General features: G+C 67.8%; 59 protein-coding genes (1 of these 59 running past the window's edge). 30 read left to right on the forward strand and 29 right to left on the reverse strand.

Going from position 1 to position 55,691, the window contains the following annotated elements; all coding sequences use genetic code 11:
- Nucleotides 1-254 carry the 5' end (the start) of a MerR family transcriptional regulator gene (locus tag H7I41_RS25965; RefSeq protein ID WP_264015505.1) on the reverse strand. It extends 493 nt beyond the left edge of the window, so only the first 254 of its 747 coding nucleotides appear in the window; the start codon lies at nt 252-254; its stop codon lies off the left edge, out of view.
- Between the two features lie 340 nt (nt 255-594).
- On the opposite strand from H7I41_RS25965, the gene H7I41_RS25970 reads away from it, so the two are divergent.
- The gene (locus tag H7I41_RS25970) at nt 595-1,869 is read left to right on the forward strand and encodes an MFS transporter (RefSeq protein WP_264015506.1); all 1,275 of its coding nucleotides are present in this window, start codon (nt 595-597) and stop codon (nt 1,867-1,869) included.
- Here H7I41_RS25970 and H7I41_RS25975 read toward each other — a convergent pair whose 3' ends face one another.
- From H7I41_RS25975 to H7I41_RS26005, 7 genes are all read right to left on the reverse strand, one after another.
- Entirely contained in the window at nt 1,870-2,289 is a 420-nt protein-coding gene (locus tag H7I41_RS25975; protein WP_264015507.1) for a ChaB family protein, read from the reverse strand.
- Between the two features lie 61 nt (nt 2,290-2,350).
- Nucleotides 2,351-3,559, reverse strand: coding sequence for a low temperature requirement protein A (locus H7I41_RS25980; RefSeq protein ID WP_264015605.1), 1,209 nt, complete (start codon nt 3,557-3,559; stop codon nt 2,351-2,353).
- A gap of 339 nt (nt 3,560-3,898) precedes the next feature.
- Complete coding sequence (locus H7I41_RS25985) at nt 3,899-4,585, reverse strand: hypothetical protein (protein WP_264015508.1); 687 nt, start codon at nt 4,583-4,585, stop codon at nt 3,899-3,901.
- Nucleotides 4,582-5,535: an Rv1363c family protein gene (locus H7I41_RS25990; RefSeq protein WP_264015509.1), complete on the reverse strand. Its 954-nt coding sequence runs from the start codon at nt 5,533-5,535 to the stop codon at nt 4,582-4,584. The genes H7I41_RS25985 and H7I41_RS25990 overlap by 4 nt, the downstream gene beginning before the upstream one ends.
- Before the next feature lie 93 nt (nt 5,536-5,628).
- Nucleotides 5,629-7,137 carry a FadD3 family acyl-CoA ligase gene (locus H7I41_RS25995; RefSeq protein WP_264015510.1) on the reverse strand — a complete coding sequence of 503 codons (1,509 nt, stop codon included), beginning with the start codon at nt 7,135-7,137 and terminating at the stop codon, nt 5,629-5,631.
- Nucleotides 7,134-8,324: an amidohydrolase family protein gene (locus H7I41_RS26000; RefSeq protein WP_264015511.1), complete on the reverse strand. Its 1,191-nt coding sequence runs from the start codon at nt 8,322-8,324 to the stop codon at nt 7,134-7,136. Before H7I41_RS26000 ends, H7I41_RS25995 begins: the two co-directional genes overlap by 4 nt.
- A 35-nt stretch (nt 8,325-8,359) precedes the next feature.
- Entirely contained in the window at nt 8,360-9,934 is a 1,575-nt protein-coding gene (locus H7I41_RS26005; protein WP_264015512.1) for an AMP-binding protein, read from the reverse strand.
- An 80-nt stretch (nt 9,935-10,014) separates the two neighbouring features.
- On the opposite strand from H7I41_RS26005, the gene H7I41_RS26010 reads away from it, so the two are divergent.
- From H7I41_RS26010 to H7I41_RS26045, 8 genes are all read left to right on the forward strand, one after another.
- The gene (locus tag H7I41_RS26010) at nt 10,015-10,740 is read left to right on the forward strand and encodes an enoyl-CoA hydratase/isomerase family protein (protein WP_264015606.1); all 726 of its coding nucleotides are present in this window, start codon (nt 10,015-10,017) and stop codon (nt 10,738-10,740) included.
- Nucleotides 10,741-10,854: 114 nt separating this feature from the next.
- Nucleotides 10,855-11,268 carry a Zn-ribbon domain-containing OB-fold protein gene (locus H7I41_RS26015; RefSeq protein ID WP_264015513.1) on the forward strand — a complete coding sequence of 138 codons (414 nt, stop codon included), beginning with the start codon at nt 10,855-10,857 and terminating at the stop codon, nt 11,266-11,268.
- 28 nt (nt 11,269-11,296) lie between these two features.
- Nucleotides 11,297-12,439, forward strand: coding sequence for a thiolase family protein (locus tag H7I41_RS26020; protein WP_264015514.1), 1,143 nt, complete (start codon nt 11,297-11,299; stop codon nt 12,437-12,439).
- Between the two features lie 106 nt (nt 12,440-12,545).
- A complete protein-coding gene (locus H7I41_RS26025; RefSeq protein WP_264015515.1) occupies nt 12,546-13,298 on the forward strand; it encodes a hypothetical protein in 753 nt (250 codons plus the stop codon).
- A complete protein-coding gene (locus H7I41_RS26030; protein WP_264015516.1) occupies nt 13,295-14,065 on the forward strand; it encodes a hypothetical protein in 771 nt (256 codons plus the stop codon). Before H7I41_RS26025 ends, H7I41_RS26030 begins: the two co-directional genes overlap by 4 nt.
- Nucleotides 14,066-14,073: 8 nt before the next feature.
- The gene (locus H7I41_RS26035; protein ID WP_264015517.1) at nt 14,074-14,670 is read left to right on the forward strand and encodes a cytochrome c oxidase subunit 3; all 597 of its coding nucleotides are present in this window, start codon (nt 14,074-14,076) and stop codon (nt 14,668-14,670) included.
- A gap of 4 nt (nt 14,671-14,674) precedes the next feature.
- Nucleotides 14,675-14,980, forward strand: a complete 306-nt coding sequence (locus tag H7I41_RS26040; protein ID WP_264015518.1) for a cytochrome C oxidase subunit IV family protein — start codon at nt 14,675-14,677, stop codon at nt 14,978-14,980.
- 52 nt (nt 14,981-15,032) lie between these two features.
- Nucleotides 15,033-15,467, forward strand: a complete 435-nt coding sequence (locus tag H7I41_RS26045; protein WP_372503807.1) for an Rv2576c family protein — start codon at nt 15,033-15,035, stop codon at nt 15,465-15,467.
- Here H7I41_RS26045 and H7I41_RS26050 read toward each other — a convergent pair.
- Nucleotides 15,450-16,061, reverse strand: coding sequence for a TetR/AcrR family transcriptional regulator (locus H7I41_RS26050; protein WP_264015519.1), 612 nt, complete (start codon nt 16,059-16,061; stop codon nt 15,450-15,452). The two genes, H7I41_RS26045 and H7I41_RS26050, sit on opposite strands and share 18 nt — an antisense overlap.
- Nucleotides 16,062-16,239: 178 nt before the next feature.
- Here H7I41_RS26050 and H7I41_RS26055 point away from each other — a divergent pair, with 178 nt between their 5' ends.
- Nucleotides 16,240-17,517: a cytochrome P450 gene (locus tag H7I41_RS26055; RefSeq protein WP_264015520.1), complete on the forward strand. Its 1,278-nt coding sequence runs from the start codon at nt 16,240-16,242 to the stop codon at nt 17,515-17,517.
- Nucleotides 17,518-17,554: 37 nt separating this feature from the next.
- Here the strand turns inward: H7I41_RS26055 and H7I41_RS26060 are convergent, their stop codons facing one another.
- Nucleotides 17,555-17,992: a hypothetical protein gene (locus H7I41_RS26060; RefSeq protein ID WP_264015521.1), complete on the reverse strand. Its 438-nt coding sequence runs from the start codon at nt 17,990-17,992 to the stop codon at nt 17,555-17,557.
- 79 nt (nt 17,993-18,071) lie between these two features.
- On the opposite strand from H7I41_RS26060, the gene H7I41_RS26065 reads away from it, so the two are divergent.
- Complete coding sequence (locus H7I41_RS26065; protein ID WP_264015522.1) at nt 18,072-18,584, forward strand: Rv2253/PknI dimerization domain-containing protein; 513 nt, start codon at nt 18,072-18,074, stop codon at nt 18,582-18,584.
- Between the two features lie 71 nt (nt 18,585-18,655).
- On the opposite strand, the gene H7I41_RS26070 is transcribed toward H7I41_RS26065, so the two are convergent.
- The 12 genes from H7I41_RS26070 to H7I41_RS26125 are packed head-to-tail and all read right to left on the reverse strand — an operon-like array spanning nt 18,656 to nt 33,367.
- Complete coding sequence (locus H7I41_RS26070; protein WP_264015523.1) at nt 18,656-20,356, reverse strand: MCE family protein; 1,701 nt, start codon at nt 20,354-20,356, stop codon at nt 18,656-18,658.
- The gene (locus H7I41_RS26075) at nt 20,356-21,723 is read right to left on the reverse strand and encodes an MCE family protein (RefSeq protein ID WP_443735567.1); all 1,368 of its coding nucleotides are present in this window, start codon (nt 21,721-21,723) and stop codon (nt 20,356-20,358) included. The genes H7I41_RS26070 and H7I41_RS26075 overlap by 1 nt, the downstream gene beginning before the upstream one ends.
- Nucleotides 21,720-23,231, reverse strand: a complete 1,512-nt coding sequence (locus H7I41_RS26080) for an MCE family protein (protein WP_264015524.1) — start codon at nt 23,229-23,231, stop codon at nt 21,720-21,722. Before H7I41_RS26080 ends, H7I41_RS26075 begins: the two co-directional genes overlap by 4 nt.
- Entirely contained in the window at nt 23,215-24,318 is a 1,104-nt protein-coding gene (locus tag H7I41_RS26085; RefSeq protein WP_264015525.1) for an MCE family protein, read from the reverse strand. Before H7I41_RS26085 ends, H7I41_RS26080 begins: the two co-directional genes overlap by 17 nt.
- On the reverse strand, nt 24,318-25,343 hold the full coding sequence (locus H7I41_RS26090) for an MCE family protein (protein ID WP_264015526.1): 1,026 nt from the start codon (nt 25,341-25,343) through the stop codon (nt 24,318-24,320). The genes H7I41_RS26085 and H7I41_RS26090 overlap by 1 nt, the downstream gene beginning before the upstream one ends.
- Nucleotides 25,340-26,551, reverse strand: a complete 1,212-nt coding sequence (locus H7I41_RS26095) for an MCE family protein (protein WP_264015527.1) — start codon at nt 26,549-26,551, stop codon at nt 25,340-25,342. The genes H7I41_RS26090 and H7I41_RS26095 overlap by 4 nt, the downstream gene beginning before the upstream one ends.
- A gap of 7 nt (nt 26,552-26,558) precedes the next feature.
- On the reverse strand, nt 26,559-27,416 hold the full coding sequence (locus tag H7I41_RS26100; RefSeq protein ID WP_264015528.1) for an MlaE family ABC transporter permease: 858 nt from the start codon (nt 27,414-27,416) through the stop codon (nt 26,559-26,561).
- 2 nt (nt 27,417-27,418) lie between these two features.
- Complete coding sequence (locus H7I41_RS26105) at nt 27,419-28,213, reverse strand: MlaE family ABC transporter permease (protein ID WP_264015529.1); 795 nt, start codon at nt 28,211-28,213, stop codon at nt 27,419-27,421.
- Entirely contained in the window at nt 28,206-29,372 is a 1,167-nt protein-coding gene (locus tag H7I41_RS26110) for a thiolase C-terminal domain-containing protein (protein ID WP_264015530.1), read from the reverse strand. Before H7I41_RS26110 ends, H7I41_RS26105 begins: the two co-directional genes overlap by 8 nt.
- Nucleotides 29,369-30,580: an OB-fold domain-containing protein gene (locus tag H7I41_RS26115; protein ID WP_264015531.1), complete on the reverse strand. Its 1,212-nt coding sequence runs from the start codon at nt 30,578-30,580 to the stop codon at nt 29,369-29,371. The genes H7I41_RS26110 and H7I41_RS26115 overlap by 4 nt, the downstream gene beginning before the upstream one ends.
- A 19-nt stretch (nt 30,581-30,599) precedes the next feature.
- Nucleotides 30,600-31,811 (reverse strand): CaiB/BaiF CoA transferase family protein, encoded by a 1,212-nt coding sequence (locus H7I41_RS26120; RefSeq protein ID WP_264015609.1) that lies wholly within the window; start codon nt 31,809-31,811, stop codon nt 30,600-30,602.
- 35 nt (nt 31,812-31,846) lie between these two features.
- Entirely contained in the window at nt 31,847-33,367 is a 1,521-nt protein-coding gene (locus H7I41_RS26125) for an aldehyde dehydrogenase family protein (protein WP_264015532.1), read from the reverse strand.
- Between the two features lie 302 nt (nt 33,368-33,669).
- Between H7I41_RS26125 and H7I41_RS26130 the strand changes: the two genes are divergently transcribed.
- From H7I41_RS26130 to H7I41_RS26155, 6 genes are all read left to right on the forward strand, one after another.
- A complete protein-coding gene (locus tag H7I41_RS26130) occupies nt 33,670-34,371 on the forward strand; it encodes an SDR family NAD(P)-dependent oxidoreductase (protein ID WP_264015534.1) in 702 nt (233 codons plus the stop codon).
- Nucleotides 34,372-34,415: 44 nt separating this feature from the next.
- A complete protein-coding gene (locus H7I41_RS26135; RefSeq protein WP_264015535.1) occupies nt 34,416-35,276 on the forward strand; it encodes a mycofactocin-coupled SDR family oxidoreductase in 861 nt (286 codons plus the stop codon).
- A gap of 42 nt (nt 35,277-35,318) precedes the next feature.
- Nucleotides 35,319-35,510, forward strand: coding sequence for a ferredoxin (locus H7I41_RS26140; protein WP_264015536.1), 192 nt, complete (start codon nt 35,319-35,321; stop codon nt 35,508-35,510).
- Between the two features lie 46 nt (nt 35,511-35,556).
- Complete coding sequence (locus H7I41_RS26145) at nt 35,557-36,921, forward strand: cytochrome P450 (protein ID WP_264015537.1); 1,365 nt, start codon at nt 35,557-35,559, stop codon at nt 36,919-36,921.
- A gap of 137 nt (nt 36,922-37,058) precedes the next feature.
- Nucleotides 37,059-37,442 carry a hypothetical protein gene (locus tag H7I41_RS26150; RefSeq protein WP_264015610.1) on the forward strand — a complete coding sequence of 128 codons (384 nt, stop codon included), beginning with the start codon at nt 37,059-37,061 and terminating at the stop codon, nt 37,440-37,442.
- 121 nt (nt 37,443-37,563) lie between these two features.
- Nucleotides 37,564-37,899, forward strand: a complete 336-nt coding sequence (locus tag H7I41_RS26155) for a hemophore-related protein (RefSeq protein WP_264015538.1) — start codon at nt 37,564-37,566, stop codon at nt 37,897-37,899.
- Between the two features lie 51 nt (nt 37,900-37,950).
- Here H7I41_RS26155 and H7I41_RS26160 read toward each other — a convergent pair whose 3' ends face one another.
- A complete protein-coding gene (locus tag H7I41_RS26160) occupies nt 37,951-39,126 on the reverse strand; it encodes an acyl-CoA dehydrogenase family protein (protein ID WP_264015539.1) in 1,176 nt (391 codons plus the stop codon).
- Complete coding sequence (locus H7I41_RS26165; RefSeq protein ID WP_264015540.1) at nt 39,127-40,131, reverse strand: acyl-CoA dehydrogenase family protein; 1,005 nt, start codon at nt 40,129-40,131, stop codon at nt 39,127-39,129.
- Nucleotides 40,132-40,413: 282 nt separating this feature from the next.
- Here H7I41_RS26165 and H7I41_RS26170 point away from each other — a divergent pair, with 282 nt between their 5' ends.
- Genes H7I41_RS26170 through H7I41_RS26185 form a run of 4 tightly spaced genes read left to right on the forward strand, consistent with a single transcriptional unit; the run spans nt 40,414 to nt 44,025 of the window.
- On the forward strand, nt 40,414-41,511 hold the full coding sequence (locus tag H7I41_RS26170; protein WP_264015541.1) for an amidohydrolase family protein: 1,098 nt from the start codon (nt 40,414-40,416) through the stop codon (nt 41,509-41,511).
- 19 nt (nt 41,512-41,530) lie between these two features.
- Nucleotides 41,531-42,685, forward strand: coding sequence for an amidohydrolase family protein (locus H7I41_RS26175; protein ID WP_264015542.1), 1,155 nt, complete (start codon nt 41,531-41,533; stop codon nt 42,683-42,685).
- 3 nt (nt 42,686-42,688) lie between these two features.
- Entirely contained in the window at nt 42,689-43,105 is a 417-nt protein-coding gene (locus tag H7I41_RS26180) for a Rieske (2Fe-2S) protein (protein ID WP_264015543.1), read from the forward strand.
- A gap of 32 nt (nt 43,106-43,137) precedes the next feature.
- Entirely contained in the window at nt 43,138-44,025 is an 888-nt protein-coding gene (locus tag H7I41_RS26185) for an alpha/beta fold hydrolase (protein ID WP_264015544.1), read from the forward strand.
- A gap of 7 nt (nt 44,026-44,032) precedes the next feature.
- On the opposite strand, the gene H7I41_RS26190 is transcribed toward H7I41_RS26185, so the two are convergent.
- Nucleotides 44,033-44,506, reverse strand: coding sequence for a hypothetical protein (locus H7I41_RS26190; RefSeq protein WP_264015545.1), 474 nt, complete (start codon nt 44,504-44,506; stop codon nt 44,033-44,035).
- Nucleotides 44,507-44,545: 39 nt separating this feature from the next.
- On the opposite strand from H7I41_RS26190, the gene H7I41_RS26195 reads away from it, so the two are divergent.
- From H7I41_RS26195 to H7I41_RS26235, 9 genes are all read left to right on the forward strand, one after another.
- Nucleotides 44,546-45,853, forward strand: coding sequence for an NADH-ubiquinone oxidoreductase-F iron-sulfur binding region domain-containing protein (locus H7I41_RS26195; protein ID WP_264015546.1), 1,308 nt, complete (start codon nt 44,546-44,548; stop codon nt 45,851-45,853).
- A complete protein-coding gene (locus tag H7I41_RS26200) occupies nt 45,850-46,155 on the forward strand; it encodes a ferredoxin (protein ID WP_372503808.1) in 306 nt (101 codons plus the stop codon). The genes H7I41_RS26195 and H7I41_RS26200 overlap by 4 nt, the downstream gene beginning before the upstream one ends.
- A 1-nt stretch (nt 46,156) precedes the next feature.
- Entirely contained in the window at nt 46,157-47,815 is a 1,659-nt protein-coding gene (locus H7I41_RS26205; protein ID WP_264015548.1) for a thiolase C-terminal domain-containing protein, read from the forward strand.
- The gene (locus H7I41_RS26210) at nt 47,812-48,738 is read left to right on the forward strand and encodes a serine aminopeptidase domain-containing protein (protein WP_264015549.1); all 927 of its coding nucleotides are present in this window, start codon (nt 47,812-47,814) and stop codon (nt 48,736-48,738) included. The genes H7I41_RS26205 and H7I41_RS26210 overlap by 4 nt, the downstream gene beginning before the upstream one ends.
- Complete coding sequence (locus H7I41_RS26215; RefSeq protein ID WP_264015550.1) at nt 48,738-49,556, forward strand: NAD(P)-dependent oxidoreductase; 819 nt, start codon at nt 48,738-48,740, stop codon at nt 49,554-49,556. Before H7I41_RS26210 ends, H7I41_RS26215 begins: the two co-directional genes overlap by 1 nt.
- The gene (locus tag H7I41_RS26220; protein WP_264015551.1) at nt 49,553-50,347 is read left to right on the forward strand and encodes an NAD(P)-dependent oxidoreductase; all 795 of its coding nucleotides are present in this window, start codon (nt 49,553-49,555) and stop codon (nt 50,345-50,347) included. Before H7I41_RS26215 ends, H7I41_RS26220 begins: the two co-directional genes overlap by 4 nt.
- 120 nt (nt 50,348-50,467) lie before the next feature.
- Nucleotides 50,468-51,670, forward strand: a complete 1,203-nt coding sequence (locus H7I41_RS26225) for a cytochrome P450 (RefSeq protein WP_264015552.1) — start codon at nt 50,468-50,470, stop codon at nt 51,668-51,670.
- 60 nt (nt 51,671-51,730) lie between these two features.
- Nucleotides 51,731-51,931 (forward strand): ferredoxin, encoded by a 201-nt coding sequence (locus H7I41_RS26230; protein ID WP_264015553.1) that lies wholly within the window; start codon nt 51,731-51,733, stop codon nt 51,929-51,931.
- Between the two features lie 40 nt (nt 51,932-51,971).
- On the forward strand, nt 51,972-53,177 hold the full coding sequence (locus H7I41_RS26235) for a cytochrome P450 (protein ID WP_264015554.1): 1,206 nt from the start codon (nt 51,972-51,974) through the stop codon (nt 53,175-53,177).
- A 45-nt stretch (nt 53,178-53,222) separates the two neighbouring features.
- Here the strand turns inward: H7I41_RS26235 and H7I41_RS26240 are convergent, their stop codons facing one another.
- The 4 genes from H7I41_RS26240 to H7I41_RS26255 are packed head-to-tail and all read right to left on the reverse strand — an operon-like array spanning nt 53,223 to nt 55,621.
- Nucleotides 53,223-53,789 (reverse strand): dihydrofolate reductase family protein, encoded by a 567-nt coding sequence (locus H7I41_RS26240; protein WP_264015555.1) that lies wholly within the window; start codon nt 53,787-53,789, stop codon nt 53,223-53,225.
- Nucleotides 53,790-53,833: 44 nt separating this feature from the next.
- Nucleotides 53,834-54,118, reverse strand: a complete 285-nt coding sequence (locus tag H7I41_RS26245) for a DUF1330 domain-containing protein (RefSeq protein ID WP_264015556.1) — start codon at nt 54,116-54,118, stop codon at nt 53,834-53,836.
- Nucleotides 54,119-54,149: 31 nt separating this feature from the next.
- Nucleotides 54,150-54,341 (reverse strand): ferredoxin, encoded by a 192-nt coding sequence (locus H7I41_RS26250; RefSeq protein WP_264015557.1) that lies wholly within the window; start codon nt 54,339-54,341, stop codon nt 54,150-54,152.
- Nucleotides 54,341-55,621 (reverse strand): cytochrome P450, encoded by a 1,281-nt coding sequence (locus tag H7I41_RS26255; RefSeq protein ID WP_264015558.1) that lies wholly within the window; start codon nt 55,619-55,621, stop codon nt 54,341-54,343. Before H7I41_RS26255 ends, H7I41_RS26250 begins: the two co-directional genes overlap by 1 nt.
- Nucleotides 55,622-55,691: the final 70 nt, after the last annotated feature.

The raw sequence follows: 55,691 nt of genomic DNA on the forward strand, positions 1-55,691 counted from the left end.
TGCAATCCGAGGATGTCGGCGAGATCGGCGCCGTCGCGCATGCCGGCGAAGAACTCGGCGATGTGGGCTGAGTTGAAGCCCCGACGCAGGAGCTGGTTGATGGTGTCCAGCTGCGCGAGGTGGGAGTCGTCGTACAACGCCGAACGGCCCGACCGGCGAGGCGGGTCGAGCAGCCCGCGCTCCCGGTAGGCACGGATGTTGCGGGCACTCACCCCCGACTGTTCGGCGAGTTCCTCGAGCCGGTATTCGCTCAACGCGTCGCACCTTCGTGCCGGCCATGCGGCAGGTGGTAGCCGGCATCGCGGTTCGTCATGCCGACACTGTACCCGTGACACCGGTACTGAGCGAACCCACGTGCGGTAAATTGAACCCTCGATCTTGAAGCCGGTTTCTGTCGTTAATCTGCACATTTGTCAAAATCGCTGCCGATTACTACGCATCGACGTGCAGTTTCAGCCAACTCTCTAGGCCGACGAGCGATTCACCGTGAGTGACGTCACCGGACCGGGATTGGATTCCCCGGCCGCCGGTGGCCACCATGGAAGGCGGATATCGAGAATCGGCTCGACCGAGAGCCACGACGAAGGGTTTGGTGTGCGCCCCTGGATCGTGTGGGCCACCGGACTCCTGGCCTACATCGTCGCGGTGCTGGACCGCACCACTCTCGGCGTCTCCGGACTCGACGCCGCCGACCGGTTCACCGTGAGCCCGGGCGTGCTGTCCACGTTCGTCGTGCTGCAGGTGGTCGTCTACGCAGGCGCCCAGGTGCCCGCCGGCGTGCTGCTGGACCGGTACGGCTCCAAGGTGCTGATCCTCTGCGGCGCGGCGCTGATGGCGTCCGGTCAACTGGTGCTGGCATTCTGCGAGTCCCTGCCGTCGGCGATCGCCGCCAGGGCGGTTCTCGGCCTCGGGGACGCGCTGACGTTCATCTCGGTGCTGCGCCTGGTGCCGCACTGGTTCGCACCCCGGCAGGTCCCCCTGGTCACCCAGCTCACCGGCATCTGCGGCCAGCTCGGGCAGGTGCTCTCGGCGGTGCCGTTCCTGGCCGTGCTCACCGGCGCGGGCTGGACGACGGCCTACACCTCGGTCGCCGCACTCGGTGTGCTGTCGATGGTGCTCACGCTGCTCGTCGTCAAGGACACTCCGTCGGGACGCGCCGGGCCGGCGAAGACCGCCACCCTGAGCGAGCTGGTGGGCAGCGTCAAGACGGTGTGGCTGAGGCCGGGCACCCGGCTCGGCTTCTTCACCCACATGGGCACACAGTTCTCGGTGACGGTCTTCGCGCTGATGTGGGGGGTGCCGTACCTGACGGTGGCGCAGGGCCTGTCGGCCGGCATGGCAGGGACGCTGCTGAGCCTGTCGGTGGTCGCGGCGATCTCTGCGGGCGTGGTCATCGGCATCTTCACCGGCCGCCACCCGCATCGCCGGTCCCGCCTGGTGCTCGCCATCATCGGCAGCAACGCGCTGGCCTGGACGGTGGTGCTCGCGTTGCCCGGCCCGGCTCCGTTGTGGCTGCTGATACTGCTGGTCGTGGTCATCTCGGTCGGCGGACCGGGCTCGATGGTCGGCTTCGACTTCGCGCGGACCTTCAATCCGAGCGCCACGCTGGGCACCGCACAGGGCATGGTCAACATGGGCGGGTTCATCGCGTCGCTGCTCGTGATGCAGGCGATGGGGATCATTCTCGACGCCACCGGCGGCTACTCGTTCGATTCGTTCCGGTGGGCGTGGACGGCGCAGTACGTGATCTGGGCGCTGGCCACCACCGGCATCCTCATCACGCGCAGCAAGACCCGGCGCAGGATGCGCCTGGAACAGGAGCGGATGCTGCTCGAGAGTTTCGAGGCGGATCCCGCTCCGGACCGGTGATCAGCGGTTGCGCGCGGACTCCCGCCGGTTGGCCTTCTTGATCGCCGACACCAGTTCGTCCTTGCTCATCGTCGAGCGTCCGGAGATGTCGAGGCGTCGCGCGATCTCGACGAGATGCTTCTTCGACGCGTTGGCGTCGACGCCTTCCGCAGTCTCACCCTTGGCGTTCGGCCCGCCGCTGCGGGCGCGCTGATCCGACGGCCCCTTGGCCGCCTTGGCCTCCCAGTGGTCGCCGACCTTCTCGTAACTGTGCTTCAGTGCGCTGTAGGCCACCCGGTGGGCGCGCTCGCCCTCGCCGTACTCCTCGGCAGCCGAGTCGTGCGCCTTCGCAAAGGTGCGCTGCGCCTTGGCTTCCGACTTCTTCAGCGTGCTGGGCAGTTCACTCTTCTTGGCCTGTCCGCCCTTACCCGTCTTCGGCATGGTGACTCCTTTCGCCGTGTCCGGGTGGACTAGCCCGTCGGCGACGGGGCCAAACCGGTTGTCATGCCTCGCCGGCCGTCCTTGCCGCCACAGGCATGCGCCGGTGCCCGGTGACCTCGTAGCCGACCACCACGACCACAGGCGCCAGCGTCACCGCCAGCAGGCACACCGCCATCGGCACGTCGGTCATCGCCAGCCACACCGCCACAGCCAGCACCGCGAGTGCGCCCGCGGCGAGGGCGCCGTGGAACAGGTCCCACGTTCGTGCCACCAGCCCATAGATGGCGTACAGGCCGACCAGGTAGATGGCGACGGGCACCGCGACGGTGGCCACCGTCGGCGCGGCGCCGAGTTCCGAGTGATGCTCGATGTAGTACGCGGCGGCGTGCAGGCCCGCGCCGGTGGCGACGATGGCGCCGAACACCGGGATGTGCAGGTAACCGAACCAGAACGACGTGCCGCGGTCGGCGTGCAGCAGATCGGCGTGCGGCACCAGGAAGTACACCCACCACATGCCGAAGGTCAGCCCGGTGCCGGCGACCGCGACGAGCACCGCGTCGGTGGACCAGCCCTGGATCTCGACGGCCGCCGAGATCGACGCGACGGTGCCCACCACCCCCTCGCCGAGCGCGATGATCGCCAGCAGGCCGTAGCGCTCGACGATGTGGTGGACGTGCCACGGGGTTCCGCCCATCCGCCGCTCGGCGATGAACGGGCCGGACAGCTCCACGGCGATCAGCACCACGGTGCACAGGAAGAACACCGCAACCGAGGTCTGTACGAAGATCTGTGCGGCCCAACCGATCTGGGCCACAGTCACGGCCGCCGCGTACGTCAGGCAGGCCTGACGCCGCGCGGGATCCGCCGACGCCGCGCGCAACCACTGCCCCACCAGCGCGATCCGCATCACGATGTATCCGGCGACCAGGACCGCGTTGTCCACGTGACCGCCGTGCTCGATCGAGGCGAACATCTGCGGAAGGCCGAGGGCCAGGATGATGACGCCGACCATCTGCAGCATCGTCATCAGCCGGTAGATCCAGTCATCGGTGTCGAACGCCGAAGCGAACCAGCTGAAGTTGATCCAGGCCCAGCAGATCGCGAACGTCGCGAACGCGAAGCCGGTCAGGCCCGCGGCGACGTGGTCCTCGGCAAGCAGGTGGGCGAACTGGGACGCGGCGATCCCGAAGGCCACCACGAACGTGAGGTCGAACAGCAACTCCAGCGGGGTGGCCGCCCGGTTCTCCTGATGCGGGTCACGACCCACCATTCGGCGCAGCCGGTGCGCCGGTGTCGCAGTCCCGGCCACTGGCTCGGCGTTGCTCACGTGCTTGTCCTTTCTGTCGGCCGCGCCGCACACGCAGGTAGTCCACTACGCATGCCGCCGCCGGCCCGCCTTCATACGCTGATCTCGACAGCAACGACCCGGGAGCCGGCGAATGATGAGTGCACTTGTCGTGATGTGCGTATCGGTCGCCACTGCACTGGCCGCACTGGGACTCTACGATTTGCAGATGCGGTTGGAGCGCTGGGACCACGACCGGCACGCGGAGGACTGACGGCGCGAACCGCCTCATGCGGCAGTCGCAGGATCACTCCACGGCGAACGTCACACCGGGTCGAAGGACGAGATCAGCCACTTCCCGTCGATCTTGGTCAGGCCGACCTTCACGCTGCTGGCGGCGTACGCGCCGTCCGGGTTCTCCTTGCTCACCGTCGTCTGGTTGACGAAGATCAGCGCCACCGCCTTCTCGGGATGCATCTCCGCGAGCGCGCTCTGCGCCACCGACGCGCTGGTCTTGACTTGCTTCTGTTTCGCGGCAGGGGTGACGATCGTCTGCGTGAACTGGGTGTAGTAGTCCAGGAACTCACCGGTGAGGTGCGTCTTGGCGGCCGCGAAGTCCTGTTCGAGCGTCTCCGGCGAATAGGACAGCAGGGCGACCGTTCCGGAGGTCGCGGCATCCAGCGCGACCTGGGCGGCGGCGGCATCCGTCTGCTGCTGCGGGCGGTACTGGAAGACGTACAGCCACGTCGCGAGCACAGCCGACAGGATCAGTGCGGCCGCGACACCGATCACGCCGATCCGCGCCCGCATTCCGCGCCTGGCCTTTCCGCCGCCGCGGCCCGACAGCTCGAGGTGCTCCTCGAGCCGGTCGGCTTCGGTGGCGCCGCTCTCGGGCTCCGTCGCCGTCGTCTCCTCGTCGGCGATCACGGCGCCTTCGGAGTGGGTGTGTTCCCGGCTGTGTGGATCCTCGACCACGGGGGCCTCGTCGGTGTCGGTCTGGTCTTTGGTCACGGTACGAACTCGACTCTCGACATCTTCACCTGGTCGCCGTCGCGCTCCAGGTCGACCGACAACCGCCATCCACGTGGGTCCTTGTTGGCACCGGCCGCATTGGTGACGCGCGACGTCGCCGACACGATCACATTCGCAGTGTCGTCGGTCATGGTCCTGACGGCCGCGGAGTTCACCGTGACCTCCGTGATCACCTTGGAGTCCTGCGCCACCTGGGCGAAGGTCTCCGCCTGCTGCTGGAAGTCCTCGCGGAACTTGCCGGTGGAGTTGTCGATGATGCGCTGCACACCCTCTTCGGCCTTGTTGAAGTCCAGGGACATCAGGGTGATGACGGCCTGGCGGCCCGCGGCGGTGTACTCGGCGGCGAGCTGCGCGTCGCGCTCGGCCTGCCGGTGCTCGCGGATCATGTAGCCGCTGGCCGCCAGCAGCGCAAACGTGCAGAGCACGGCGAGGAACAGCGCGACGCCCTTCCAGGTCGGCAGCGGCACTCCCACGTGGAGCCGCCGGCGCGAATGCGTCTCGGCAGCCTCCTCCGCGGGAGCGTCGATGTCGACCGGCTCGTCCTCCGCGGCGGCGTCGTCGTCGGCCGCGGCGGCGTCGTTCGCCGCAGCGGTCCCGGCGGCGGGCGTCTCGCCCGCGTCGGGGACGGAGACGATCTCGTCGTCGTCGTCGTCGTCGGCTGCGGCGGGTTCGTCGACGGGCTCGACGGCGGATGCCTCGGCTTCCTGAGCCTGCCGGCGCAGCCGCAGCGCGCGCGCCCGTGCGCGGGCGGCGGCCACTGCCGCTTCCGCCTCGGCCGCTTCGGCCTCGGCTTCCTCGGCGAGGATCTGCGCGAGCGCCGGATCGGGCCGGTCCTGCGCGTCCGCGGGCGATGCCTTGTCCGTCGGCGGCCCGCTGACCGGAGCCGAGCCGGCGTCGGTGACCGACGCCTTACGCCTGAACGAAGGCACAGCGACCTCCTCGTCTTGTCTGTCTGACCGGTCCCACCTGACGCAGCCGGATGAGAATGGCGTTTCCATTCTCGTTTGTCGACGCCACCCTACTCATCGCCGCTCGGCGCCGACGCCGGCCTGCGTTCCCGGTTCGTCACCGACGTTCGCCGGAGAGCGCAGCTGGTCTTTCATGACCTTGCCCGTCGCGTTCAGCGGCAGTCGGTCCAGGAACTCCACCGAGCGCGGCACCTTGAAGCCCGCCATCCGCTCCCGGCTCCACGCGATCAGTTCCTCGGCCGTCGGCGCCGGTGTCCGGTCGGAGCGGACGACGAAGGCCTTGCCGACCTGACCCATCCGCTCGTCGGGCACACCGATGACGGCGACCTGGGCGACCGCCGGGTGCTCGAGAAGGAAGCCCTCGATCTCGGCCGGGTAGGCGTTGAAGCCGCCGACGATGAACATGTCCTTCTTGCGTCCGACGATGCGCAGACGGCCGGCATCGTCGAGCGTGCCGAGGTCGCCGGTGTGCAACCAGCCGCCGGCGTCGATCGCCTCCGCCGTGGCGGCCGGGTCGTCGAGATAGCCCTGCATCACGCTGTAGCCGCGCACCAGGACCTCGCCGTCGTCGGCGATCGCGACCTCGATGCCGTCGCAGGCGACGCCGACCGTGGTGGCGATGTCGGTGAACGAGTCGCCGGGCCGCGACAGTGTGGCGGTGCCGCATTCGGTCAGGCCGTAGCCGGTGTTCACCGACGCGAACGGCAGCTCGTCGTGGATGCGGCGGATCAGCTCCACTGGAATGTCCGACGCACCAGTCACCCCCGCGCGCAACGACGCGAGCTTCGACTTGTCCTGCACGGCGAGCAACGAGTGGTACAGCGTCGGCGGCCCCGGCAGCATGGTCACCCGTTCGCGCTCGATGAGATCGACCACGACGTCGACGTCGAACACCGGGACCGGCAGGATCGTGGCGCCGCGGATCAAGGAGGCGATGCACCCGGCCTTGTAGCCGAAGGTGTGGAAGAACGGATTGATGGCCAGGTAGCGGTCACCCTGGCGCAGATCGTTGAGGTCACACCACTCCTCGTACATCCGGAGCGTCTGCAGGTGGTTCATCATCACGCCCTTGGGGCGGCCGGTGGTCCCGGAGGTGTAGATGATGTCGGCGATGTCGGTGCCGCTGATGGCCCGTTCGAACGGCTCGCCGCTGTCGAGGAAGCCGGACTTCAGATCGATCACCGGGACACCGGCGGGAGCGCTGTACTCGGTGCCGAGGAAACCCTGTTGCACCAGGACGGCTTTGGCGCCGCTGCGGCCGATGACGTCGGCCGCCTCGTCGGTCTTGAAGCGGGTGTTGACCGGGACCAGCACGCCGCCGGCGGTCACCAGTCCGAACGCGGCGACGATCCACTCCGCCGAGTTCGGCGCCCACACCGCCACCCGGTCGCCCTTGGCCACGCCGAGATCACGGAAGGCGCCCGCGGCGCGGCGCACCCGTTCGACGAGCTCGACGTACGAGAGGCGCAGCGGACCGTCGACGACCGCTTCTGCGTCGCCGAATCGGTCCGCCGCGCTGGCGACCATCTCGGGGATGGTCTGCCAAGTGGGAACGTAGGTCACGTAGTGACGAGACGACCCAGGTTGCCGCCCATGATCTTCGCCTGGTCCTCCATCGAGAGGTGCTCGAGCGCGGTGACGTAGTGGGTCGGCTCGGCCAGTCCCTCGGGGTGCGGCCAGTCCGATCCGTAGAGCACCTGGTCCACGCCGATCAGGTTGATCAGGTCGTCGATGCCCTCTTCGTAGAACGGGCTGACGAAGATCCGGTTCTTGATCTCCTCCATCGGGTTGCCCGGGAAGGCCTCCGGGGCCTTCTTGTAGACCTCGGACATGGAGTCCAGCAGCGGGAACATCCACTTCGAACCGGCCTCGACGATGCCCACCTTGAGCGTCGGGAACCGGAACAGCGCGCCGTGGATGACCCAGGAGGCCACCGCGTCCTGGATCGGGCGCCACTCGTTGAGGATGTTCATCGCGTTGGTCTGGAACGGCAGCATCTCCTGGGCGACGCCGTCCCACTCGGAGGTGTAGCGCGAGTAGCCGCTGTCCGAGGAGTGCATGCCGACGAAGATGTCGTACTCCACGCACTTCTGCCAGAAGGGGTCGAACTCGGGCAGCGCGAAGGACCGGGGGCCGCGGAAGCCGGGCACCGGCGCCGGCCGGACCAGGATGGCGCGGGCGCCGCGCTTGACCGCCCACTCCAGCTCCTCGATGGCCTTCTCGACGATCGGCAGCGTGATCACCGGCGTGACGAAGATGCGGTTCTGGTAGTTGAAGCCCCACACCTCGTGCAGCCACTCGTTCAGCGAGTGGATGATCACGTGGATGGCCATCGGGTCGTCGCGCAGCCGCTCCTCGATGAGGCTGGCCAGCGTCGGGAACATCAGGCTCCGGTCGATGCCGAGCTCGTTCATCAACTCCAGGCGCGGACCGGGCTCGAAGAACGCCGGGATCGACCGCATCGGCTCACCGAACAGCTCCCGCTTGCTCTTGCCGTCGGGGTTGCCGAACTTGAAGTACTCCTCCCAGGCGCCGGGCTTGGCGACGTGCGAGAACGTCGGGTTCGGGATGTAGTTGGAGATCTGACCCTTGATCGCGATCTTGGTGCGCCCGTTGACCTCGACGTACTGGACGACGTCCTTGTACTCCTTGGGGAGGTACTTGGTCATCGCCTCCGGCGGCTCGTAGAGGTGGTTGTCCGCGTCGAACAGCGGAAAGGGGATGTCGACCCGATGCGAGAGTTGTCCCATGAAATGCTCCTTTGCTTATTGCGAGAATCGTATTCTCATTCCCCTGCCACTGCAACGCCCTGCCCGACACGGCCGTGGATCTGCGCCCGGATGAGGACTTTCTGCACCTTGCCGCTGGCCGTGCGTGGATAGTCCTGACCCTCGGGGACCTCGTGCAGTTCCTCCGGACACTTCTGCCGCGCCACGCCGGCCCGCCCGAAGTGGGCGCGGACCTCGTCGATGCCGGGCATCGTGTGGCCGGGCTTGATCCGCAGCACCGCGGCGACGTGCTCGCCGAGCCGATCGTCGGGCGCGGACACCACCACCGCCTCGGCCACCGCGGGCATCGCCAGCAGCACCTCCTCGACCTCGAGGGCGCTGATGTTCTCCCCGCCGCGGATGATCACGTCGGCCTTGCGGTCGGTGATGGTCAGGTAGCCGTCCTCGTCGAGAACGCCGACGTCGCCGGTGTGGTACCAGCCGTCGGCGTCGAAGGCCTTCGCCGTCAGTTCGTCGTCGGTGTAGCCGAGGCACAGATCGGGCCCCCGAGAGAGGATTTCGCCCTCGTCGGTCAGCTTGATCTCCACCCCCGGTCGCACGTCGCCGTCGGTGTAGAGCCGCTTGGCCTCCGGTGCGGTGCGCCGCGATCCGGTGATCGACGGGTGTTCCGTGCTGCCGTAGGAGCGGAAGACGAACAGTCCCATGTCGGCCAGCCGCCGGGTCACCGCGGCGGGCACCGTCGAGCCGCCGAGGCCCACGGTGCTGAAGTTCGCCATGTGGGCGGGGGTGCACTTCGGGTGGTCGAGCAGGCTGGTGACGAAGTAGGGCGGGCCGCCGCCGATCGACAGTCCCTCGGTCTCGATGAGGTCGAGCACCTTGCCGGGGTCCCAGACGTCGCACAGGTCGATCGGCGCACCCTCGAGTACCGGGATCAGGAAGGCGCCGACCATGCCGATGAAGTGGCCAACGGGTGTCGCCGTCAGCTGCCTGCCGCGGTCGGGCGGATAGTTCGCCAGCAGCTGGCGGGTCTCGAAGCCGAGAGTCTGATGGCTGTGCACCACGCCCTTGGGATCTCGGGTGGTGCCGGAGGTGAACGCGATCAGCGCGGGACTCGCCGGGTCGGTCGGCACGGTGCCGACCAGCGGCTCGTCGTCGAAGAGGGCGTCGAAGCCGTCGGTGCCGACCAGCCCGACGATCGGGATGTCGGCGCACAGGTCCGGCTGGAACTGCATGCGGCCGAACTCCTCGGCCGTGATGAAGACCTTGGGTCGCGCCGTACCCAGGATGTGCGTGAGCTCCTTGCGGCCGTAGAAGTGCACGATCGGCACCACGACCGCGCCGAGGAACGCCGAGGCCCAGAAGGCCACGGCGGCCTCCATCCAGTTCGGCAGCTGCAGGGCGATCACGTCGCCCGGACCGACGCCGCGCCGCCGCAGTCCCGCCGCCAGTTGCCGCGCCCGCAGTTCGACGTCGGCGAAGGTGCCGGCATAGGGCCGGACCGACGAGTGCACCCAGAAGCCGGTGTCCGGGCTCGCGGTCAGACCGTGGGCGAGCATCTCACCGAGCGTCTCGCGGGTCCACCACCCTTCCGCCTCGTAGCGTTCGGTCAGCTCAACAGGGATGTTTCGCACGCTTGCCCAGCACCTCCAGCTCGATGGCGATGCTATTCTCCGCTGGCGAGAATGCCAATACCGTGCTGGGAGAACGTCTGATGATCGACCTCGAGGTGACCGATGGACTTGCGGTGATCACCATCGACCGCCCGCACGCCCGCAATGCCATCTCCCTGGAGACGATGGGCCAGCTCGAGAAGGCGCTCGACACCCTGGAAACGACCGTCGAGGCGCGTGCGCTCGCAATCACCGGCGCCGGCGACCGCGCGTTCGTCTCCGGTGGCGACCTCAAGGAACTCAGTGCCCTGCGCACCGAAATCGACGCCTCGGCGATGGCTTGGCGGATGCGGGCGATCTGCGACCGGATCGCCGCCTTCCCCGGCCCGGTGATCGCGGCGCTCAACGGCCATGCCCTCGGCGGCGGCGCCGAGGTGGCGGTCGCCGCGGACATCCGGCTGGCGGCCGACGACATCAAGATCGGCTTCAACCAGGTGACGCTGGCGATCATGCCGGCCTGGGGCGGCGCCGAGCGGCTCGCCGCCCTGGTCGGCAGGGGTCGTGCGCTGATGTTGGCGGGCGCGGGCACCGTGCTCGAGGCCGCCGAGGCCGAACGGATCGGCCTGGTGGACCGGGTGCTGCCGCGCGCCTCCTTCGACGCCGACTGGCGCGCCGTCGCCCAGGCGCTGGCCACCGCGCCGGCCGCCGAGGTGAAACGGGTGGTCAACGGTGTCACCACCACCGAGGCCGTCGCCGCCTTCGCCCGGCTGTGGGTCTCCGACGCGCACTGGCAGGCCGCGGACAAGGTGATGAAGCGCGCGCGGTAGACGCGCTCGCCGGAACATGTTCTCCCTAGACGAGAACGCCATTTCCAATTAATGTCAGCCACATGCACAGCGTCGCATAGGCGCTGGGCGACCCCGTGGACACAGGAGGACGTCATGGCGAAGGCGCTCGCGCCCGAGATCTCGACCTGGCCGGACAGTGAACCCCAGCTGATCGGCAGCACCTGCGGCGCATGTGGCGCCACCGCCTTCCCGGTGCAGGCGCGCTGCCCGAAGTGCAGCAGCGCCGAGATGTCGGACGCGCTGCTGCCGCGGCAGGGCACGCTCGTCGCCTGGACCACCCAGGGCTTCCCGCCCGGCGCCCCCTACAAGGGACCGACCGGTAAGGACTTCGTGCCGTTCGGCGTGGGCCTCGTCCAACTCGACGACGTCATCCGGGTGGAGGGCCGGCTCACCGAGAGCGATCCGGCCAAGCTGCAGTTCGGGATGGCCGTCGAGCTGACGATGATCCCGTTCACCAAGGACGAGGACGGCGAGGAGATCATCACCTTCGCCTTCCAGCCGGTCTGACCCCGCGTACGAGAGGAACAGTCGAGACATGAACGACGTGGCGATCATCGGCGTGGGTCTGCACCCCTTCGGCCGCTTCGACAAGACCGCGATGGAGATGGGCGCCGAGGCGATCCAGAGCGCCCTGACCGACGCGAAGCTGGACTGGAAGGACATCCAGTTCGGCTTCGGCGGCAGCTACGAGGTCTCCAATCCCGACGCGGTCACCCGCCTGGTGGGTCTGACCGGCATCACGTTCACCAACGTGTTCAACGCCTGCGCCACCGCCGCCAGCGCGATTCAGCAGACCGCCGACACCATCCGGCTGGGCAAGTACGACATCGGTATCGCGATCGGGTTGGACAAGCACCCACGCGGCGCGTTCACCGACGATCCGGCCAAACTCGCGCTGCCGCAGTGGTATGCGGAGAACGGGCAGTTCGTCACCACCAAGTTCTTCGGCATCAAAGCCAATCACTACCTGCACAAGCACGGAATCTCCGAGGAGACGCTGGCCCGCGTGGCCAACAAGAACTTCCGCAACGGCGCACTGAATCCGAATGCGTTCCGGCGCAAGGAGATCTCGATCGACGAGATCATGGCCTCGCCGGTGCTGAACTATCCGCTGCGCCAGTTCATGTTCTGCGCCCCCGACGAGGGTGCGGCAGCGGTCATCATGTGCCGCGGCGACATCGCGCACCGCTACACCGACAAGCCGGTGTACGTGAAGGCCACGGAGATCCGCACCAGGACATTCGGCGCCTACGAGGTGCACGCCACGTCCGCTCCGCTCGACGAGGACGTCTCCCCCACGGTGTACGCCGCCCGCGCGGCCTATGAGGAGGCCGGCATCGGCCCCGAGGACGTCGACGTGGCGCAGCTGCAGGACACCGACGCCGGCGCGGAGGTGATCCACATGGCCGAGACGGGGCTGTGCGCCGACGGTGAGCAGGAGAAGCTGCTGGCCGACGGCGCCACCGAGATCGGCGGGTCGATACCGGTCAACACCGACGGCGGTCTCATCGCCAACGGAGAGCCGATCGGCGCGTCGGGGCTGCGCCAGGTGCACGAGCTGGTGCGTCAGCTGCGCGGCGAGGCAGGCGACCGCCAGGTGCCCGGCGAGCCGAGGGTCGGGCTGGCGCAGGTGTACGGGGCGCCGGGAACCGCGTCGGCGACCATCCTGTCGACCTGAACCGGGCGTTGCCCGGTGGATAGCCGGTCGGCTACCCTGGCTGACTAGCCGACCGGCTAGGGGCCGCGAATGCGCTCCGCCCACCGCCGCAACGCATCGAGGTTCGATGACGCTCACTGATGACGACAGCTCGCCGCGATCCGCCGACGTCACCACCCAATCGGTCAGTCTGTGGGCCGCGCTGGCGGCCGCGGTGGTGTTGCTGGTCGCGTTCGTCGCCTTCCCGGGCTTCTTCCCGCCGATGTCGCCGACACTGCCTGCCGAAGAGGTCGCGGCGTTCTACCGGGACAACGCCGCGATGATCCGGTTCAGCATGATCACGTTCAACCTGTGCGCGATCATGCTGCTGCCGTTGTTCCTGGTGATCGTCGTCCAGATGAAGCGGATGGCAGGCCAGAGCCATGTGCTCGCCTACTGCTACCTGACCGCAGTCGTCAGCGGCGCAACGATTTTCGCGCTCGCCGACATCTTCTACCTGGTGGCCGCGTTCCGTCCGGACCGCGGGCCCGAGCTGGTGCAGCTGCTCAACGACATGGCCTGGATCATCTTCATCGCACCGGTCGGCATGCTGGTGGCCCAGAACCTGCTGCTGGCGCTGGCCGTGTACTTCGACAGCGGTCCGCGGCCGGTGTTCCCGCGCTGGGTCGGGCACTACTCGCTGGCGACGGGGCTGGCGATGGCGCCCGCCGCAGCCGCGGCGGTGGTCACCACCGGACCGCTGGCCTGGGACGGCGTGGTGTCGTTCTGGCTGCGCAACGGCGCGTTCGCCGCCTTCGTGGTGGTGATGTTCTTCGTGCTGCGCACCGTCCTGCGCAGGCAGGCCGCCGAGGAGCGCGACGCGGCGGTGCCCGCCCGATGAGCACGGTCACCTCCCCCGCCGAGCGGCCTCCGGAGCAGCCCGGCGCGGCCGCTCGGGTACCACCATCGGCGGGCAAGCGCGACATCTGGATCGTGTTCTGGATCGTGCCCGCGTTCTACACCGCGTTCGGCGTCATCTTCTTCGCGCTGGCGCGCACCATGCCCCCGCCGCGGCCCGACGTCACCACCGCGCAGAAGGCCGAGTTCTTCGCCGCGCACCAGCTGACCATCCAGATCGGTTTCGGCCTGCTCATCCTCATCGTCGGCGGCGCGGGGGTGGCCAACGGGATCGTCGTCTATCACATGAAGCGGATGACGGCCGGCTCGGTCTGCGCGTATCTCTACATGGGCGGCATGGCCGTCGGCGCGTTGCCCGGCTGCCTGCTGGTGGCGTTCTGCTTCCTGACCGCGGCGCTGCGGCCCGACCGCGACCCCGAACTGCTGGCGTTGCTCTACGACCTCGGCTGCCTGTCCTACGTCGGATCGCTCGGCTGCTTCGCCGCGGCCTACTTCGGCTTCGCGATCGCCATCCTCTACGACCGCAACGGCGTCTTCCCCAAGTGGCTGGCCTACGTCACCGTCTGGCAGATCGTCACCGAGATCATGGCGGCGCCGCTCTTCGTGGTGGGCGCGGGGCCGTTCTCCTGGAACGGGTCGATGGCCTTCTGGTCCGGGACGCTGATCTTCGGCTTCTGGCTGTCCTGCGTCATCTTCTTCCTCCGCAAGGCCACCGAGGAGCAGCCCGCCGACGAACTGCCGCTGGGCTGAGGCCGGCCATGACAGACACCCGGCACGGCGCCGTGACCGCACCCGCCACCGATACGAGACCGCACCTGCCCGGCGACGGCGCGATGTGGGTGATGGTGCTGGGCGACCTCATCATCTTCGGCGCCTACTTCGTGATCTTCATGGTGCACCGGGCGATGGCGCCGCAGGAGTACCTGCACGCCCAGCAGGACCTCACCCTCAACGTGGGTGTGCTGAACACGCTTGTGCTCCTGACGAGTTCGTGGTTCATCGCCCGCGGCGTGGTGGCGGCGCGGTCGGGCGACCCGTTCGCCGCCCTGCGGTGGACGTACGGCGGCGCGGCCTGCGGCGTGTTGTTCATCGGCGTCAAGGCCTATGAGTGGTCGGTCAAGATCGCTGCGGGCCACACGTTGGGCAGCGGCGAATTCTGGTCGTTCTACTACATGCTCACCGGCATCCACCTGTTCCACGTCGCCCTGGGCCTGCTGATCATCGGCATCGTCGTCCGCGAGCTGCGCGACCCGCACCGCCGCCGGATGTCGATGGTCGAGTCCGGCGCCGTCTACTGGCACATGGTCGACCTGCTGTGGATCGTCATCTTCGCCCTGCTCTACGTGATGAGGTGAGCCCGTGACCATCGACGTTTCCCCGGCCACCGCTTCGAGGGCGTCGGCTGACCGGGCGGTGACGGTCGCCTGGATCGTGCTGTCGGCGATCACCGTCGCGTCCTGGTGGCTCGCACCCGCCCACGGCGACCACGACGCGGTGGCCAGCATCCCCATCACGCTGGCGGTGATCGCGCTGGGATTCATCAAGGGCCGGTTGATCATCCGATACTTCATGGAGGTCAGGACGGGGCCGCGGTGGCTGCGCTGGGCCACCGACGCGTGGCTGGTGGTGCTGTGGGCCGCGGTGCTGGCGATCTATCTGTACTGAGCGGCTCGGGCAAACGGTGCTATCTCTGGAAGTCCTGTTCTAATATTCGATAATGCTGTTTCCGATCCGGCCCGCCGTGGCGGCCGCCGCGGCGTTCGCCGCCATGATGTCGACGGTCGGTTCGGCGAACGCCCAGCCGGCACCGCTGCCGCCCCCCGTGATGCATCACGTCAAGTACACCGTCTTCACCGAGGTGCCGGTGCCCGAGGCGCAGATCTACTACCGCAACGTCGATCCGCCGAACTGGGCGGAGTACAGCCACAATTCGTACAAGTTCAGTCCCAAGACCTGGGCGGCCCTTGGGCCTGACCAGATGTGGACGCTGGACGTCATGCTCGCCGACCCTGATCAGTGGGCCATGGTCACGGCCACCTCGTTCTACACCCCCGAGCCTGCCAACTTCCACTGCGTCCTCGCCGTCGACGGGGTCGTGGTGAAGACAGATGCCGGCCCCAAGGGCGCGCTCTGCTCAATCCGCCCCTGGTGACTCGAGGGGCATCGGCTCCCCCTCGATCGCACGGATCTGGTCTTCGAGGAACGACACGATCTCCGAGTGGCCCAGTGACATCCCCAGGCTGCGCTCGAACACCAGGACCTGTGAGGCGCCGGTGGCGAAGAACGTCCACACCACGGCGGGCACCGTCGAGGTGTCGACGCCGTAGTTCTGCAGCACCACCTTCATGGCCTTGGTCTGCTCCTCACGGGCCCGCTGCGCGTACAGCGCGATCTCGGCATGCAATGCCTTGCGGTGATTCGCCAGTCCCATGAATTCGAGCGTCAGCCGGGTCGCCGACGGATCTGTCATGAAGCGCCACAGCGCCCACAGCGGCTGCGCTGACGTCAGCGCCCGCGCCTGCGCCTCCAGACCCTGCTCGGCACGACGCCGGAACAGCGCCAGGAACAGCTCGTCCATGGTGCGGAAGTAGTAGTGCACCAGCTGCGGCTTGAGGTCGGCCTTCTCGGCGACGCGCCGCGACGTCACCGCCGCGTAGCCCTCGTCGATCATCAACTGCTCGGCGGCCTCGAGCAGCACGACCCGATTCCTGGCGTCGGGCGCCCCGATCCGGCGCGGAGAAGCCACGTCGCAACACCTTCCGTCGGAATGACTGGTGGACACCGGGATAGTAGCCGCCGTCGGGCGCTGTGACCTTGACCACGACCCTACGGCATGCTAAGCAGATGCTCAGCACTTTCAGCCCAGAGCGCCGACTCCCTGTCGCGCCAACGCAGTGTTCAGTTTCTCGAAGGGACGCCCCCAGATGACCGACTTCGACACCATCGACTACTTCACCGATCCGTCGCTGGTGCCCGATCCGCACCCGTACTACGACCACATGCGCAGCAAGTGCCCTGTCCAGCCCGAGCCGCACTACGGCGTGCTGGCCATCACCGGCTACGAGGCGGCCAACTCGGTCCTCAAGGACAGCGACACCTTCTCCTCCTGCATCGCGCTCGGCGGGCCGTTCCCGCCCCTGCCGTTCACCCCGGAGGGCGACGACCTGACCGCGCAGATCGCCGCCAACCGGTCGCAGCTGCCCATGTTCGAGCACATGGTCACCATGGACCCGCCCGAACACACCGACGCCCGGTCGCTGCTGAACCGGCTGCTGACCCCCAAGCGCCTCAAGGAGAACGAGGACTTCATGTGGCGCCTCGCCGACGAGGTGCTCGACGACTTCATCGAGGCAGGCTCGTGCGAGTTCCTGTCCTCGTACGCCAAACCGTTCTCACTGCTGGTGATCGCCGACCTCCTTGGTGTCCCCGAGGAGGACCACGAGGAGTTCCGCAACGTGCTGGGCGCCCCGCGGCCGGAGACCCAGGTCGGTCGGCTGGATGGCGCCAACGTCGGCCTGAACCCGCTCGAGTGGCTCGACGACAAGTTCATCTCCTACCTCGCCGACCGCAGGAAGAATCCGCGCAACGACGTCCTGACCGGGCTGGCGACGTCGAAGTACCCGGACGGGTCCACGCCGGAGCTCATCGAGGTGGCCCGTTCGGCGACGTTCCTGTTCGCCGCCGGACAGGAGACCACCACCAAGCTGCTGTCCGCCTCGATGCGGGTGCTCGGCGACCATCCCGAGATCCAGCAGGCGTTGCGCGAGGACCGCAGCCGCATCCCGACATTCGTCGAGGAGTCGCTGCGGATGGACGCCCCGGTGAAGAGTCAGTTCCGGCTCGCCAAGAGGCCGGCCAAGGTCGGCGACACCGAGGTGAAGACCGGCACCATCGTGATGGTCTGTCCGGGCGCCGTCAATCGCGATCCGAACCGCTTCGACGATCCGCACGAGTTCCACCTCGACCGCAAGAACGTCCGCGAGCACATCGCCTTCGGGCGCGGCGTGCACTCCTGCCCGGGCGGGCCGCTGGCCCGTGTCGAGGGCCGGGTTTCCATCGAGCGGATCCTCGACCGGATGGCCGACATCACCATCGACGAGGAGAAGCACGGGCCGGCCGATGCCCGCCGTTACGAGTACGAGCCCACGTTCATCCTCCGTGGCCTGACGGAGATCAACATCAAGTACACGCCGGTGTCGTGATCGATGGCGCCGCTGCCCCTTTCAGGGGGCGGCGGCGCTATTCGGTTCCGCGCAGCGGCAGGTCGCCGCGCTCCCAGTAGGCGCGGTTGTTCATCGCGACACAGGTGAGGAACAGACCGTCCGGAGCCTGGGCGACCTCGCCGACGAACTCCGGGCACAGGTCGTACAAATTCTTCACCCCGTGCATCTCGGGTGACCGGAACCAGCGGGGTTCGTACCGCCGGGCTGAGCCGCAGAACACCAGGCGGCCCCATGACGTCACGCCGAACGCGTAGTAGGTGCTGTTGTTGCAGTAGGAGCCGAGCACGATGTTGGGTGCGATACCGGGTGTGCAGTTGGGGTTGTTGCACGGCGCCCCGGCCGGCGGTACCGGCGGGGGGATCTGCGGCTGTGCCGCTGCCTGCGGCGCCATCAGGGTCGCCGCCGCCACCACCGGAGTCGCCCACGCAGCAAGTACCGCGACGATCGATCGCATCAGATCATCTTCACACAGGGAGTAACCAAATTCTCGCTTTCGGAGAGCCCAGCTCCAGCGACGAATTATGCTGGTGGCCATGCGCGTAGACCGAGTGCTCGGCACCATGGCGATGTCCGTGGCCACCCTGTGCGGCGGCCTGGCCGTTGCGCCCACGGCGGATGCCAAGACCTACGGTCTCAACGGCACCTACCGGGTGTTCTCCGATGGTGAATGGGCCAGGCGCGACGAAGTCCTGTTCGACGTGCCGAGTGAGACCCAGACCTGGACCGTGAACACCAGCTGCGTCAGTCCGATCGAATGCACGGGCACGGTGACCAGCAGCATCGGCTGGACCGGATCGGCCCGCCTGGACGACTTCTGGTTCATCGAGCACGACATCCCGAAGTGGGCGCCGTGCCCCGACGGCACGTTCGCGCGTGCCCGGCAGACGTTCATCATCATGGGCTGGGACCCGATCAACGAGGAACGCATCTACTCTGCCGACTTCCTGATGGGCCGCAATCTCACCAAGTCACCGAGCGGATCATGTGGCCGCAACGCGGTTCTCGACTTCGAGTTGCCCGTGCGGGTCGAGCGCATCAGCAGCTGAACGCGGGCGCGCCGCCGTGGCCCGCCTTCGCCGCAGAACCGCCGCGACGTGCGGCGGCTCCACGGGCGACATCAGCTCGGCAGCATGTCCTTCCACGACTTGTCCGCTCCGACGAGGTTGGTCTGCGTCCGCATCTGCCCGTCGGCGGTGAGGTAGCCGCCGGTGCGCGGGTCGTAGCGCTGGAACGCCACCGCAGGGCCCTCACCGTCGAACGCACTCGGGGTCGCCGGGACGGCGCCGTCCGCGGGCGGTAGCGCCGGGGGCAGCGGTGCGGCCGGTGGCGGAGCGATCGGGGTTCCGTTGAGCGAGTTGCCTGCCGGCGGCGGTGGTGGCACCGGGGCCTGTGGCAGCGCGGGCTGTGCGGGCCCCACGGGTGCGGACACCGCATCCGGTGGCGACGCGCCCGGCGGCGGCTGCGGGGTGAACGCGCCGGGAGGCGTGCCCGAAGGCACCGCACCCGGCGGCAATGGGGTCCCCTGCACCGGAGCGTAGATCCGCTCGTTGAAGTCCACGATGTCGTGGGGCGGCAGGCCGTTCTTGATCAGGTTCGGATCGAACGCGTACGGCCCGGTGTAGTGCTGACGGATCACCTGCGGGATGAATCCCCGCGGATCGTTGCACAATTCGACGGTCGGGGCGCGCTTGCCGGGATGGGCCTGGCACGGATAGTTGCGCGCACCGCGGACGTTGATCGGGGAGTCCTGCGGCAGCTTGCAGTACAGGCCGTCGGGCGTGTCGATCGACGTCTCGTCCTCCGGGGAACGCCACTGCGACGGCGGCAGGAAGCCGACCGTGCAGGGCGGCGGGTCGCTGATCGTCAGCGCGAAGTCGGCGAACGGCAGGCCGGTCGGGTTCTTGTTGGGCAGGCCGAATGACTGCTGCGCCGCGATGATTCCCGGGAACATCACGATCAACTGTTCGAGCGACTTGTTGTAGGTGACCAGCACCTGTCCCACCGTGGTGAGGTTGGCCAGCAGGATCGGCAGGGTCGGCTTCACCTGCTCGAGCAGTGCGCTGACCTCTTGGGCGAAGCCAGGACCGCGCTCCAGCGTGGTGCGGATCTCCGGGTCGTTCTGCTCGAGTTGAGCGGTGACGCCGGCCAGGCTGCGGGCCCATGTCCGGATGGAATCCGTGGTCTCCGCCTGGGATTCGAGCAGCGGCCCGGCATCGTCGACTAGGGTGCGCGTCTCGCCGGAGACACCCCGGACATCCGTCGACAACTTGGCCGCCGAGTCGAGCAGGGACTGGAAGTCCGGACCCGCACCGCTGAAGGCCTTGAATGCCTCGTCGAGCAGATCGGAGATACGGTCTCCCGGAATGGATTCGACCAGCGAGCTGAGCTGGTCGAGCACCGGCCCGACCGGTTGCGGAATCGCGGCGTTGCGCACCGAGATTCGCGATCCGTCGGTCAGGTAAGGGCCGGAGTCAGTCCGGGGCCGTAGATCGACGTACTGCTCGCCGACGGCCGAGACGCTGCGCACCTCGGCCTCGAGATCGGCGGGGATCTTCGGCGATGTCTCCAACGAGAGAATCGCCTCGGCGCCGTTTTCGGTCAGATTCACCGAGGTCACCTTGCCCACCTGAACACCGCGGTAGGTCACGTTGCTGAACTGGTAGAGGCCGCCGCCGGCCGGCAGCTCGAGGGTGACGGCCAGGCGGCCGATTCCGAGCAGGGTCGGCACCTGCATGTAGGCGAACACCATCACCCCCACCCCCACCACCGAGGCGATGGTGAAGATGATCAGCTGCGTCCGTACGAACCGGGTGAGCATCAGCCACCTTCCGAGATCGGCGGGACGGCTTCGGCAGGCGCCGGCGCCGGCGCCGCTGGAGGCGGTGGTGCGGCGCCGAACGGCCCCGCGAAGATCTGACCCGGCGGAATGGTCTGCGCCGACGGTGCCCAGGGATTCGCCGGCGGTGGCGGCGTGACAGGGAGCAGCGGTTCGGCGACGGTGGGCATCGGCGCCACCTCGGCCACCTCACCCACCTCGCCCGCGGGTGCGGCCGGTGCATCCGGCGAATCACGCTGCGGCGGAGCCACACCGATGCTCATCGGATCGTAGGAGTAGTTCAGGTAGTACGGGTCGCCCGGGGCCGGGATGAGCTTGGCCTCCTGGTCTTCCCAGCGGGTGCCCAGCAGCAGCGACCGCTTGAACTTCGGATAGGTCAGGTCGAAGGTGGCGTACAGGTTGATGTAGTCGCCCTTGGTGATCCGGTCGGCGAAAGTCGGTCCGTACGGGAACGCGGTCGCCCACAGCAGCGCGAGGTTCAGGTCCGGCCCGATGTCGGCGATCCTGGTCAGCGCCGGCTCGAGGTTCTTCAGGTTCGTGACCAGATCGTCGCCGGCGTTGTTCACCAGGGTGGTCGCGGTGTCGCTGAAGGTGCCCAACTTCTCGAGCGCGGTGGTGAGCGTCGGCCGCTCCTTGATCAGCACGTCGAGGGCGGGCGGGATGTCCTTCAGGGCGCGATCGATGACGTCGCGCTGTCCGGCAAACCGGCTGGCCAGCCGGTTCAGTTGCTGTATCGATGCGATGATGTTGTCCCGCTGCGCGTCGAGCGTGCCGACGAAGTCGTCGAGGCGGGTGAGCAGTTCGCGGATCTCCGGCTCGCGCCCGGACAGCGCGCGGCTGGCGTTGTGGATCACGTCGCCGATCTGGCCCAGTCCGCCTCCGTTGACGACCGCGGCCAGCGACGACAGCGTGCGCTCGGTGGACGGGTAGGTCGACGAGTCGGTGAGCGGGATGGTGGTGCCGGGCTGCAGCCGTCCCTGCGGGCTCTCTCCCAGCGGGGTGTTGAGGGCGAGGTGCATGGATCCCAGCAAGCTGGTCTGCCCCACGGTGGCCACCACGTTGGCGGGCACCACCACGTCGGGCTTCACCGAGATCTCCACGTCGGCATGCCAGTTCTTGACCGTCATCTTCCCGACGCTGCCCACCACGACGTCGTCGATCAGCACCGGCGAGTTCGACTCCAGGGTGCCCACATTGGGCACCTCCACCTGATAGCTGACGGCGTCTGGCCCGCGACCGTCCGCTCCGGGCAACGGCAGTGAGTTGACGCCCTGGAACGAGCAGGCTGACAGCGTCAGCACCGCGCACGACGCGATCGCGGCTCGCCGCATCGGGACATGGCGGGTCATGATGGCGGGTTTCCTTCCGCGGGCAGCAGTGGCGTGTTCGGCGCCGGCGCCGGAGCGGCGTCGTCGACCGTCGAGCCCGGCGGGGCTGCAGGCAGCAGCATCGCGTCGACCGACGGTGACTGCACCGGAATGTTGGAGATGATCGTCGGCGGCGCAGGTATCGGTGCACCCGGGTACAGCGCTGGTGACGGGATGGCCGGTGCGTCGCGGTCGGGCTGATAGATCCCCGGCGGTCCCGGCGGTGCGCCCCAGCCCGGGGGCGGCGGGATGTCGCCTGCGCCGGTGTAGGCGGAGACGGTCGGTCGCGGCTCGGGTGGATCGCCGGGCCCGGCGCCGCCGGGCGCCAGCTTCGGATCGGTGTAGATCATCCGCTTCGGATCGATCGCCGGCCTGAGGTAGGCGTTGATCGGTAGCGGGATGTTGTTGAAGTTCAGCAACCGCGCGGCAGGCCCGAGGTACTGCGCGCAGAGTTTGGCGGTCTCCGGCGCACTGACGTTGGCGACGGCGCCGATCATGCCGCAGATGATCTGCGTCGGGTTGGAGAAGTTGTTGAAGGCGAAGGCGCCCGTGACCGCACCGCTGTTCGGGAAGTAGATGTTCTCGAAGTTCGCGATCGCGTTAGGAGTGATGTGCAGGACGTTCTCCAGCGCCAACCGGTTGTCCACCAGCACCTGGGTCACATTCGCCAGCCGCTGCACCTGCTCGGAGGTCTGGTTCCGGCTGCCTGCCACGAAGCGCTGCACCTCACCGATGGCGACCGACAGGTCCGACAGCGCCGCATCGAGATCGGACCTGTTGTCGTCCAGGACACTGGTCAGACTCGCCAGCCGGTTCTGGAACTGGACGATCTGCTGCTTGCTGTCCCGCATCGCGGTGACGAAGATCTGCAGGTTCTTGATGATGTCGACGATGTTGCCGCTGCCTTCGGCGAAGATCCTTGCCGCGCCAGACAACTGGGACAGGGTGGTGCGCAGTTTCTCGCCGTTGCCGTCGAGCGCGCTGGCCGCGCTGTCGATGAACCGCGACACCGAGGTGCCGTCCACGCCCTTGTCCGGCCCCAGCTCGGTGGCCAGCCGCATCAGCTGGTCCTTCACCTCGTCCCACTCCACCGGGATCGCGGTCTGGCTCTGCGGGATCACGCCGCCGTCCGGCATCGTGGGCCCGTCGCCCTTCCGGTAGGCAGGGGTGAGTTGCACATACCGCGCGGCAACCAGGTTCTGGGCGACGATCACCGCTTTCGCGCCCTCCGGTATCGGGACGCCGCGGTCGATGCTCATGCTGATCTTGGTCTGCGTGCCCTCCGGGGTGATCGCCTCGATCTTGCCGACCTTGACCCCGGCCACGCGCACCTCGTCCCCGGCGTAGATGGCGGTGGCCGTCGAGAAGTACGCGTTGATGTTTGTGGGGCCGAAGAATGCCTTCTTGACGAGATAGCCTCCGCCGGCCACCAGGACGACGGCCAGCAGGATCGCGGTCCAGGCCGCGAGGCGCTTACGGGTTGCCATCATCGGGGAGGTCTCCTGGCTGGGGAATGCCGTTGACGGGGAACGGGAGCTCGGCGCGCGGTCCCACGGCGTCCGGTGGCTGCCCGGCGTTCACACCGCGGCGGAACCCGAATGCGTAGTCGAGGAACGGCTGCAGCAGCTGGCCGAAGATGAGGTTCGGTACGAACGCGTTGTAGTACGCGCCGTTGGAGACGATCTCGCCCTGGGTCAGGTAGTACTTAGCGGCGCCGGGCAGCATCTTGGCCAGGCTGTCGCGGTTGCGCTCCAGCATCGCGGTGACAGTGTTCAACTGCTCGAGCGTCGGGCGCAGTTCGTTCTCGTTGTCGGCGACCACTCCGGTCAGCTGCCGGGACACCGCGGAGATGCTCGCCAGCAGGCTGGTGATGGCATAGCGCCGTTCGTCGAGCACCGCCAGCAGGTCGTTGGCGTTGAGGATGAGCGCGTTCACCTGGCTGCTGCGCTCGGAGAAGATCTGCGTCACATCGCCTGCGGTGCGCAGCAGTTCGGCCAGGCTCTCGTTGCGGTTGTTGAGCGACTCCGACACCCGAGAGAGTCCGTCGAAGGTCGGGCCGAGCTGGGGGGACACCTGATCGAGCGTCTGCGCGAGGGTGTCGAGCGACTGGTTGAGGGCCTGGGTGTTGGTGTCCCGGGTGTTGGCGGTCAGCTCGCTGACGGCGTCGGTCAACGAATACGGCGAGGTGGTCCGGCTGGTCGGGATGACCTGGTCGCGCGACAGCGTGCCGCTGCCCTCGGACTCCAGCGTCAGCACGCGCTCACCGAGCAGGGTGCCGGTACGGATGTGGGCGGTGGTGTCCGAACCCAGTGCGTACTTGCTGTTGATCGTGAAATTGACGAGCGCGTCGCCGTTGTCGAGTTCGATCGACGACACCGACCCGACCTTGATGCCCGACACGGTCACGTCGTTGCCGCTCACCAGCCCACCGGCCTCGGTGAAGAGCGCCTGGTAGCGCAGCGCGGTTCCCCACGAGATCAGCCGTTCGGGCTGCAGCCCGACGACGATGACGAGGACGATGACGGCCACGCCGATGAACCCTGCCCGGACGAGCTGCGGGCCGCGATATTTGAGCATTACTCGTCCACGCACCTTCCGGTCTCTTGTTTGATCCAGGGGAACACCACCGTGCGGCCCTCCAGATCACTCGCGCGGAAGGTGACACCGCAGATGTAGTACGGGAAGAAGGCCCCGTACGACCCGACGCGTGCGAGCTTGCGATAGATCTCGGGGAGCCGCTGGATCGTGGCCTCGAGCCGTTCCAGGTCGGTGTTGAGCACGGGAGCCAGCCGGTGCAACTGGTCGACGGTGCCTGCCAGCGGGGACCTGGCGCGACCGAGCAGGTCGGCCAGCGAGGTCGTCCCGTTGTCCAGCGACTCGATGGCCGTGCCGATCGGGTCGCGGTCCTGGGCGAGTCCGGAGATCAGCTGCTCGAGTTTGTCGATCGCCCCGGAGAATTCGTCGCCGTCCTTGGACAGCGTGTCCAGCACCGTGCGCAGTTCGGTGATCAGCTGCTCGATCACCTCGTTGTTGTCGGCCAGCGAGTTGGTGAACGACGAGGTCTTGCTGAACAGCGATTCCAACGTGCCGCCCTGGCCCTGCAGGATCTGCACCAGAGATCCGGTGAGCGCGTTGACATCCTGTGGGTTCAGCCCCTGGATGACCGGCTTCAGCCCGCCCAGCAGCAGATCCAGATCGAGCGCGGGCGCAGTGCGGTCCTCGGGGATCTGCGACCCAACCGGCAGGATCTTCGTCGAATCCGGCGTGTCGAGCAGTTCGACGTAGCGGTCTCCCACCAAGTTGAGATACCGGATCGCGACCTTCGTGCCGGTGGTCAGCTGGGTGCTGCGGTCGGCCTCGAAGGTCACCAGCACCTTGCGATCGGGCTGTAGTTCGACGCCGTTGACCGTGCCGACGCGGATACCCGCGATCCTGACCGTGTCGCCCGTCTTCAGCCGGGAGGCGTCGGTGAAGACGGCCGAATACTCGCTGCTCGCACCGGTTCTGGTATCGCTGAAGACGAGGAACACGAAGGCGGTCAGCAGCACCGAGATGATCGCGAAGATCATCAGCTTGACGAACGTCGACACCGAATTCGTCATCCCGGCATCCCGATCTGTGCGCTGTTGCGAGGCGGGCCGTCGAGTGGTCCGTAGAGCCAGTTCTTGAGTCCCTCAGAGTTCAGCAGGATGCCGGCGTTGCCGTACTTGGCGGGGTTGGCGCCGACATCGCCGACGATGAAAGGCGGCCGGAACTCGGCCGGCTGCTCGGGCAGTCCGAGTTCCTCGCAGAAGTCGGCGCCGCCACTGGAGGCCGCGACCTTCGGCAGGTCACCGGGGTACCGGTAGCGCTCGACGCCGAGGGTCAGGCCGGCGTTGACGAAAATGCCCGAGTACTGCGGCGCGGATTTCGCGAAGGGAATGAGGCCACCGACGCCGCACCAGATCGACTCGCGGTATTCGTTGAGCAGCTCGGACGTCGGTACCAGTTCATGGAGAACATCTGCCAGCGCCTGCTGGTTGCCCCCGACCACTTCGTTGCCGATGTCCGCCAGACCGATGCTGCTGACCAGGAAGGCGTCGAGGTTCTGCTGCTGGTCGACGATGGAATTGCTCACCGACGTGGTGCTCTGAATGGTCGACAGCAGATCCGGTGTCGCATCGGCGTATGCGGTCAGCGTCGGCACCAAGGCCTCGACGTCGCGCGACAGGTTCGGCAGACTCGGCTCGAGTTCCGCGAGCAGCGCGTTGAAGTCGACGAGGGTCTTACCGAACTGCTCGCCGCGTCCGTTGAACGCCGACGAGATCGCGCCAAGCGTCTCGTTCAGCTTCGCCGGGTCGATCTTGTCCAGCACGTTCACCAGCTGCTGGAACACCGTGTTCACCTCGACGGTGACGTGCCGGTTCTCGATGACCTGACCGGCCGCCAGCCGCGTCGGCTCCGGATCGGGCGGCGGCACCATCTCCACGAACTTGGCGCCGAACACGGTGGTGGAGGCGATGTCGACGAGAACGTTCGACGGGATCAGCTTCAGTTGGTCCGGATTCATCGCCAGGTGCAGCACGGCCTTTCCGTCGGCGCGTTCCTCGATCGAGGACACCTGGCCGACCTGGACGCCGCGCATCTTCACCCGGGCCTCGGGATTCATCACCAGGCCCGCGCGGTCGGCGATCACCGTCACCGGCACGGTGCTGGTGAAACTGCCACGAAAAAGGCCGATCGCCAGAGCGATGATGAGTCCGAACACCAGGAGGGTGCCCAGTCCGGCCAGGGCGGCGTAGTTCCGGCCGCCGGTGTTGCTCTGCGCCATGATCCCCCTAACCCGACAGGTTGAAGTTGCCGTTGGAACCGTAGACCGACAGCGACACCAGCAGGGTCACCGACACCACGACGATGAGCGAGGTGCGCACGGCATTGCCCACGGCGTTACCCACCCCCGACGGCCCCCCCGACGCGAAATAGCCGAAGTAAGTGTGCACCAGCAGGATCGAGATCGCCATCAAAATGGCCTGAAGGAACGACCACAACAGGTCGATCGGGTTGAGGAACGTGTCGAAGTAGTGGGAGTACAGCCCGCCCGACTGCCCCAGCAGCATCACCGTGGTGAACTGGCTGGCCACGAAGGACAGGATGACCGCGATCGCGTACAGCGGTGTCACCGCGACCATCCCGGCCACGATCCGGGTGCTCACCAGGTACTCGACCGGACGGATGCCCATCGACTCGAGCGCGTCGATCTCCTCGTTGATGCGCATGGCGCCGAGCTGCGCGGTGACCCCGGCTCCGAAGGTGGCGGCCAATCCGATTCCGGCCACCACCGGTGCGGCGATGCGCACGTTGATGAACGCCGCCAGGAAGCCCGTCAACGCCTCGATGCCGATGTTGCCCAGCGAGCTGTAGCCCTGGATCGCCAGCACGCCGCCGGTGGCCAGGGTCAGGAATCCGACGATCACGACGGTGCCGCCGATCATCGCCAAGGTGCCCGCGCCCATGGAGATCTCGGCGATCAGCCGGATGATCTCCTTGCGGAAGTGCACCGTCGCGTGCGGGGTGCCCGCCAGCGCGCGGCCGTAGAACATGGTGTGGTCGCCGATGCGGCTCAGCGTTCCCACGGGCCGGCTGAACTGCCGGGCGATGCGCGGGTACGTGGCCCGCAGCGTGGTCAGTGTTCCCATGTCTAGCCTGTCGTCATCTGGATGCCGATGGCGGTGACCACCACATTGATCACGAACAGCGCCATGAACGCGTACACCACCGTCTCGTTGACCGCGTTACCGACCGCCTTGGCGCCGCCACCGGTGATCGTGAGGCCGCGGTAGCAGGCGACCATGCCGGCGATCAGCCCGAACAGCGCGGCCTTCACGCACGAGATGATCACCTCGGGGACACCGGTCAGCAGCGTGATCCCGGCGGCGAAGGCGCCGGGATTGACGTCCTGGACGAAAACCGAGAAAACGTAGCCGCCGAGGATGCCGATGATCACCACCAGGCTGTTGAGCAGCAGCGCGACCAGACCCGAGGCCAGCATGCGCGGCGTCACCAGTCGCTGAACCGGGTTGATGCCCAGCACTTCCATCGCCTCGATCTCCTCGCGGATGGTGCGCGAGCCCAGATCCGCGCACATCGCCGTCGCGCCGGCACCGGCCACGATCAGCACCGTCACCAGCGGGCCCAACTGCGTCACCGCGCCGAACGCCGCGCCCGCCCCCGACAGGTCCGCCGCACCCAGCTCGCGCAACAGGATGTTCAGCGTGAAGGACACCAGGGTGGTGAACGGGATCGCCACCAGCAGCGTGGGCGCCAGCGACACCCGGGCCACGAACCAGGACTGCTCCAGGAACTCGCGCCACTGGAACGGCCGGCGGAAGATGAACCGGATCGCATCGGCGAACATCGCGAACAGGCCGCCGACCGCCTGCATCGGCGCCGACGCCCGCCCCAGGTTCACCCCTGTCGTCCACCGTTCAGCCATCGGATCCGGGTCCTTCCAGAATGGTGACCGCCGATACCGCCGTCGGGCCACCGATATTGTGCGCCAACCCTATCCGTGCACCGTCCACCTGATTGACCGCCTCCCCGCGCAACTGACCGAATATCTCGACACACTGCGCGACACCGGTGGCTCCCGGCGGATGTCCCTTCGCCTTCAGCCCACCGCTCGGATTGACCGGCAGTGCTCCCCCGACGGTCGTCGTCTCGGTTTCGACGAGCTTGTGGGCCTCGAAGCGATCGGCGAACCCGAGGTCCTCGTAGCTGATCAGTTCGATGCCGGTGAAGTAGTCGTGCACCTCGGCGACGTCCACGTCGGCCGGTGTCAGTCCCGCCATTCCGAACGCCCGCTTGGCCGCCCGCACGGTCGCGGGGAATGTCGTCATGTCCGGCTTGTGCGGGTACATCACCGAATCGAGCCCCAGGCCGACTCCGCGGATCCACACCGGCCGGTCGGTGAACCGGTCCACCACGTCCTCGGCCGCCAGTACCAGTGCGGCGGCCCCGTCGCTCTGCGGTGCGCAGTCGTAGACGCCGAACGGATCCACCACCATCGGCGCGGACATCGCCTGCTCGACGGTGATCTCGAAGCGCAACCGGGCCTTGGGATTGTCGACGGCGTGCCGGTGGTTCTTGACGGCGATCATCGCGAGGTGCTCGCGCGTCGCAGGCGACTCGTGCAGGTAGCGCCGGACGTGCAGGGCGAAGCCGGCGGGCGCGACCAGACCCAGCGGGTGGTCCCACGCCATGTCGCGGGTCATCGCCTCCCAGCCCCACAGCATGTCCTTGGTCGCCACCTCCCGCAGCTTGTCCGCACCCATCACCAGTGCCACGTCGGCCGCACCCGATGCGACACCGTACAGGGCGTTGCGAACGGCGTCATTGCCCGTGGCACAGGAGTTCTCGACATGTGTGACGGGCAGCTCGTGCAGATCGAGGGTGTCGGCGAGGATGCCGGCCGGGAACCCGTCCGTCGTTCCCATCGCGCCGAACCAGGCGGCGTCGAGGTCGGCATTGGACATGCCCTTGTCGACGCTGGCGGCACAGTCGGCGAAGGCCATCGCCAGGAGATCCTTGATGCCGAAGGCGAAATGCTCGGCGAACGGCGTCATTCCGGCGCCGACGACGGCGACCTTCCTCATGCCGCTCCCGCGGAGCGGTCGCACAGCGACTCGCGCGACGATGCGGCGTCGGGTTCGAAGGCATACCCGTAGTCGGGCACACCGGAGCGCACGGCGATCCGGCGCAGCGCCAGCCGGCCACGGTCACCGATGTCCACCGAACCCGGGGCCGCACCGGTCACCTTGACCAACGCCCGGACCGTCACCCCGTCGAGCTCGACGATCACCAGGGAGTACGGCGACCGCAGGCCGGGCACCGGGATCCGCACGGTGGCTTCGGTGTAGACGGTTCCCGTCTTCGGCAGCGGAACCAGCTCGTAGTCGGTGCGCAGCGAGCAATCCTCGCCGACCCGGTACCGCGGCGGGAAGTCGAGCTGATCGCTGCCGGCGTATCTGCCTGCTTCCCAACGAACTTTGGCTTCGAAGGCGCGTTCGTAGGCGGCCAGCGAGATCGGCAGATCCGCGCCGGGGGTGACGGCGCCGTCCGGCAACGGACGTGCCGCCGGTTCTCGTCGATTCACCTGAGCCTCGCCGCCTGCGACCGTGATCCCGGAAAGACTTGCCTGCTCGACCGCAACCAAGGGGCCAATGGTATCGGACTCGGTAAGGCTTGCGAGCGCGAATAATCCCGCACTTGCTCCATAAGTCGGCATATGTGGCGGCGTGCCCGCACACAGCTCCGTCACCTTGTCGTACTCCACGCCGGCGACCGCGACGGGCGTGTCCAACCACGCTGCCGACAGCGATGCCAGCAAGCCCCGCTCGTGCAGCAGCCGCGGATCTCCGTAGTCATGCACCACCCCGACCGCGTTGCGGGTGCGAACGGGGAGGCTGCGGGCCACCCGGGCAGCGGTGCGCACCTTCCTGCCGTGGTCGGCGGTCAGGATCGCCGCGGCGCCCGCGGGATCCAGGTCGACGCCGATGATCAGCGAGCGGGGCCGTGCCGAGCTCACCGCGTCGAGCGTGGCGGGGGCCCCGCCCAACCGCTCGTCGACCTCGAGCTCCGGGTCCAGTCCGAGGCCGGCCAGCAGCACCGCGGCGTTGCTGCTCTCCACCGGCGGCAGGTCACGGCTGACCAGCACCACCCGCTCGACCGCTCCACCGGCGTCCAGCGCCGCGCGGCCGGCTTCGACCGCCATCGTGATCGCATCCTCGTCGTCGCCCGCCACCCGGTGCCGGGGTGTTCCCCAGCACGGGAGGTAGGTCCCGATGGAAGCGATGTGTGGCATGGGCTGTTGAGCGACCTTTCTAGGTGACGGCGCCGGCAGTCTTGAGCTCGATGATGCGGTCCCAATCCAGGCCGAGCTCGGCCAGTATGTCGTCGGTCTGCTCGGCGAACCCCGGCGCCGGGCCGGTCCGCGGTGCGGCGACGTCGAACTGCACCGGGTTGGCGACCAGTTCGAGCTCGCCGGCCTGCACCATGTATTCGTTGGCCCTGACCTGCGCATCCTGGGCGGCCTGCAGTGTGTCCTGCACGGGCGCCCACGGCCCGGCGAGCGTGGAGAACCGCTCGCTCCACTCGACCAGGGGCCGCTTCTTCATTGCCTCGGTGAGGATCTCGTTGGCCGCTGCGGTGTTCTCGGCGATCGACTCCGCCGTGGCGAACCGCGGGTCGTCGGCGAGCTCCGTGAGGTCCATGTGCCGGCACACGTCGGCCCAGAACTTCGTGGGCTGCATCATCACGAACGAGATGTAGCGGTCGTCGGCGGTGGGGTACAGCCCGACGAGCGGGTTGATGGGCGAACCGTGCACGCCGGGCGGGAAGGCCTCCATGCGTTCGCCGAGATGGTTGGTCAGTGCCACGGTGTGCCCCATCGACCACAGCCCACTGCCCAGCAGCGAGACGTCCACGACCGAGGGTTCGCCGGTGCGCTCGCGCTTCAGCAGCGCTGCGGCGATACCGCCTGCGAGATTGGTGCCGGAGATGGTGTCGCCGTAGGCGGGCCCGGGCGGTCCGATCATGCCGGGCATGTCGGGAGGGGTGATGGTGCGCGCCGTGCCTGCACGGCACCAGAAGGCCGTCATGTCATAGCCCCCCTTCACCGCTTCCTCGCCGCGCGGCCCCAACGCGCTGCCTCTTGCATAGATGATGTCGGGGTTGACGGCACGGATGTCGTCGATATCGATACCGAATTTCTTACGGTGCCCCGGCAGGAAGCTGGTGAGGAACACATCGGCCCGGCGGGCCAGCTCGAGCAACACGTCCCTGCCCTCGGGCACCGACATGTCCAGTCCGATGCTGCGCTTACCCCGGTTGGCGTGCTCGATGTTCGGATTCGGGTCGCCCTCGACCCGCAGCAACCCGGTCTGCCTCAGGCCGCGCTGCGGGTCCCCCGTCACCGCATGCTCGACCTTGATCACGTCGGCGCCCCATTCGCCGAGCACCGCACCCGCCGACGGCACGAAGCCGTACATCGCGACCTCGAGCACCCGGATGCCCTCGAGTGGCCCGCCGGACACATTTCCCGGGTCGCGTCGCTCCTGCCCACCGGAACTCACGAGACGACCCGCGCGAAGGTCTTGGTCTCGAGGAACTCCTCTAGCCCCGCGGTGCCCATCTCGCGGCCGATGCCGGATTGCTTGAACCCGCCGAAGGGCGTGTCGGGGTTGAAGTAGTTGCCGCCGTTGATCGAGAAGGTGCCGGTGCGGATACGCCGGGCGAGCGCCAGCGCGCGCTCCTCGCTGCCGAACACGGCGCCCGACAACCCGTAGATGGAGTTGTTGGCGATCCGCACCGCGTCGTCGTCGTCGGAATAGGTGATCACCACGAGCACCGGTCCGAACACCTCTTCCTGGGCGATCTCGCTGTCCGGGTGCACGTCGGCGAGCAGCGTCGGCGTGTAGAAGTAGCCGGGGTCGACCTTCTCGCCGCCGGTGACCAGGGTGGCGCCGGCCTGAACGGCGCGCTGCACCATGCCGTCGACCTTGTCGCGCTGCTTCTCGCTGATCAGAGGACCCATGTAAACGGACGGGTCGACTGGATTCCCGAAGCGCACGTGCCCGAAGTTGTTCTTGATCAGCTCGACGATCTCGTCCTTGTGGGCCTCCGGCACGAGCAGTCGCGACGTGAGCGCGCAGCCCTGGCCGGCGTGCGTCACCATGCTGAACGCGGAGAACAGAGCGGCCATGCTGAAGTCGGCGTCGTCGAGCACGATCGCGGCCGACTTCCCGCCGAGTTCGAGGAACACCTTCTTGAGCGTCTCGCTGGCGGCGGCCATGATCCGGCGGCCGGTCGGCGTCGATCCGGTGAAGGTGACCATGTCCACGTCCGGGCTGGTCGTCAGCACCGCGCCCACCTCGGGATCGGCGCCGGAGAGCACGTTGACGACGCCGGCCGGGATGTCGGTGTGCTCGGCGATCAGCTCACCGAGGGCGAGGGTGATCAGCGGGGTGTCCGGCGCCGACTTCAGCACCACGGTGCAGCCGGCGGCCAGCGCGGGCGCCAGCTTCGCCAGCGCCAGCTGGTTGGGGTAGTTGTAGGCGATGATCGCGGCGACGACGCCCGCTGCTTCCTTCTCGACCCACCGGTGGTGCTGCATACCGCGGCTCTCGATGTTGCCGAGGTCCTCGGTCATCGGATAGCTCTTCAGCAGATCCGCGTAGTAGCGCACGATCCCGATCGGCTGGTCCAGCTGCGCGCCCTGGCACAGCGACTCGGTGGCGCCCACCTCCGCGATGGTCAGGGCGGCGAGTTCGTCGCGGTGCTCGACCAGCGTGCTCTGCAGCTGTTCGAGGCAGCGCACCCGCAGCTCGACGTCGGTCGCCCAGCCGGACTCGTCGAACGCCCGCCGGGCCGCGTCGACCGCGGCGCGGGCATCGGCCACCGTGGCGTCCGGCGCGTGACCGAGCACCTCGCCGGTGGCCGGATTGAGAGAGGGAAACGTCCGCTCGGTCTCGACCAGGCGCCCGTCGATCAGCAGTCTCCGGTCGGCCTTGTGTTCGGACGTCCCGGCACCGTGCAGGGCGATGAAGTCGGCCCCCGGGACGTCATCCGAGATGGTCGGCGTTTCCTGCATCATCCTCCTAGCGGCATATGTGATGGAAATTTCATTCTCATCGAGGGCGAATCATACATTCACCCAGTGAGAACTCAAGGTTGGGTAGACCGGCTAGTCATAGGCTTACGGTGCCGGGTGAGCAGCATAGGATGCCTTGACCGCGGCGTTTCGAATCTTGCAGAATCGCCACTCCCGAGAGTACGGTTCTCATAATCGGAAGGAAGATTCTTGACGTCTGCGACGACCGTGATCGACCCGGCCGCCTCCTCGAGCGCCGCCGGGCACACCTGCGCTGAGGCCACCGCCGCGAGGTTCCCCGCGTGAAGAATGCCGTGGTCACCGGAGGCGGCTCCGGTATCGGCGCCGCCATCGTCGCCCGCCTGCGCGCCGACGGCCATCACGTCGCGATCCTCGATCTGAACCCCGGCGACGACGAATTCGCCTTCGCCGCCGACGTCACCGACCGCGGTCAGGTCGACGACGCCCTGACCGCGGTGCGCGCCAAGCTCGGCCCGATCTCGATCCTGGTCAACGGCGCCGGCCTGGACAGCTTCAAGAAGTTCCACGACGTCACCTTCGAGCGCTGGCAGCGCGTCATCGACGTCAACCTCAACGGCGTCTTCCACTGCGTCCAGGCCGTGCTGCCCGACATGATCGAGGCCGGCTGGGGTCGCATCGTCAACATCTCGTCCTCGAGCACCCATTCGGGCGCCCCGTACATGGCGCCCTACGTGGCGGCCAAATCGGCGGTCAACGGGCTGACGAAGACGCTGGCGCTCGAGTACGGCCCGGCCGGGATCACGGTCAACGCCGTGCCGCCGGGTTTCATCGACACCCCGATGATGCGGGCGGCGGCCGAGAAGGGGTTCCTCGGCGACCTCGACCAGACCATCGCGGCCACGCCGGTGCGGCGGATGGGCCGGCCCGAGGACATCGCCGCGGCGTGCGCCTTCCTCATCTCCGAGGAGGCCGGTTACATCACCGGCCAGATCCTGGGCGTCAACGGCGGCCGGAACACCTGAACCGCCCCGGCCGGACATCGACCGAGAAACGAAAGGACACCACTGTGGGACGCGTTGAGGGCAAGGTCGCTTTCATCACCGGTGCAGCGCGCGGTCAGGGCCGCAGCCACGCCATCCGGCTGGCCGAGGAAGGCGCCGACATCATCGCCGTCGACATCTGCGCCGACATCGACACCGTCGGATACCCCCTGGCCAGACCGGAGGACCTCGAGGAGACCGCGCAGTACGTCGAGAAGGCGGGCCGCAAGGCGATCATCGCCCAGGCCGACGTGCGTGACGCGGCCGCGCTCAAGGCGGCGCTGGACAACGGGGTCGCCGAACTGGGCCACCTCGACATCGTCGTCGCCCAGGCCGGCATCGCCGCGATGAAGGGCGCCCCGGCGATGCAGGCGTGGACCGACGGCATCAACACCAACTTCGTCGGCACCATCAACGCCATCCAGGTGGCGCTCCCACACCTGAAGGAGGGCGCCTCGATCATCGCGACGGCGTCGGCCGCCGCGCTGATGGACGCCTCGAAGAAGGACCGTCCCGGAGCCGATCCCGGCGGGATGGGCTACATGACCTCCAAGCGCCTCATCTCCCAGTACGTGCACGACCTGGCGACCGAGCTGGCGGTCCGCAGCATCCGTGCCAACGTGATCCACCCGACCAACTGCAACACCGACATGCTGCAGAGCGAGCCGATGTACCGCTCGTTCCGGCCAGACCTCGAGAAGCCGACCCGCGCGGACGCCGAACTGGCGTTCGGCGTCCAGCAGGCCATGCCGGTGCCCTACATCGAGCCCGAGGACATCACCAACGCTGTGCTGTGGCTAGCCTCCGACGAGTCGCGATTCGTCACCGGCATGCAGCTGCGCGTCGACGCGGGCGGTTACCTCAAGTGGTACGACTACCACGTCTGATTCCGTTGCGCCGCAACATGGTTAGCCGACTGGAGGAAAGCAGTGAAGGTCTCAGTTGACGGCACGCGCTGCCAGGGCCACACGTTGTGCTCGATGATCGCTCCCGACTCCTTCGAACTCGACGACGTCGACGGCCACGCGTCGCCGGTGAGCGAGGACGTTCCCGGGGATCAGGAGGAGCAGGTGGCAGAGGCCGCGCACTCCTGCCCCGAACAGGCGATCGTCATCGAATGACTCCCACTACCCGGCAGGTCCCGCTCCAGGCAGAGGAGACGACCACGTGAGCATCGACGACGGTGTCACGACCGACGGCGACCGCAAGAAGAACACGTACCACTTCGACCGGCACACGCCGGAGTACCGCCTGCAGTTCCAGAAGATCACCGAGGAGATGCAGGCCAAGTGTCCGATGGCGTGGACCGACACCTACGACGGGCACTGGGTGGCCGCCGACAGCAGGCACGTTTTCGAACTGGCCCGCTGTCCCGTGGTCTCCAATCACCACGACATCACCGGTGAGACCCCGTTCAAGGGCATCACGATCCCGAAGGCCAGTCGCGCCACCGTCGTTCGCGGCGGCATCCTCGAGATGGACGAGCCGGAGCACAGCTCCTACCGCGGTGCGCTGAACCCGTACCTGTCCCCTGCCGCGATCAAGCGCTGGGAACCATTCGTCGACGAGATCACTCGCGCCGCGCTCGACGAGCACATCGCGTCGGGCCGCATCGACTTCGTCGAGCACCTCGCCAACGTGGTGCCCGCGGTGTTCACGCTCGCGATGATGGGCATCGAGCTGAAGAAGTGGAACGTCTACAGCGAGCCCACCCATGCGTCGGTGTACACCCCCGAGCACTCCCCCGAGCGCGAAAAGATCAACGAGCAGCACCGGGAGATGGGCATCGACCTCATCACCAACATGATGGAGATCCGCGATAACCCGCGGCCGGGCCTGGTGAACGCTCTGGTGCAGTTGCGCATCGACGGCGAACCGGCACCGGACATGGAGATCCTCGGGAATCTCGGACTCATCATCGGTGGCGGGTTCGACACCACCACCGCGCTCACCGCGCACGCCCTGGAATGGCTCGGTGAGCATCCCGACGAACGCGAGCGGCTGTCCCGCGAACGCACGAAGCTGCTGCATCCCGCCACCGAGGAGTTCCTCCGGTTCTTCACACCCGCGCCCGGCGACGGGCGCACCTTCGCCGACGACGTGGAGGTCGAGGGCCAGCAGTTCAAGAAGTACGAGCGACTCTGGCTGTCCTGGGCGATGGCCAACCGCGACCCGTCGGTGTTCGACAAGCCGAACGAGATCATGCTCGACCGGAAGGGCAACCGGCACTTCAGCTTCGGTATCGGCGTACACCGCTGTGTCGGCTCGAACGTCGCACGCACGGTGTTCAAGTCGATGCTGACCGCGGTGCTCGACCGGATGCCCGACTACGTGTGCGACCCCGAGGGCGCCGTGCACTACGACACCATCGGCGTCATCCAGGGCATGCGCAACCTGCCGGCGACCTTCACCCCCTCCGACCCGCTGGGCCCCGGTCTGGACGAGACGATCGACAAGTTGCAGCGGATCTGCAACGAGCAGGAACTCGCCCGGCCCATCACCGAGCGCAAGGAACCGGCGGTAATCGACTGATCTCTACACCGAGGTCAAGGCGAAATGGTTCTATGGGCCGGGGGAAGAACGGGAGGGAAGAAGCAGTGAAGCTCGTCAGTGCCCGCATCTCAACCGCCGCTGCGGCGTTCGCCGTCGCCGTGTTCACCGTGACCGCGATGGTGACGGCCCCGCCCGCGTCCGCGATGCGCCTGGGCAACTACGACCTGCTCACGAACCGCTACGACCGGGCATCGTGGATGTGGTACCTCTCCTTCTGCGTTCCGGAGAAGAGCGCCGACTGCGCCAAGGTCAGCGCGCGGCCGCGGTTGAAGTTCTACGAGTACTACGAGAACAAGGCCTATCTCAAGGACGGTCGCTGGACATTGGTCGTCGACGTACCGGACGGTCTCCGGTGCCCTGGATACAATCTCCCGACCCGCGAGACCTACGTCTGGGACGACGCCACTCTCGCCGGCACGATCGACTCCCGGTACGACGTCGGCTGCTTCAACGGCCCGCCCGGCACCCAGTTCTGGACGTTCGCGCTGCGTCGCCTGTAGTTGCACCGCGCCTGCCAGGGGGCGGTCACGCGCTGTAACGACCAGAACCCTTGGAACGACATGCTGTTAGCCTGTAAAAGAAAGCGGGCAACAACCTGTCGGAACGGGGTAGAAGCAGATTATGAAGCGTGCAAGAGTGCTGGCGGCAATCGGTGGTGGACTGGCGGTCTCCGCCCTGAGCCTCTCGGCCGGAGTGGCGTCCGCGCAGCCGAATCTGGATGCGGTCGTCAACACGACGTGTAGCTACGACCAGGTGATCGCGGCGCTGAACGATCAGCGGCCCGATCTCGCCGCCGAGGTGAATTCGTCGCCGGGGTTCCAGGGGCAGCTGCGCAGCTTCCTGGCGTCGGGGCCGGCCCAGCGGCAGCAGACCGTGAACTTCCTGAAGGGCAGCTCGATGGCACAGGCCTACCTGGGCCCCATCGTGCAGATCTCAGGATCCTGCAGCAACTACTGATGTGACGGCGTCGGGGCCGGTCGCCATGAGCGACCGGCCCCGACGTCGTTCTCAGCCGCGGGGCAGTCCGAGTACCTGCGTGGCGATGATGTTGCGCTGGATCTCCGACGTGCCGCCCGCGATCGTCCCCGAGAAGCTGCGGGAGAACCGCTCGAACCAGCTCGCGAAGTAGTGGTCGAGGTTCATGTGCTCGTAGCGGCCGGTGGTCGACGGATGCACCAGACCGTCGGCGCCCGCTGCGGTCAGCGCCGCGTCGGCCGCCCGCATCTCGGCCTCCGACCCGAACAGCTTGAGCACCGACACCGATGCGGTGTCCGACTCCCCGCGGGCGGCACGCGCCAGACCCGCCGAGCCCATTGCCCGCAGCGCCTGGTAGTCCATGATCACCGAGGCATACTGGTCGCGCTCGATCTCGGTGTGCGGTTCGAAATCGGCGATCATGTTGTCGATGCGGTCGGCGAAGCCCAGCCACATCATGGTGCGCTCGTGGCCGAGTGATCCGTTGATGACCTTCCAGCCGCCGTTGAGCGGTCCGACAAGGTTCTCGGCCGGCACCCGCACGTCGGTGAAGAAGACCTCGTTGAAATCCTTGTTCTCCTCGCCGCACAGGTCGGCGAACGGCCGGCAGACGACACCGGGCAGGTCGGTCGGGATGATCAGCGCGCTGATGCCCTTGTGCTTGGGGGCGTCGGGGTCGGTGCGCACGAAGGTCAGCAGGAAGTCGGCGTCGTGGGCGCCGGACGTCCACACCTTTTGGCCGTTGACCACGAAGTGGTCGCCGTCGCGTACGGCCCGGGTGCGCAGCGATGCCAGGTCCGACCCGGCGCTGGGCTCGCTCATGCCCAGCGACGCCGTGATCTCACCTTTGAGCACCGGCACCGCCCAGCGGTGTTTCTGCTCCTCGGAGCCGAACGAGATCAACGACGCCGCAACGATGTTCACGCCCTGCGGATTGAAGCTGTGGTAGATGCGGCGCCGGCAGAGCTCGTCGAGATGGACGAAGGTCTGCAGCACCGACGCATTGCGGCCGCCGAACTCCGGCGGCTGGGCGGGCAGCAGCCATCCGTTGTCGAACAGCAACCGCTGCCAGTCACGGGCCCACTGCGGCATGTGCGACACCGAGCGCGGCCGCTCGAGCGTGTCGGCCTCGTCGGGCAGGTGCTCGTCGAGGAAGGCGGAGAACTCGGCCCGGAACTCCTCGACATCGGAATCGAAGGTCAGCTGCATCTAGAAACCCCTGTACTCCTCGGCGATCCGGGCCCGGTGCTCGGCGGCGCCGCCGAGCAGGAGCTCGCCGGCCTTCGCCCGCTTCAGCGCGAACTGCAGGTCGTTCTCCCAGGTGAAGCCCATGGCGCCGAACAGTTGCAGGCCGTGCCGGAACACGATGGACTGACACTCACCCGCTGAGGCCTTGGCCATCGCCGCCGCCATCCGGCGGCGCGGGTCGTCGGCCGCGATGGTCAGCGCGGCGAAATACGACAGGGCCCGGGCCCGTTCGATGGCGACGTGCATGTCGACCGCCTTGTGCTGAACGGCCTGGAACGAACCGATGGGCACCCCGAACTGGTGACGCTGCTTGGCGTGGTCGAGCGCCAGGTCCAGGATCCGCTGGCAGGCGCCGACCATCGTGATCGCCATGCCGGTCAGCGCGAGGTGGTGCGCCTTCTCCGCGTCGACGTGCACCCGGGCGGTGTCCGAGACCCGCACTCCGGGAAACGACACCTCGGCCACGTGCAGCACCGGATCGAACACCGGGCTGCGGCGCGACGACACCTCCGCGGCCTCGACGAGGAAGACCCCGGCCTCGGTGACCACGGCCAGCCGGTCCGCCCGGTCACCGTCGACGACGTTGCGGGCGATGCCGTCGAGCACCCAGCCCTCGGCGTCGCGGTGGGCGCTCACGCCGGAGTACACCGCCGCGCCCGCCTGCTGCGGGTCGTACCGGTCGGCCGCCAGCGGCGCGTACTGCGTCAGCGTCGCGAGGAAGGGTGTCGGGTCGGTGGCCCGGCCGAGCTCCTCGCAGACGATGGCGAGCTCGACGGTGTTCTCCTGGTCCGTCAGCTCGGTCCAGCCGGCGTCGACGTACAGCTTCCACAGCGGGGTCGGGTCACCCTCGGGTGAGTCAGGGTCTTCGGCCACGCTGCGGACCAGCGAGGGTGGGCACTGTTTGGTCACCGCGTCGCGCACGGTCTCCTGCCACAGCCGCTGATCGGCATCGAACTCGAGTAGCATCCGGCGCCTCCTGGTGCGATGTCACGACTCTAGGAGAATAGCATTCTCGCAACGTGTTGCACCGTTCTCCCGTAACGGTCATGAGGTTACCTAAGCAGTCTGCTGGGCGACTGACCAGCATGCACGCTCACCTGCACAGATGCGGGTATTCGGCAAGAGAACAGAATTCTTGCCTTTGAAGAACTACCATTTACACTGGGGGCAGGTCCGGCTCCGCCGCGCGTCGTCTTCGACGGTGCGCAGCCCGCGCGAACCGGACGAACACGGAGGTCAGCCTTGGTCATGGAGCACCCCGACGGGACGCTTACACCCGTCATCGATGCGAGCGTGCACATCTTCTGCAAGTCGAACAAGGACCTGCGGCAGAACTTCCTGCGGGAGCCGTTCCGCAGCCGGGGTTTTCCCGACTACGAGATGGACTGGTACGGGGCGCCCGGTGGCGAATACGCCAAGGGCACCACAGGTCCCGACAAGCAGTACCCCGGCTCCGACCCGGACGTCGTCGCGCGCCACCTGTTCGACGAGCGCGGCGTGGACGTGGCGATCCTGCACCCGATGGGCCGCGGCATCATGCCGGACAGGCACCTCGGGTCCGCGCTCGCCGCCGGGCACAACGAGATGATGGTGACGCGCTGGCTGGACGACAGCGCACACGGCGAGCGATTCCGGGGCACCATCCGCGTCAATCCCGACGACATCACCGGTGCGCTGCGCGAGATCGCCAAGTACAAGGACCACCCACGGGTGGTGCAGATCGGCGTGCCGCTGCAGTCGCGCGAGTTGTACGGCAAGCCGCAGTTCTGGCCGCTGTGGGAGGCGGCCGTCGACGCTGGACTGCCGGTGGCCGTGCACTTCGAGGTCGGCTCGGGAGTGATGCTGCCGCCCACCCCGAACGGCATCACCCGCACCTACGAGCAGTTCGTCGGCTTCACCGCGATGAACTTCCTCTACCACCTGATGAACATGATCGCCGAGGGGGTGTTCGAGCGCATGCCCGCGCTGAAGTTCGTCTGGGCGGACGGCGCCGCGGACATGCTGACGCCGTTCATGTGGCGGATGGACTGCTTCGGCAGGCCCCATCTCGAGCAGACGCCGTGGGCGCCGAGGATGCCGAGCGACTACCTGCCCGGCCACACCTACTTCATCCAGGGCGCGCTCGACGGCCCGGGCGACGTCGGCTTCGCCGGTGAGTGGGCCGGCTTCACGGGCAAGGACGACATGGTGATGTACGGGTCGAGCTACCCGCACTGGCAGCTCAACGATCTGTCGGTGCCCTGCTCCTACAGCGCCGAGCAGCGCGACAAGTTGTGCTGGCGCAACGCCGCGGAGCTGTACGGCATCGAAATTCCTGTCATCGCATCCGCAAGTGCTGCACAGTAGAGGTAGAAGAGGAGCGATCATGACAACGATCCCGTCCGTCACAGCCAATCCGAGGATTCCCGCTGCCGAACGCATCGCGGTCCGGTGTGTCGACTCCGACGTCCACCCCGCACCCCGTACCGGCGAGCTGGGTCAGTACATCCCCGAGCCGTGGCGCAGCCGGTACTTCGGCAGCCACAAGGTCGGCGACCAGATCTACTACGACGCCCCCGACTATGCGCACTCCTACGCGATGCGCGTCGACGCCTTCCCCGCCGATGGTGAATTTCCCTGCAGCGATCCGGATCTCGCGTTCAAGCAGCTGATCATGGAGGCGGGCGCGGACATCGCGATCCTGGAGCCCGCCGCCTATCCGGCGCGGATCCCCGAGGCGAACCACGCGATGAACTGCGCGCTCAACGACTGGCAGGACAAGCACTGGCTCGACAGCCACAACAACTGGCACGAACGCTGGCGCGGGTCGATCTGCCTGGCCATCGAGGAGCCCGAGCGCAGCGTCGAGGAGATCGAGCGCTGGGCCGGCCATCCCTTCATGGCGCAGATCCTGATCAAGGCCGAGCCGCGTCCGTCATGGGGCAACCCGAAGTACGACCCGATCTGGGCCGCGGCCACCAAACACGACATCACTGTGAGCTGCCACCTGTCGCGCAGCCACTACGACGAGCTGCCCATGCCGCCGGTCGGACTTCCCAGCTACAACCACGACTTCATGGTCACCTACTCGCTGCTTGCGGCGAACCAGGTGATGAGCCTGATCTTCGACGGCACCTTCGACCGGCACCCCAACCTGCGGATCGTCTTCGTCGAGCACGCGTTCACCTGGATCCTGCCGCTGATGTGGCGGATGGATGCGATCTACGAGGCCCGCAAGTCCTGGATGGACATCAAGCGCAAGCCGAGCGAGTACGTCAAGGACCACATCAAGTTCACCACCCAGCCGCTGGACTATCCCGAGGACAAGACCGAACTGACCCGGGCCTTCGAGTGGATGGAATGCGAGAAGATCCTGCTGTTCTCCAGTGACTACCCGCACTGGACGTTCGACGATCCGCGCTGGCTGGTCAAGCACCTGCCCGAGCACGCCCGCGAGGCCATCATGTTCCGCAACGGCATCGCGACATACCACCTCCCCGAGACCGTTCCGGCGCTCGAGGGCCAGGTCCGGGTCTTCTGACCTATGACCGAGCAGAGTGAGGCGCCCCGGCCGCCGGCGGGGCGCGAACCCCGGCTCGCGCAGGGGCGTGAACACGTCGTCGCCACCGTCGAAGAGATCCCGCCGGGTACACACAAGCTGGTGCCCATCGGCAGGCACGGTGTCGGCGTGTACAACGTCAACGGCTCCTTCTACGCCATCGCGAACTACTGTCCGCACGAGGGCGGTCCACTGTGTTCGGGACGTGCGCGCGGCCTCAACGTCGCCGACGACAGCGTCCCCGGTGACGCGGTGATGGTTCGCGACAAGGAGTACATCTTCTGTCCCTGGCACCAATGGGGTTTCGAGCTCGCCACCGGTACCACCGCGGTCAAGCCGGAGTGGAGCATCCGCACCTACCCGGTCCGGGTCGTCGGCAACGACGTGCTCGTCCAGGCCTGAAGCGGACCTCGCGCCCAGAAATCGGAGACAAGTTGCCCAACAAGAAGATCGAGATCAACGGCGGTAACGTCGTGTACGAAATCCTGGGCAAGGAGGGCGAATTCATCGTCCTCACCCCTGGCGGCAGGTTCAGCAAGGACATTCCCGGGCTCAAGCCGCTGGCCAAGAAGCTCGTCGAGGGCGGCTACCGGGTGCTGCTGTGGGACAGGCCGAACTGCGGCAAATCCGATGTGCAGTTCTACGGCCAGAGCGAATCGCACATGCGGGCCGACACCCTGCGAGCGCTGATCACCGAGCTGGAGATCGGGCCGTGCATCATCGCCGGCGGGTCCGGCGGCGCACGCGACTCGATGCTGACCACGATGCTCTACCCCGAGCTGGTGAAGAAGCTGGTGGTGTGGAACATCGTCGGCGGTGTCTACGGCTCCTTCGTGCTCGGGTCCTACTACATCGTGCCGAGCATCCTGGCCGTGCGCGGCAGCGGAATGGCCGGCGTCGCCGAGGTGTCGGAGTGGCGGGAACGCATCGCGGAGAACCCCGACAACCGCGACCGCCTGCTCGCACTCGATCCCGACCAGTTCCTGAAACTGATGCTGCGCTGGCTCAATGCCTTCGTGCCCAAGCCCGGCCAGACGATCCCCGGCGTCGAGGACGAGATGTTCGACAACATCACGGTGCCGACGCTGATCATCCGCGGCGGCGAGAACGACCTCGACCACCCCAAGCGGACGTCACTTGAGGTGAGCTGCCTGATCAAGGGGGCGACCCTGATCGATCCGCCGTGGCCGGAGGACGCCTGGGAGCGTGCGAGCGAGAAGCGGGCACAGGGGAAGGTGAAGCGCTTCAACATGTTCGACACGTGGGTGCAGGCGGCCCCGGCGATCCTGGACTTCCTGCGGACGCCGGCCGGCCGGAGATGACCGCAGCTCAGCGCGTGACGATGCGCACCTCGCAGTTGAGCGAGGCCTCGAGCGCCGTGTGGATCCGGCTCTCCGGCACCCGCTCGAGGTCACCCTTGGCGAGCGTCACCTGCACCACGTCCCAGCCCTCGTCCCCCGGCGTGCGCTCGATCGCCCCTGTCAATCCGAAACCGGCGAGCACGCCGACGGCGTCGTCGTCGGTGCCCCGGCTGATGAACGTCACCACCCCGGGTGCCGGTTCCGTGCCGAACGCCTTGGCGCACAGGGCCACCGCCGTGTGCATCACCTCCTCGGCCGCAGTGGCGAGCATCAGCACCTCGACCTCTCGGCGGGCGGGCGGCAGCGCCGCGAGGTCGTCGGCCAGCACCTCGGCGCCCGCGTCGGACGCCAGCCTGCGCAGCGTCGTCACCCCGTCTCGCAGTTGTTCGGCACCGAGCTCACCGGACGGGTCGACACCGACACGCACCACCGCGGTTCTCATGTCCGCCAGCCTATCCGCGGGCAGTGACGGGAGGCAGTCATGAACACCACCGCCGCGACACCCGAACTCACCGTCGCAGCCTGGCCCGGCACCGCCGCCCGGCTGCTGCGCGACGACCTCGGCTCCGGCACCGAGGATCTCGCGGCCTACACGGCACAGGGCGGATACCAGCCACTTCCCGACCCCGACGGCCTGCTCGACGCGATCGACCTGTCCGGCCTCCTGGGCCGCGGCGGCGCCGCCTTCCCGCTCGCAGTCAAGCTCCGCACCGTGCGCGACAACGGCCGCCGCGCCGGCGGCGCGGTCATCATCGCCAACGGCGAAGAGGGCGAGCCCGCATCGGTCAAGGACCGCTGGCTGCTGCGGCACCGGCCCCACCTGGTGCTCGACGGCCTGCGGTTGGCCGCCCGGATCGTCGGCGCCGACCGGGCATACCTGTACGTCTCGGACAGCCGCGCCGCCGAGGTCGCCGCGGGCGCGCTGGCCGAACTCGCCGAACGCACCGACGGCCCGCCGGTCTCGGTCGTGACCGTGACTGCGGGCTATGTGGCCGGCGAGGAGACCGCGGCGGTCCGCTTCGTCAACGGCGGTCCCGCCAAACCGAGTGACAAGCCGCCACGGCCGTTCGAACACGGCGTCGCCGGGCTGCCGACTGTCGTGAGCAACGTCGAGACCCTGGCCAACCTGCCCTTCCTGCTGCGGCACGGGTCCGAGGCGTTCCGGGCCGCCGGGACGTCCACCTCGCCCGGCACCTTCCTGGCGACGGTCACCGGCGGTGGCAGGCCGGCGGCGTTGTACGAATTGCCGCACGGCACAGCGTTCTCCGAGCTGCTCGACGTGTACGGCGTGCCGGCGGACGAGGTGCGTGGCGTGCTGATGGGCGGCTACTTCACCGGGCTGATGAATCGTGACGTGCTCGACACCACGCTCGACCACGAGACGATGCAGCGGGTCGGCAGTGGTCTGGGCTGCGGCGCGGTGTCGTTGATCACCGACGAGTGCCCGATCGCGGTCGCGGCCTCGGTGATGGCGTACTTCGACCGGGAGAACGCCGGTCAGTGCGGCTCATGCTTCAACGGGACCGCGGCGATGTCCGCCGTGACGAGTGCGCTGCGCGACGGCGCGGCGACCACCGAGGACCTGGCGCGGCTGGAGCGCTGGTCGGTGGTGCTGCGCGGACGCGGCGCCTGCGCGACCCTGGACGCTGCGACGAACGTGGCGGCCACGCTGTTGCGCAGCTTCCCGCAGGAGGTCGCCCGTCACCTCGAGAGTTCATGCAGCTCATGCGGTTCCGCGTTGTACAACGCGATGCGGCCCTACGAGGTGGAGGCGGTGATGACACCGTGAGAGTGCGTCTCGACCGGACGATGTGCGACGGGTTCGGTGTCTGCGCGAAACACGCCCCGGAGTACTTCTCGCTCGACGACTGGGGCTATGCGTCACTGGTCGGCAACGGCACGGTGCCCGAGGCCGATCAGCCCGCCGTGCGGCGGGCACTGCTGGACTGCCCGGTGCACGCGATCATCGAGATGGTCACCGATGAGCGCTCGCCGCTGCCTCCGGCGGGCGACGGGCTGCCGCGCGTCGAGGAGTCCGACCCCGACCATGCCGACGTGGCGCGCGAAGCACAGATGATGCCGGGGATGTGAGATGACCGATATCCCGGGACGGCCGGTGCCGCAGCTGACGGCGCAGAACGAGTTCTTCTGGACCGCGGGCGCCGACGGCGTGCTGCGTCTGCAGCAGTGTCAGGACTGCGAGTCCTACATCCATCCGCCGCAACCGATCTGCCGCTACTGCCGCAGCCGCAAGCTCGAGCCGAGCGAGGTGTCGGGCAAGGGCACCATCGCCGGCTTCACCGTCAACCACCGGTTCGGCTTCCCCGACCTGCCGCCGCCCTACGTCGTCGCGGAGGTCGCGATCCTGGAGGATCCGCGGGTCCGGCTGACCACCAACATCGTCGACGCCGATCCCGACTTGGTCGCGATCGGCCAACCGGTCGAGGTGGCGTTCCAGCAGGTGGCCGACGTATGGCTGCCGGTCTTCACGCCTGCGAGCGACGCCGGACAGCAGCCGGTGCTGCCGACGGACGAGATCGCGCCTGCGGATTTCGGCAAGCACGTCCGGCCGATGTTGCGCAGCGACAAGTTCGAGGAGCACTCGGCGATCACGGGTGTCGGGGCCTCCCGGCTGGGCCGCAGGCTGATGGTGCCACCGCTGTCACTGACGATCGACGCGTGTGAGGCCGCCGTCGCCGACGCCGGCCTGACCTTCGACGACATCGACGGGCTGTCGACCTATCCCGGTCTGGACATCGCGGGGATGGGCGAGGGTGGTGTCAACGCGCTGGAGGGCGCCCTTGGCCTGCGACCCACCTGGATCAACGGCGGGATGGACACGTTCGGCCCCGGTGGCTCGGTGATCGCAGCGATGATGGCCGTCGCCACCGGCCTTGCGCGCCACGTGCTGTGCTTCCGCACGCTGTGGGAGGCGACGTTCGGGCAGCTGATGAAAGAGGGCAAGATGTCCCCGCCCGGGGGCGCCCGCACCACCAGTTGGCAGATGCCCTTCGGTGCGACGTCAGCGGCACACACGCTGGCGCAGAACGCACATCGTCACTTCGACCGCTTCGGCACCACCCGTGAGACGCTCGGCTGGATCGCCCTGAATCAGCGGGCGAACGCCGGTCTGAACCCGACCGCGATCTACCGCGATCCGATGACCATGGACGACTACTTGTCGGCGCGGATGATCACCACACCGTTCGGGCTCTACGACTGCGACGTGCCGTGTGACGGCGCGGTCGCCGTCGTGGTCTCGGCGGTCGACGCGGCCCGCGACCTGGCGAAGCCGCCGGTGTACATCGAGGCGGTGGGCACGCAGATCGTCGAACGCACCGACTGGGACCAGACCACACTGACCCACGAGCCGCAGGTGCTCGGCCAGGCCGCTCACTTGTGGACCCGGACATCGTTGCGGCCCAGCGACGTCGACGTCGCCGAACTGTACGACGGGTTCAGCTTCAACTGCCTGTCGTGGCTGGAGGCGCTCGGCTTCTGCGGGATCGGCGAGGCGAAGGACTTCCTCGACGGCGGCCACAACATCGCCCGCGACGGCGTGATCCCGCTGAACACCCACGGCGGGCAGCTCTCCCACGGGCGCACCCACGGCATGGGCCTGATCCACGAGGCCGTCACCCAGCTGCGTGGGGAGGCCGGCGAGCGGCAGGTGTCCGGCGCCCGGGTGGCCGTCACCAGCAGCGGTGGCCTCACGCCCAGCGGGGTGCTGCTGCTGCGGGCCGAGGCATGATCACCACGCCGCGGCCGCGGGTGGTGATGGTCGATAGCCTGGGCGACCTCGTCCCGATGTCAGCGCTGGTCGCCGAACCGGAGCACGAACCCCGGGCCGTGCTCGTCGCGCTGCACGGCGGTGCGAGCACCGCGGCGTACTTCGACTGCCCCGGTCATCCCCGGTTGTCACTCCTGCGCCTCGGCGCCGCACTGGGTTTCACCATGGTGGCGCTCGACCGCCCGGGCTACGGCAGTTCGGCGGCCTACCCCGACGCGATCGCCAGGCCCGAACACCGGGTGGCATTGGCATACGGCGCTGTCGACAAGGTGCTCGGCGCCCGCCCCCGGGGAGCGGGACTGTTCGTGCTCGCCCACTCCAACGGCTGCGAACTCGCCCTACGGATGGCCGCGAGTGACGATCCGCGCCGCGCCGAACTGCTCGGTCTGGCGCTCGCGGGCACCGGATTGCATTATCACGACGCGGCTTTGGACATCCTGCGGAATGCGTCGGCGACCCACCGGCCGCCGGGACTGCGGGCACTGCTGTGGGAGCCCGCCGACCTGTACCCCGCCGACGTGCTCAGCGGAATCACCAACTCGTCGACCGGCGCGCCCTACGAGGCGGGCATGGTGCGGGACTGGCCGCACCGGGACTTCCCTGCGCTGGCCGCCCAGGTGCGGGTACCGGTGCAGTTCGGCCACGCCGACCACGAACGGGTCTGGCGGTCCGACCCCGATGCGCTTGCCGAGATCGGCGCGGCGTTCACCGCTGCCCCGCGGTTCGTCACCGAGGAAGTCGTCGGCGCGGGCCACAACCTGAGCCTCGGCCTTCGCGCCGCGGCCTATCACCTCAAAGTGCTGTCGTTCGTCGAAGAGTGCGTCGTCAATGTCGAGGTCGCCCGCGAAAGCCGGTCGGCAGGAATCGAAGTGGAGGCCGGCTGATGCGGGTTGGATTCATCGGGCTGGGAAGCCAGGGCGCGCCGATGGCACGGCGGATCGTCGAAGGGGGACACGAACTCACGCTGTGGGCCCGCAGGCCCGCGTCGGTGGAGCCGTTCGCGGACACCGCTGCCAAGATCGCGGACACCCCGGCCGAACTGGCCTCGGCCAGCGACCTGGTCTGCCTGTGCGTGGTCGGCGACGACGACGTCCGTCAGGTGCTCTCGGGTGAGACCGGGGTGCTTGCCGGACTGGCGCCGGGCGCCGTCATCGCCGTCCACAGCACCGTGCACCCCGACACCTGCACAGAGATCGCCGAACTCGCCGGGCGCCACGACGTCTCGGTGCTGGACGCACCGGTCAGCGGGGGCGGCCCTGCCGCCGCCGACGGCACACTGCTGGTGATGGTGGGTGGCGCCGAGGCCGACGTCGAGAAGGCCCGGCCGGTGTTCGCGACGTACGCCGATCCCGTCGTGCACCTCGGCCCGCTCGGCAGCGGTCAGGTTGCCAAGATCCTCAACAATTTGCTGTTCAGCGCCAACCTGGGCAGCGCCCTGAGCGCGCTGGAGCTCGGCGACTCACTGGGCGTGGCCCGCGACAAGCTGTGCGAGGTGCTGGTTCGCGGCTCGGCGACCAGCAAGGCGGTCAGCAGCATCTCGATGTTCGGCGGCACGGTGGAGGGACTGGCGCCCATCGCGGGAGCGCTGCTGCAGAAGGACGTCCGCCACGCGGCAAGCCTCGCCGCCGCCGCCAAGGCGGCCGAGGGATCGGTGTTCACCGCGGCCGACACCGCCCTGCAACACATGGATCACCCGCGATGACCGACGTCGGTTTCGTCGGCGCCGGCCGGATGGGCGCACCGATGGTGGCGCGTCTGGTGGCCGCGGGCCACACCGTGCGCGCGGTCGGCCGGACGGCCGAGAAGCGTTCTGCGGTAGAGGCGTTGGGCGCCGCGCCGGTCGACGATCCGGCCGGCGCGGCCGACGGCGCCGACGTCGTCATCGTCTGCGTGTTCACCGATGACCAGGTCAGGCAGCTGTGCCTGGACGGCGACCTGGTGAAGGGCATGCAGCCGGGCGCCACGCTGGTCGTGCACACCACCGGCAGCCCGCGCACGGCGCAGGCGATCGCGGAGCGGTTCTCCCATGTCGAGGTCGTCGACGCACCGGTCAGCGGCGGCCCGCACGACATCGCCGCGGGCTCGGTGACGCTGTTCGTCGGTGGGCCCGACGACGCGGTGACCCGACTGACACCGTTGCTGTCCGCCTACGGCGACCCGATCCTGCATGCGGGAGGTACAGGCGCCGGGCAGCTGGTCAAGCTGGTCAACAACACCCTGTTCGCCGCGCAGATCGGGCTCGTCAGCGAAGGCGCCAGACTGGGCGCCCGGCTGGGCGTCGGCGAGGGTCCGCTGTTGGCCGCGCTGACCCACGGCAGTTCTCAGAGCCGGGTGCTGAGCATGATCGCCGCCGCCGGTTCCACCGGGGCGTTCGCCTCCGCCGTCGGGGAGTTCGTCGGCAAGGACATCGCCGTCGTCCGCGACACCGTCGCCGAGCTCGGTGGCGACCTGGGGTTGCTGGACGCACTGGTAGAGGCGGGAACTCGTGCATGAGGCCGCCGGTTCGGGCGATTCGCCGGAAATAGGCGCATACTTCGATGATAATTTTGAGACTTACAGTCTCTCAGATTTCCGTAACGGTTCGGCCCTGATCTCGCCGCCGAGGAGGATTCCATGACCAAGCCCAAATTGGTGTTCAGCCCGTACTCGCAGGAGTACTTCGACGACCCCTACGAGATCTACCGGCGGATGCGCGACGAGACCCCGATCTACTACGACGAGGAAGACGACTTCTACGCGCTGACCCGGCACGCCGACGTGGCGGCGGCGCTCAAGGACCACGAGTCGTTCTCCTCCACCCGCGGGTGTCACCTGTCCATGATCAAGTCCGGCCAGGGTTTCCAGAAGTCGATCATCTTCATGGACCCTCCGGAACACCGCTTCATGCGCAGCCTGCTCAACAAGGCGTTCACCCCCCGGGCCATCCAGTCACAGCGTGAGACCGTCGTCGATCTCGTGCAGCACTACCTGTCCCAGGTGGATCCCGACGGCTTCGATGTGGTGCAGGACTTCTCCGGCCCGTTCCCGGTCGAGGTGATCACCCGGATGGCCGGCGTTCCCGAGGAGTTCCGCCAGCAGGTGCGGCACTGGATCGACAAGGGTCTGGAAGTCAAGCCAGGACAGCTCTATCTGTCCGACGAGAACATGCAGGCCAATATCGATGCAGGGGTCTACTACTACGGCCTGGTGCAGGAGCGGCGGCAGAACCCGCAGGCCGACATGATCAGCCGCCTGATCGCCGCGGAGATCCCCGGCGAGAACGGCGAGATGCGCAGGCTCGACGACGTCGAGATCACCGGCTTCGTCGCGCTGCTGGGCGGCGCGGGCGCCGAGACAGTCACCAAGCTGGTCGGCAGTGCCGTGGTCGAGTTCGCGCGCCATCCCGAACAGTGGCAGATGCTGCTCGACGACCGCAGCCTGGTGCCCGCCGCCGTCGAGGAGTTGCTGCGCTACGTGGGCCCGGTGCAGTACAACGTGCGCTACACCCTCAAGGAGACCGAGGTGCCCAGCGGCACGATCCCCGCGCACAAGCCGGTGTTCCTGATGAAGGCCGCCGCCAACCGCGACCCGCGGGCGTTCGACGACGGCGAGACGTTCGACATCACCCGCGACCGCGCGCAGGCGCAGAACCTCGGCCTCGGCTACGGCATCCACAGCTGCCTGGGCGCTGCGCTGGCCCGCCTCGAAACGGTCATCGCGCTGGAGCACCTGCTCGACTTCATGCCCCGCTTCGAGGTCGACTTCGACGGTCTGCAGCGCGTCACGATGCAGAACGTCGCCGGCTATCACCACGTGCCTGTGCGGGTGATGCGGTGACCAAGCGAGAAGCGGAGCGGGATCGCGCATGACCCAGCGAGAAGCGGAGCGGGATCGCGCATGACCCAGAAGATCGAGGTCGACTTCGGCCTCTGCGAGAGCAACGGGGTGTGCATGGGCATCATCCCGGAGGTGTTCGACCTCGACGACGACGACTACCTGCACGTCCTGCAGGACGAGGTCACACCCGAGAACGAAGAGCAGATCAAAGAGGCCGTGCGGCAGTGCCCGCGACAGGCCATCGCCATCCGCGACGAGTGACCGACTCACCGGCACCCGCCGCGGCGAAATGAGAGAGTGAATGACCACATCGAAGCTCGTGTTCGACCCCTTCTCCGAGGAGTACTTCAACAGTCCCTGGGAGATATACCGGCGCATGCGTGAGGAGGCGCCGGTCTACTACAACGAGGAACAGGACTTCTACGCGTTGTCCCGGCACGCGGACGTGGCGGCGGCGTTCAAGGACTGGGAGACGTTCTCCTCGGCGTACGGCCTCGACCTGGCGATGGTGAAGTCCGGCGAACCGCTTCCGATGAAGATGATCATCCTGATGGACCCGCCCGAGCACCGTCAGATGCGCAGCCTGGTCAACAAGGTGTTCACCCCGCGCGCGATCGCGAACCTGAAGCCGATGGTCATCGAGACCATCGACCAGTGCTTCCGCGCCGCCGACCCCGGGCACTTCGACGTCGTGCAGGAGTTCTCGGCGTTCTTCCCGGTGGAGGTCATCACCCGGATGCTCGGCGTCCCCGAGGAGCGCCGCCAGCAGGTGCGCCAGTGGGTGGACACGTCCCTGCACAGGGAGCCCGGCCAGGTCGAGATGTCCCAGGAGGGCATGCAGGCCATCGCGGAGGCGATGGGCCTGTACTACGAGTTGATCCAGCAGCGGCGCGCCGAACCGCAGGACGACATGTTCACCCGCCTGGTGCAGGCCGAGATCCAGCGCGAAGACGGCCAGATGGAGAGCCTCGACGACTTCGAGATCGCCGGCTTCGCCACACTTCTGGGCGGCGCGGGCGCTGAGACGGTCACCAAGCTGATCGGCAACGCCGCGGTGACGTTCGCCCAGAATCCCGACCAGTGGCAGAAGCTGCTCGACGACCGCAGCAAGATCCCGGCCGCAGTCGAGGAACTACTGCGCTACGAGGCGCCCGCCCAGTACAACGTGCGCCGCTCGATGAAAGAGGTGACGCTGCACGGGGTCACGATCCCCGAGGGCAAGCCGGTGTTCCTGCTCGGCGGGTCGGCCAACCGCGACCCCGAGGCCTTCACCGATGCCGACACGTTCGACATCGACCGCGACCGGACCGAGGCGCAGAACCTGGGCTTCGGGTACGGGGTGCACAGCTGCCTCGGCGCGGCGCTCGCCCGGATGGAGAGCGCGATCGCCCTCGAGCGGCTGCTGGACTTCATGCCCCGCTACGAGGTGATCTGGGACGACTGCAGGCGGGTGGCGATGCAGAACGTCGCCGGCTGGTCGCACGTCCCGGTGCGCGTCCTGCGCTGACCGACCCGGGGCGCGGCCGCACGCCACCCGGCTGCGCATCTCCGGTCAGTCGCGTTTCGCCTCGTAGCGCAGCAGGACCGTGCCGCCCGGGAAGGTGCGGTTCTCCACCAGCCGCAGCGAGATCCATGACGGCAGTGCCGGGAAGAACGGTGTGCCGCCGCCCACGGCGGTGGGCGCCACGACGATCCGGTACTCGTCCACCAGCCCGGCCGCCACGATCGGTGCGGCCAGCGTCGCGCCGGCCACCTCCAATTGGCCGTCGGTCTCGGCCTTCAGCTTCGTCACCACCTCGACCGGGTCGCCGCGTTCCAGGCGGGAGTTCCAGTCGACGGACTGCAGGGTGCGCGAGAACACGACCTTGGGCATGTCGCGCCAGATCTGTGCGAAGTCGACGATCATCGGGGTGGCGTCCGGAGCCTCGTCGGCGGTCGGCCAGTACGCGGACATCAGGTCGTAGAGCCGCCGCCCGTAGAACGCGCACGCAGTCTCCCGCTCGAAGTCGTTCCAGTACTGGTGCAGTTCTTCACTCGGATCCGACCAGTCGATGCTGCCCTGCGCATCGGCGATGTACCCGTCGACCGACACGGTGAAGCCATAGATGAGTTTGCCCATGCAGATCAGACTGCATCACAGGGCAGAACTCATCGCGCGACGACTCAGAAGCCGGAGAAGATCGCGCCGTTGCAGTCGGCGGCGGCCTGACGCAACTTGAGCGCCTCTTGGTATTCGTCGGAGTAGTACCACTCCTTCGCGGCGTCCACCGATTCGAACTCCAGGAGCACCGTCTGCGTGCCGTGCCACTGCCCCTCGATGGCTTCCACCGCAGGACCGAACGCCAGCACCTTCGCGTTGGCCATCGTCTGGCTGGCGAGCTTGCCGTATTCGGCCATGCCTGCCGCGTCCTTGACGTCTTCGGTGATGATCACATAGCCCTTGGGCATGCCGGAGTCCTTGTCTCTTCGTGGGTTTCGGTCAGTCGATCAGGTGGATAGCGCGCTCCGGGCAGTTGTCGATCGCCTCCTGCGCCGCCTTCTCCAGCCCGGCCGGCACATCGGGGGGATCCGCCGCGGCCCATCCGTCGTCGGTCAGTTCGAACACCTCGGGGCACAGCGTCAGGCACATCCCGTGCCCGGCGCAGCGATCCTCGTCGACGGCGACACGCATCAGAGGTCGAACTCGAGGTGCAGTTCGGTCAGGCCGCGGAGAATGTAGGTCGGGATGTAGGAGTAGCGCCGCTGCCCCGCCGGACCGTGTTTCTCCTCGGAGATCCGGATGTCGGTGGTGCGGTCGAGCAGCCGTTCGAGTCCCACCCTGGTCTCCGCGCGCGCCAGCGGGGCGCCCGGGCAGCTGTGGATGCCGCGGCCGAACGCCAGGTGCTGGCGGGCGTTCTTGCGCTCGGGATCGAAGCTGTCGGGATCCTCGAAGCGGCGCGGATCGCGGTTGGCCGCACCGTTGATCACCATCACGGTGCTCCCGGCGCCGAGCGCCTCCTCGCCCACCGTGGTCGGCACCCGCGACATCCGGAAGTCGCCCTTGACGGGGCTTTCGATACGCAGGCACTCCTCGATGAAATTGCCGAGCAGGCTGCGGTCCTCGCGCAGCCTGCGCTGGACGTCGGGCTGGTCGCCGATCACCTTCAGCGCGGTGCTCAGCAGCCGCACCGTGGTCTCCTGGCCGGCAGAGAAGACGTTCGTCGCCACGCGCACGACGTCGGCGACCTCGGGCATGGTGCCGTCCGGGAACGCCGCCGTCGCCAGCCCCGTCAGCACATCGTCGCGCGGTTCGCGGCGACGGTCCTCGACGTAGGAGGCGAACACCTCGTAGAGGTACTCCAGCGGCGTCTTGGTCAGTGTCTTGTCCGCGTTGCCCAGGCCGCTTCCGTGGGTGCCCCTGGCGAGCCGCTCGATCAGCTCGGCGCGGTCCTCCTCCGGCACACCGAGTAGGTCGGCAATCACGCGCAGCGTGAACGGCCCGGCGAAGCCCTTGATGAACTCACCTTCCCCGGGCGCGAGGAAGTCATCGAGGATGTCGTCGGCGAGCTGCCACATCGCGTCCTCGTTCTCCTTGAGACGCTTCGGCGTGATGAGCCGCATCAGGAGCGCGCGGTGATTCGTGTGGGTCGGCGGGTCCAGCGTGGGCAACTGGTCGCTGAACGGGATCTCGTCGCGGTGCTTGACGATGAGGTCTGACAGGTCGGTGTTCTCCAGGCCCTCCAGCGGCACCGGGAAGCCGGGGAACGGTCCGGTGACCGAGATGCAGGAGGAGAAGCTCTCCGCGTCGTTGTAGACGTCGACCGCTTCCTGCCACCCGGTGACCATCGTGACGCCGTACTTGTCCTCGCGGCTGACCGGGCACTTGCTGCGCAGCGCGTCGTAGAACGGGTACGGATCGTCCAGCACACGGGCGTCCCGGAAGAAGTCGACCGCCGTGAGGTCCTCCGCCATGTGTGACTCCGTTCGGATCGAGCGAGAATGTGATTCTCATCTTTGCGTATCAGGTTTTCACACCGGTTGC

Source organism: [Mycobacterium] manitobense, assembly GCF_025821665.1.
Taxonomy (GTDB): Bacteria; Actinomycetota; Actinomycetes; order Mycobacteriales; family Mycobacteriaceae; genus Mycobacterium; species Mycobacterium arseniciresistens.

Excerpts from the sequence above, each read along its gene's own strand:
- H7I41_RS25975 (WP_264015507.1), bottom strand. The coding sequence starts at position 2,289 with ATGCCGAAGACGGGTAAGGGCGGACAGGCCAAGAAGAGTGAACTGCCC.
- H7I41_RS25980 (WP_264015605.1), bottom strand. The coding sequence starts at position 3,559 with ATGGTGGGTCGTGACCCGCATCAGGAGAACCGGGCGGCCACCCCGCTG.
- H7I41_RS26000 (WP_264015511.1), bottom strand. The coding sequence starts at position 8,324 with ATGGGACAACTCTCGCATCGGGTCGACATCCCCTTTCCGCTGTTCGAC.
- H7I41_RS26010 (WP_264015606.1), top strand. The coding sequence starts at position 10,015 with ATGATCGACCTCGAGGTGACCGATGGACTTGCGGTGATCACCATCGAC.
- H7I41_RS26015 (WP_264015513.1), top strand. The coding sequence starts at position 10,855 with ATGGCGAAGGCGCTCGCGCCCGAGATCTCGACCTGGCCGGACAGTGAA.
- H7I41_RS26020 (WP_264015514.1), top strand. The coding sequence starts at position 11,297 with ATGAACGACGTGGCGATCATCGGCGTGGGTCTGCACCCCTTCGGCCGC.
- H7I41_RS26025 (WP_264015515.1), top strand. The coding sequence starts at position 12,546 with ATGACGCTCACTGATGACGACAGCTCGCCGCGATCCGCCGACGTCACC.
- H7I41_RS26030 (WP_264015516.1), top strand. The coding sequence starts at position 13,295 with ATGAGCACGGTCACCTCCCCCGCCGAGCGGCCTCCGGAGCAGCCCGGC.
- H7I41_RS26035 (WP_264015517.1), top strand. The coding sequence starts at position 14,074 with ATGACAGACACCCGGCACGGCGCCGTGACCGCACCCGCCACCGATACG.
- H7I41_RS26045 (WP_372503807.1), top strand. The coding sequence starts at position 15,033 with ATGCTGTTTCCGATCCGGCCCGCCGTGGCGGCCGCCGCGGCGTTCGCC.
- H7I41_RS26055 (WP_264015520.1), top strand. The coding sequence starts at position 16,240 with ATGACCGACTTCGACACCATCGACTACTTCACCGATCCGTCGCTGGTG.
- H7I41_RS26060 (WP_264015521.1), bottom strand. The coding sequence starts at position 17,992 with ATGCGATCGATCGTCGCGGTACTTGCTGCGTGGGCGACTCCGGTGGTG.
- H7I41_RS26065 (WP_264015522.1), top strand. The coding sequence starts at position 18,072 with ATGCGCGTAGACCGAGTGCTCGGCACCATGGCGATGTCCGTGGCCACC.
- H7I41_RS26070 (WP_264015523.1), bottom strand. The coding sequence starts at position 20,356 with ATGCTCACCCGGTTCGTACGGACGCAGCTGATCATCTTCACCATCGCC.
- H7I41_RS26075 (WP_443735567.1), bottom strand. The coding sequence starts at position 21,723 with ATGACCCGCCATGTCCCGATGCGGCGAGCCGCGATCGCGTCGTGCGCG.
- H7I41_RS26080 (WP_264015524.1), bottom strand. The coding sequence starts at position 23,231 with ATGATGGCAACCCGTAAGCGCCTCGCGGCCTGGACCGCGATCCTGCTG.
- H7I41_RS26085 (WP_264015525.1), bottom strand. The coding sequence starts at position 24,318 with ATGCTCAAATATCGCGGCCCGCAGCTCGTCCGGGCAGGGTTCATCGGC.
- H7I41_RS26090 (WP_264015526.1), bottom strand. The coding sequence starts at position 25,343 with ATGACGAATTCGGTGTCGACGTTCGTCAAGCTGATGATCTTCGCGATC.
- H7I41_RS26095 (WP_264015527.1), bottom strand. The coding sequence starts at position 26,551 with ATGGCGCAGAGCAACACCGGCGGCCGGAACTACGCCGCCCTGGCCGGA.
- H7I41_RS26100 (WP_264015528.1), bottom strand. The coding sequence starts at position 27,416 with ATGGGAACACTGACCACGCTGCGGGCCACGTACCCGCGCATCGCCCGG.
- H7I41_RS26105 (WP_264015529.1), bottom strand. The coding sequence starts at position 28,213 with ATGGCTGAACGGTGGACGACAGGGGTGAACCTGGGGCGGGCGTCGGCG.
- H7I41_RS26110 (WP_264015530.1), bottom strand. The coding sequence starts at position 29,372 with ATGAGGAAGGTCGCCGTCGTCGGCGCCGGAATGACGCCGTTCGCCGAG.
- H7I41_RS26115 (WP_264015531.1), bottom strand. The coding sequence starts at position 30,580 with ATGCCACACATCGCTTCCATCGGGACCTACCTCCCGTGCTGGGGAACA.
- H7I41_RS26125 (WP_264015532.1), bottom strand. The coding sequence starts at position 33,367 with ATGCAGGAAACGCCGACCATCTCGGATGACGTCCCGGGGGCCGACTTC.
- H7I41_RS26150 (WP_264015610.1), top strand. The coding sequence starts at position 37,059 with ATGGTGACGGCCCCGCCCGCGTCCGCGATGCGCCTGGGCAACTACGAC.
- H7I41_RS26155 (WP_264015538.1), top strand. The coding sequence starts at position 37,564 with ATGAAGCGTGCAAGAGTGCTGGCGGCAATCGGTGGTGGACTGGCGGTC.
- H7I41_RS26160 (WP_264015539.1), bottom strand. The coding sequence starts at position 39,126 with ATGCAGCTGACCTTCGATTCCGATGTCGAGGAGTTCCGGGCCGAGTTC.
- H7I41_RS26165 (WP_264015540.1), bottom strand. The coding sequence starts at position 40,131 with ATGCTACTCGAGTTCGATGCCGATCAGCGGCTGTGGCAGGAGACCGTG.
- H7I41_RS26170 (WP_264015541.1), top strand. The coding sequence starts at position 40,414 with ATGGAGCACCCCGACGGGACGCTTACACCCGTCATCGATGCGAGCGTG.
- H7I41_RS26175 (WP_264015542.1), top strand. The coding sequence starts at position 41,531 with ATGACAACGATCCCGTCCGTCACAGCCAATCCGAGGATTCCCGCTGCC.
- H7I41_RS26180 (WP_264015543.1), top strand. The coding sequence starts at position 42,689 with ATGACCGAGCAGAGTGAGGCGCCCCGGCCGCCGGCGGGGCGCGAACCC.
- H7I41_RS26190 (WP_264015545.1), bottom strand. The coding sequence starts at position 44,506 with ATGAGAACCGCGGTGGTGCGTGTCGGTGTCGACCCGTCCGGTGAGCTC.
- H7I41_RS26195 (WP_264015546.1), top strand. The coding sequence starts at position 44,546 with ATGAACACCACCGCCGCGACACCCGAACTCACCGTCGCAGCCTGGCCC.
- H7I41_RS26205 (WP_264015548.1), top strand. The coding sequence starts at position 46,157 with ATGACCGATATCCCGGGACGGCCGGTGCCGCAGCTGACGGCGCAGAAC.
- H7I41_RS26210 (WP_264015549.1), top strand. The coding sequence starts at position 47,812 with ATGATCACCACGCCGCGGCCGCGGGTGGTGATGGTCGATAGCCTGGGC.
- H7I41_RS26215 (WP_264015550.1), top strand. The coding sequence starts at position 48,738 with ATGCGGGTTGGATTCATCGGGCTGGGAAGCCAGGGCGCGCCGATGGCA.
- H7I41_RS26220 (WP_264015551.1), top strand. The coding sequence starts at position 49,553 with ATGACCGACGTCGGTTTCGTCGGCGCCGGCCGGATGGGCGCACCGATG.
- H7I41_RS26225 (WP_264015552.1), top strand. The coding sequence starts at position 50,468 with ATGACCAAGCCCAAATTGGTGTTCAGCCCGTACTCGCAGGAGTACTTC.
- H7I41_RS26230 (WP_264015553.1), top strand. The coding sequence starts at position 51,731 with ATGACCCAGAAGATCGAGGTCGACTTCGGCCTCTGCGAGAGCAACGGG.
- H7I41_RS26235 (WP_264015554.1), top strand. The coding sequence starts at position 51,972 with ATGACCACATCGAAGCTCGTGTTCGACCCCTTCTCCGAGGAGTACTTC.
- H7I41_RS26240 (WP_264015555.1), bottom strand. The coding sequence starts at position 53,789 with ATGGGCAAACTCATCTATGGCTTCACCGTGTCGGTCGACGGGTACATC.
- H7I41_RS26245 (WP_264015556.1), bottom strand. The coding sequence starts at position 54,118 with ATGCCCAAGGGCTATGTGATCATCACCGAAGACGTCAAGGACGCGGCA.
- H7I41_RS26250 (WP_264015557.1), bottom strand. The coding sequence starts at position 54,341 with ATGCGTGTCGCCGTCGACGAGGATCGCTGCGCCGGGCACGGGATGTGC.
- H7I41_RS26255 (WP_264015558.1), bottom strand. The coding sequence starts at position 55,621 with ATGGCGGAGGACCTCACGGCGGTCGACTTCTTCCGGGACGCCCGTGTG.